This is a genomic window from Streptomyces sp. NPDC059166 (genome assembly GCF_042755185.1).
GTDB lineage: Bacteria > Actinomycetota > Actinomycetes > Streptomycetales > Streptomycetaceae > Streptomyces.
The window spans coordinates 169,962-227,632 of sequence record NZ_JBHZCI010000001.1 but is presented as its reverse complement, the minus strand read 5'-3'; the positions used below and the strand labels follow the sequence as shown (position 1 = coordinate 227,632).

Genomic DNA, 57,671 nt, shown 5'->3' with positions numbered 1-57,671 from the left:
TAAGAGAGACGACGACGGCCCCAGGTGTCGACCTTCTCAACCTTTCCGTTGCCCTCACGGACGACGGAGAGGAAGTTCTCGATCAACGGGGAGACTGCTCGCTCCTCGAGATCGGGGTCGAGGATGACCATCACCTCGTAGTGACGCATGTGGAACCCACCTCCTTTGGACTCAGCGGCCACGGTCGTTCCGTGGCAGGAGGGTCGTGATGCGTAAGCAACAGTGTCTCCGAGTAAAACAGCCGCCACTGACAACGTCCGTCTTCGTGAGTCGAGGGAGGCCGCAGTGCTGGCTCAAGGCAGACACCGGTGCAGACCGTACAGAGTACCCGCAGACCGGCTTCCGGTTGAAATCCGGTGTTCAGGGCGCACAATCGAGACAGACGCGGTGTGACAGGCGCTACATTGCGCCGCCCTTCCCGCCAGGAGGTACTCCATGGCACAGACAGCCCGTCTCGCAGGCACCGGGATCGCTCCCAGCCGAATGGCCAACACCCGGCCGGCCACCGGATCCCTCTTCGCCACCGATGGCAGGCCGCATCCGCTCCAGGAAGCGCTGATGGTCGTGACCGGCGTCCTGGGCGTGCTCGCGTTCGTGACGGCGATGTTCCACAACCTGCACCTGATCAGCTCGTGGGCCGGGCTGATCGGCATCCTGACCGGCGCCTACGGCCAGTACATCTCCAGGACCACCTGGCAGCGGTTCGGCCTGATCATGGGAATCGGCGCCTCCGCGGTCGGCTTCTACCTGGGTATGGCGCACGGCGGCCTCTTCGGCGGCGTCGTCACCTGACCAGCAGAGTGCCGGCGGACGCGACGCCGGCACCCAGGCCCGGTGTCCCGCCGGGCGATCCCGCACAGGTGGTGCCCGGTCAGGTCCGGATGGGCCAGCCCGGGCGCCCCTCGGTCACAGTAGGCTTCGGCGCGAGAGCCGGAGCCCCTGACCGATGGGGACACACCTGCCGAGGAGCGCCCCGCATGAGCCTGACCCTGAGGACCATCAGCCGAGAACAGCACCTGGCGTACATCCAGAGTCTGCCCTCGGCCAGTCATTGCCAGGTCCCGGCGTGGGCTGACGTGAAGACCGAATGGCGTTCCGAGAACCTGGGCTGGTTCGACAAGAGCGGCGAGATGGTCGGCGCCGGACTGGTGCTGTACCGCCAGCTCCCCAAGATCAAGCGCTATCTCGCCTATCTGCCCGAGGGGCCGGTCATCAACTGGTACGCCCCGAACCTGGACGAGTGGCTCCAGCCGATGCTCGCCCACCTCAAGCAGCAGGGCGCCTTCTCGGTGAAGATGGGCCCGCCCGTCGTCATCCGCCGCTGGGACTCGGCCGCCATCAAGTCGGGCATCCAGGACCCGGATGTGAAGCGGCTGCGTGACGTCGAGGCCAGCCACATCGAGCCGCGCGCCTTCGAGGTCTCCGACCGGCTGCGGAAGATGGGCTGGCAGCAGGGCGAGGACGGCGGCGCCGGGTTCGGCGACGTACAGCCCCGGTACGTCTTCCAGGTCCCGCTGGCCAACCGCTCCCTCGAAGATGTGCTCAAGGGCTTCAACCAGCTCTGGCGGCGCAACATCAAGAAGGCCGACAAGGCCGGGGTCGAGGTCGTCCAGGGCTCCTACGAGGACCTGGCCGAATGGCAGCGGCTCTACGAGATCACGGCCGTGCGCGACCGGTTCCGTCCGCGTCCGCTGTCGTACTTCCAGCGCATGTGGTCGGTCCTCAACTCCGAGGACCCCAACCGCATGCGGCTGTACTTCGCCCGGCACAACGGCGTGAACCTGTCCGCGGCCACGATGCTCGTCGTCGGTGGGCACGTCTGGTACTCCTACGGCGCCTCGGACAACATCGGACGCGAGGTCCGCCCTTCCAACGCCATGCAGTGGCGGATGCTCCGCGACTCGTATGCGATGGGCGCGACCGTCTACGACCTGCGCGGCATCAGCGACTCGCTGGACGAGACCGACCACCTCTTCGGCCTGATCCAGTTCAAGGTAGGCACCGGCGGGGAAGCCGTCGAATACGTGGGCGAGTGGGACTTCCCCCTCAACAAGCTGCTGCACAAGGCGCTCGACATGTACATGTCGCGCCGCTGATCCCGTCCCGATCACATCCATCAGCTCCTCTCCTCTCTCTCACTTACACCGCATCCACCAGAAAGGTTCCGGGCCGGCCATGGCGCTCTCCCTCTACGTCGACACCGCGCGCTGGCGGGCGCACCAGAAGTCGGTGCTGGACCAGTTCCCCGGTCTCGTCCCGGTCTGCAAGGGCAACGGATACGGCTTCGGGCACGAGCGGCTGGCCGACGAGGCCATCCGGTTCGGTTCCGACACCCTGGCCGTCGGGACGACCTACGAGGCCGCTCACATCAAGGACTGGTTCAGCGGCGACCTGCTCGTCCTCACCCCTTTCCGGAGGGGGGAGGAACCGGTGCCGCTGCCGGACCGGGTGATCCGGTCCGTCTCGTCCGTGGACGGGGTGCACGCCCTGGTGGGCGCCCGGGTCGTCATCGAGTGCATGAGCTCGATGAAGCGCCACGGGGTGAAGGAGGAGGAGCTCGGCCAGCTGCACGCGGCCATCGAGGACGTACGCCTCGAGGGCTTCGCCCTGCACCTGCCGCTCGACCGCACCGACGGGTCGGACGCGGTCGAGGAGGTCATCGCCTGGATGGACCGGCTGCGTGCCGCCCGGCTGCCCCTGCACACGATGTTCGTCAGCCATCTGCGCGCCGAGGAACTGGCCCGGCTTCGACAGCAGTTCCCGCAGACACGTTTCCGCGCCCGCATCGGCACCCGGCTCTGGCTCGGTGACCACGAGGCGACGGAGTACCGCGGCGCGGTCCTCGACGTCACGCGCGTCGTCAAGGGCGACCGGTTCGGCTACCGCCAGCAGAAGGCGGCTTCGGACGGCTGGCTGGTCGTCGTCGCCGGCGGTACCTCGCACGGCGTCGGCCTGGAGGCGCCCAAGGCCCTCCACGGCGTGATGCCGCGGGCCAAGGGCGTCGCGCGGGCGGGGCTGGCCACCGTCAACCGCAACCTGTCGCCGTTCGTGTGGGCGGGCAAGCAGCGCTGGTTCGCGGAGCCCCCGCACATGCAGGTGTCCATCCTGTTCGTGCCCTCGGACGCCCAGGAGCCCAGGGTCGGCGACGAACTGGTGGCCCACCTGCGGCACACGACCACCCAGTTCGACCGCCTCGTGGACCGGTAGGCCAGAAGCCTTCAGTCCGGGGCCACCCGGCCGGCAGCTCCCCACGTCACCCGCGGCCCTTCGGCCGCGGGTGCGGCGTTCCGGGCGGCGTGACCATGCGTCTGTACCAGGGCGACCCGGTCCGGTGCAGCGTCGAGGACGCCCCCGGACGGGTCGTCAGCGCCGTCCTGGCGTACCGGGTCCCGGTCGGGCCTCAGGATGTCCCTGACGACCACCGCGCACAGGTAGAGGGTTCCCAGCAGGTGCAGGGCGACGGCGACCTGGTAGCCCTCCTGCGGCAGCCCCTGGTGCTTGTCACCGCTCGTCGTGTAGGCGAGGTAGAACCAGATCCCCAGGAAGTAGGCGACCTCGCAGGCCTGCCAGACGAGGAAGTCCCGCCAGCGCGGCCTCGCCAGCGCGGCGAGCGGGATCAGCCAGAGCACGTACTGCGGTGAGTACACCTTGTTGGTGAGGATGAAGGCGGCCACCACCAGGAAGGCCAGCTGGGCGAAGCGCGGCCGCTGCCGTGCGGTCAGGGCCAGCCCCGCGATCCCGGCGCAGAAGAGGATCATCAGCAGCACCGACGCCGTGTTCACCGTGGCCACGTCGATGGGCCGGCCGGTGCGCTGGGTGATGACCAGCCAGAAGGAGCCGTAGTCGATCTGCCGCTCCTGGCTGAAGGTGTAGAACTTCTTCCACCCCTCCGGCGCGTAGATCATCACCGGCAGGTTCACCGCCAGCCAGGCGGCGGCGGCCCCGAGGAGCGCGGTGCCGTACTCCCGCAGCCGCCCGGCTCGCCAGCAGAGCACCAGCAGGGGGCCGAGGAGGAGCACAGGGTAGAGCTTCGCGGCGGTCGCCAGGCCGATGAGGATGCCGAAGGCGAGGTTCCTGCCGCGAGACCACATGAGCATCGCCACGGCCGTCAGCGCGACGGCGAGCAGGTCCCAGTTGATCGTCGCGGTGAGGGCGAGCGCCGGGGCCAGGGCGACGAGCAGTCCGTCCCAGGGACGGCGCCGGTGTGTCCGGGCGACACAGACCGCGAGGATCACCGCGCAGATCATGAGCATGCCCGCGTTGACCATCCAGTACATCTGCTCGCGCTGCTGCATCGGGTCCGACGGGGGATTCAGTGTCAGCCAGGACGCGACCTGCATGAAAAGGCCGGTCAGGACGGGGTACTCGAGGTACGACATGTCCCCGCTGAGGCGGTCGGCGTACGGCACGAGGCCGTCGGCGAAGCCACGTCCGACGAAGAGGTGGGGGATGTCGGAGTAGCAGGCGTGCGTGTACTGGGAGCTGGTGCCACGGAACCACGCCCAGTCGTAGCAGGGGATCTTCTGGACCATGCCGAGCGCGAACATCCCGATGGCCACGAGGGCGATGACGCGCACCGGCGTGAGCGGGCTCGTCCCGAACCGTGCCCAGCGGCCGGCGGGGCCGCCGATCAGCTCACTGCCCGCGGCGGCGATCTCGTCCTGTCGCGTGGGCGGTACGACGGACGGCTCCTGGTGCACGCTCGTGTCTTCTGCGCTTGGCATGCCGCACATCCTGCCGTACGGCGCTGTGTGAGTGCGTGGCTTGCGCCGGGGACACACGTCGGGGGCCGGTCGGCACCCTGAGAGGTGTCGACCGGCCCCCGGTGGTGTCAGGACGTCGGCTGACGGGGTCCGGGCCGGAGGGGGACCGCTGTCCACCACTCCGGCCCGACCGGCGGCTAGGTGCCGCCGATGAAGCCGGTACCCCGGCTGTCGTTGCCTTCCGTCTGACCGTCCGTCTGACCGTCCGTGGTCCCGGAATCGCTACCGCCGTCCGTGGTCCCGGTATCGGTGCCGCCGTCGGAAGAACCGTCGTTGGCCCCTCCGTTGTTGTTGCCGTTGCTGTTCCCGCCGTTCTGGTTGTTCCTGCACTCCCAGTCGAGCGGCGCGCACGACTCGCTCGGTGTGGGGGACGGGGACGACGGTGTGGGCGAAGGCGAAGGCGGCGGCTCGCTGGATTCGGTGGGCGACGGTGTGGGGCTCGGGGTCGGGCTGGGGCTGACCGCGCCACCGCCGTAGACCGTGTCACCGATCGGCTCCGGCTTCGGGAAGGCCTCGACCTCGGTGCCCTCGACGGCCTGAACCATGTAGTCGTGCCAGATCTGCGCGGGGAACGAGGCACCGTGGATGCTCTTCTCCCCACCGGTGCCGTACATCTCGAGGAACTTGCGGTTCTTGTTCTTCTCGTTGTCGTCCATGCGGAACATGCTCACCGCGGTCGAGTACTGGCGGGTGTACCCGACGAACCAGGCCGACTTGTTGCCGTCCGTGGTACCCGTCTTGCCGGCCACGTCACGGCCCGGAATCTTGGCGGGGGTACCCGTGCCTCGCTCGACGACGTTCTTCAGCACGTCGGTCACGTTGTCCGCGACTGCACTGGGAAAGGCCCTCTTGGTGACCGTCTTGTGCTGGTAGATGACCTCACCGTCGTGCTTGACCTCGGTGACCGAGAAGGGTTCCTGCTGCTTGCCGCTGGTCGCGAAGGTCGCGTACGAGCCCGCCATCCGGATGGCGCTCGGGGACGAGGTACCGATGGAGAACGAGGGGACGCTCGCGTCCGCCATGTAGTCGTCGTCGCGCAGTCCCGCGGCGATGGCGGCCTGCTTCACCTTGTCGGTTCCGACGTCCATGCCGAGCTGGACGTACGGGGAGTTGGCCGATTGCTGCATGGCGTAGCGGAGGTCGATGTCGCCGTAGCTGTGGTCACCGTCATTGGTCTGCAGCCACTCCTTGCCCTCCTTGTTCTGCCAGACCTCGCCGTTGTAGAGGTTGATCTTGAGCTTGTTGTCGCCGTTGTAGACGCTCTTCGGCGAGACGGGGGTGCGTTCCGACTCGCTCTGCTCGGGGCCGAGCTTGGGATCGCGCTTCCCGTACTGCATCGCCGCCGCCAGGACGAACGGCTTGAAGGTCGAGCCGACCTGTGCGCCCGTCGCGTCGGCGTTGTTGGTGTAGTGCTTCGTGGCGTCCGCCCCGCCGTACGTCGCGACGATGGCACCCGTCTTGGTGTCCACGGACGCACCACCGAACTGGACGTGCGTGTCCAGGTCGGGTCGCTTCTTCGTGTCGATCTTGGCGTCGTACACCTTCTTGATCGACTGCTCAAGCTGCTTGACCTTCTTCTTGTCGAAGGTCGTGTGGATCTCGTAGCCGCCCCGGGCGAGCTCCTTCTCGGTGACGTTCCTGTCGTTGTGCGCGAGGAAGTACTTCGTCGCGAGGTCGACGAGGTACCCGGTCTGCCCGCCGAGCTTGGCATCCTTCTTCGGCGGATCCGGCATGGGGAACTCGGTGTACTTCGCCCGCTCGGTCGCGCTGAGCCGGCCGTCCTTCACCTCTTCGTCGAGGATCCAGCGCCAGCGCTTCTTGGCGCGCTCAAGGTTCTTCGCCGCGGTCGCGTTCACCGAGTCGACCTCGGGAGCCCCAGCGGGGTCGTAGTAGCTCGCGCCCTTGAGCAGCGTCGCCAGGAAGGCGCACTCGCTCGCGTTCAGCTCGGAAGCGTCCTTGTTGTAGTACGTCCGTGCCGCGGCCTGGAGTCCGGAGGCGCTCCGCCCGTAGTAGGAGACGTTGAGGTAGCCCTCCATGACATCAGGCTTGGGCACCGTCTCGCCGACCTTCAGCGTGATGAAGAGTTCCTTGATCTTCCGGCTCAGCGTCTGTTCCTGCGAGAGGAAGGAGTTCTTCACGTACTGCTGCGTGATCGTCGAACCACCCTGCGTCTCGCCCCCCTTCGCCATGTTCCAGAAGGCACGGCCGATACCCATGGGGTCGATGCCGCGGTCGGTCTCGAACGACTTGTTCTCGGCCGAGATGACGGCGTTCCGCATCTCCTTGGGAATCTGGGCGTAATCGAGCGACTGCCGGTTGACGGAACCACCCGTGGCGACCATCTGGGTGTCGTCGGCCCAGTAGTAGACGTTGTTCTGCGCGGTGGCGAGGTCCTTCGGCTCGGGCGGCACCACCAGCGCGTACGCGATGCCGGCGGCGCCCATCATGACGCCGAGGAACCCCAGGCAGAGGCCGGAGACGAGCTTCCAGGAAGGGACCCAGCGCCGGAAGCCGTACTTGCCGGCCCGCGGGTAGTCGATGAAGCGCTTCTTGCCGGAGTTCACGGGCCCCCGGTCATCGTGACCGCCGGCTCCTCGCCGCCGGCCCCCTCCGCGCTGCGCGGCACGCCGGGCCTCGGCCCTACCGCCGTACACCGGCTCCTCGCCATGAGTTCCGGAGGGTGATTCCTGTGTCGCCCTGCGTGACTGCGGGACTCTGCGTCCGGCAGACTGCTGGGCGGCTCGTCTGGCCGCGGCACGCCCGCCACCTTGCGGTTGCGGCGCTTTGCGACGGTGCTCGCTCATCGAACGACTACTCCTCGGGCAGGCGAGAGCGCCTGGAAGCGGCAGTTGAGATCCGGTCCCCCCGAATTACGGACAAGCCCTGCGGAAGGCTCACCCGCGATACATCCGGCAGTCCGCGATTACTGACGCACGGCGGCGCCTCACGGTTCCCGGTGGTCTGCATGCCGCACAGACTACGCACGGTCAAAAACCTCCAGGGACCGAACTTCACCCCAAATGACGCAAGTCGCTCCCTATGAATCGGGGATGTGACGCCGCTCACGAAGCGCCCCCTTGTCGAACATGGGGAGTCGATCTATCGTGCTGATGTATCGAGTCGATACATCAGCACGACATAAGGTGGGCCGACGGCCCGCGGAGGCCTGGTCGAAGGAGGAGGCGAAGATGAGCAGACGCTCCGGCATCCTCGAATTCGCCGTACTCGGCCTGCTCCGCGAGTCCCCCATGCACGGGTACGAGTTGCGGAAGCGCCTCAACACCTCGCTGGGGATCTTCCGTGCCTTCAGCTACGGCACCCTCTACCCCTGCCTCAAGACGCTGGTCGCCAACGGCTGGTTGATCGAGGAGCCGGGGAGCGTTCCGGCACCACCCAGCAGCCCGAGCCGGGGGGTCGCTCCCTCGTCCTCACTGGCCGGACGCCGGGCGAAGATCGTCTACCGGTTGACGGCGGAAGGTAAGGAGCACTTCGAGGAGTTGCTCTCGCACACCGGCCCGGATGCCTGGGAGGACGAGCACTTCGCGGCTCGCTTCGCCTTCTTCGGGCAGACGGAACGCGATGTGCGTATGCGCGTCCTCGAAGGGCGCCGCAGCAGGCTGGAGGAGCGTCTCGAGAAGATGCGCGCCTCCCTCGCCCGCACCCGTGAACGACTCGATGACTACACGCTTGAGCTGCAGCGACACGGCATGGAGTCCGTGGAGCGCGAAGTGCGCTGGCTGAACGAGCTCATCGAGAGCGAGCGGTCGGGACGGGATCAGCGACGATCCTCGCCCGAGGGCTCAACTCAGCACGACACATCAGGAGAGACGGGCGGCCTGCCCCGGCACCGGGACGACACCCGGCCGGATCCGTCCGACGACACCAAGTGACACCCCCACGACCCCTCAGGGCGCCGTCGGGGAAACACCGAGAACACACAGGGAGCAATCGGCATGGGTTCGGTTCGCGTAGCCATCGTCGGCGTGGGCAACTGCGCCGCCTCGCTGGTGCAGGGCGTCGAGTACTACAAGGACGCCGATCCGGCCGGCAAGGTGCCCGGTCTGATGCACGTCCAGTTCGGCGACTACCACGTGAGCGACGTCGAGTTCGTCGCCGCCTTCGACGTCGACGCGAAGAAGGTCGGCCTCGACCTCGCGGACGCGATCGGCGCCAGCGAGAACAACACCATCAAGATCGCTGACGTCCCGAGCACCGGCGTGACCGTCCAGCGCGGCCACACGCACGACGGACTGGGCAAGTACTACCGCGAGACGATCGAGGAGTCCGCGGACGCCCCGGTCGACGTCGTCCAGATCCTCAAGGACAAGCAGGTCGACGTCCTCGTCTGCTACCTGCCGGTGGGCTCCGAGGTCGCCGCCAAGTTCTACGCACAGTGCGCGATCGACGCCAAGGTCGCCTTCGTCAACGCCCTCCCGGTCTTCATCGCCGGCACCAAGGAGTGGGCGGACAAGTTCACCGAGGCCGGCGTCCCGATCGTCGGCGACGACATCAAGTCCCAGGTGGGCGCCACCATCACGCACCGTGTGATGGCGAAGCTCTTCGAGGACCGCGGCGTCATCCTGGACCGCACGATGCAGCTGAACGTCGGCGGCAACATGGACTTCAAGAACATGCTCGAGCGTGAGCGCCTGGAGTCCAAGAAGATCTCCAAGACGCAGGCCGTCACCTCGCAGATCCGTGACCGTGAGCTCGGTGCGGACAACGTCCACATCGGCCCCTCGGACTACGTGGCCTGGCTGGACGACCGCAAGTGGGCTTACGTGCGCCTCGAGGGTCGTGCCTTCGGCGACGTCCCCCTGAACCTTGAGTACAAGCTCGAGGTCTGGGACTCCCCGAACTCCGCCGGTGTCATCATCGACGCCGTGCGTGCGGCGAAGATCGCCAAGGACCGCGGCATCGGTGGCCCGATCCTGTCGGCCTCCTCGTACTTCATGAAGTCCCCGCCGGTCCAGTACTTCGACGACGAGGCCCGCGCCAACGTCGAGAAGTTCATCGCCGGCGACGTCGAGCGCTGATCCAGCCGCTCGTTCCGCGAGTGACGCTTCACCCTGCGGGGGGTCCCTGGGCAATACGCCCGGAGGCCCCCCGCATGTGTGACCCTTGCACACATGCCTGTCGTGCGTGATCTGCGCGTACTCCTGCGCCTTCGGTACTTCCGTCGCCTGCTCGCCGTACGACTGCTCTCACAGTCGGCCGACGGCGTCTACCAGGTCGCGCTCGCCACGTACGTCGTCTTCTCACCCGAGAACCAGACGACACCAGGAGCCATCGCCTCGGCGATGGCGGTTCTGCTTCTCCCGTACTCACTGATCGGCCCGTTCGCGGGGGTTCTGCTCGACCGCTGGCCGCGTCGCCAGGTCTTTCTGTACGGGAACCTGCTACGCGCGTCTCTTGCCTCCTGCACGGCCCTGTTGCTCCTGAGCTCCGTCCCGGACTGGCTGTTCTACGCCTCCGCCCTCTGTGTCACCGCCGTCAACCGGTTCGTACTGGCGGGACTCTCCGCTGCTCTGCCCCGGGTCGTCGACACCGAACGGCTCGTCCTCGCCAACTCCGTCTCCCCGACGGCCGGAACGCTCGCCGCGACCGCGGGTGGTGGCCTGGCCCTGGCAGTTGGACTGCTGACGGACGGATCCGACGCCGCGGTGGTGCTCCTGGGGGCGCTCCTCTACCTGCTGTCAGCCATGACCTCCCTGGGCCTGCCCCGCACGCTCCTCGGACCCGATCGAGCCGAGCACCATGTGCCGCTCTCGGAAGCTCTCACCACCACCGCACGAGGTCTCGTCGCGGGATTGCGTCATCTGGCCGAGCGCCGGGACGCGGCGTATGCACTGGCCGCCATGGCGGTGCTCCGCTTCTGTTACGGGGCACTGACCGTGATGGTGCTCATGTTGTGCCGATACGCCTGGTCGGACGCCGAGTCCGACGGCCTGGCGCTCCTCGGACTGGCCCTGGGCGCATCAGCCGCTGGGTTCTTCGTGGCCGCACTCGCCTCCCCCTGGGCCGTCGGACGCTGGGGGCGATGGGGATGGCTGGCCGGATGCTCCGGGATCGCGGCCGTACTGGAGCCGGCCCTGGGGCTGCCGTTCGCCCCCGTTCCCATGCTCGCTGCCGCCTTCGTCCTCGGGCTTGTCACGCAAGGCGCCAAGATCGCGGCCGACACCGAGGTTCAGACCTCCGTGGACGACGCGTACCGCGGCCGGGTCTTCTCCCTCTACGACATGCTGTTCAACGTCGCCTTCGTGGCGGCCGCCGCGATGTCCGCCTTGGCGCTTCCCCCTGACGGCAGATCCGTTGTGGTGGTGGGTGCTGTAGCAGTTCTCTATGCCGTGGTCTCGGTGGCGATGCTCCGCCATCGGCACGCAGGCACCTCACGGGCCGACGTCACAGAGTGAGGGGGCGCTGTTTCACGTGAAACAGCGCTCCCACGCTCTCCCGCTTCGGTCAGACGCGCACTGTTTCACGTGAAACAGTGCGCGTTTCCCTCCGCCGCAGACCTGTGCCCAGGCCCTCGCGGATCAGTTCTGCCCTGCCCACCAGTCCTTGAGCGCGGCGGTCGCCGTGTCCCGCTCCAGCGGCCCGTTCTCCAGGCGGAGCTCCAGCAGGAACGCGTAGGCCTTGCCGATCACGGGTCCTGGTCCCACGCCGAGGATCTGCATGATCTCGTTGCCGTCCAGGTCGGGCCGGATGGCGTCCAGCTCCTCCTGCTCCTGCAGCTGCGCGATGCGCTCCTCCAGGCTGTCGTAGGTGCGCGACAGGGCGCTCGCCTTGCGCTTGTTCCGTGTCGTGCAGTCGGAACGCGTCAGCTTGTGGAGCCGGTCGAGGAGAGGGCCCGCGTCCCGGACGTACCTGCGCACAGCGGAGTCGGTCCATTCGCCGTCGCCGTACCCGTGGAAGCGCAGATGCAGCTCCACCAGCTTCGAGACGTCCTTGATCATCTCGTTGGAGTACTTGAGCTCGGTCATGCGCTTCCGCGCCATCTTCGCTCCGACCACCTCGTGGTGGTGGAACGAGACTCGGCCGTCCTTCTCGAAGCGGCGCGTCCTCGGCTTGCCGACGTCATGGAGGAGGGCCGCCAGGCGCAGCACGAGGTCCGGGCCGTCCTGTTCCAAGTCGATGGCCTGCTCAAGAACGGTCAGCGAGTGCTCATAGACATCCTTGTGGCGGTGATGCTCGTCACGCTCCAACCGAAGCGCGGGAAGCTCGGGCAGCACGCGGTCAGCCAGGCCGGTCTCCACGAGGAGCCCCAGTCCCTTGCGGGGGTGATCTGACAGCAGCAGCTTGTTGAGCTCCTCACGTACGCGCTCGGCCGAGACGATCTCGATGCGTCCCGCCATGTCCGTCATGGCCTGGACCACCTCGGGAGCCACCTCGAAGTCCAGCTGTGCCGCGAACCGTGCGGCGCGGAGCATGCGCAGTGGGTCGTCGGAGAAGGAGTCCTCGGGAGTACCCGGCGTCCGCAGCACGCGCCGGGCGAGATCGTCGCGGCCTCCGTGAGGATCGATGAACTCCTTCTGCGGCAGCGCGACGGCCATCGCGTTGACGGTGAAGTCGCGACGGACGAGGTCTTCCTCGATCGAGTCGCCGTAGGACACCTCGGGCTTGCGCGAGCTCCGGTCGTAGGCCTCCGACCGGTAGGTGGTGACCTCGATCTGGTAGCCGTCCTTCTGCGAGCCGACGGTACCGAAGGCGATGCCGACCTCCCAGACCGAATCGGCCCAGGGCCGGACGATCTTCAGGACGTCCTCGGGCCGGGCGTCGGTCGTGAAGTCCAGGTCGTTACCGAGCCTGCCGAGCAACGAATCCCGGACAGACCCTCCGACCAGGGCCAGACCGAATCCGGCCTCCTGGAATCGGCGGGCGAGATCGTCGGCTACAGGAGCGACCTGCAGCAGATCACTGGCTGCGCGGTGCTGCACCTGACTCAGGTCACGGGGGCTGTCTTCGTTGGCGTTCGGCACAACAGAAAAGGGTACGTGCCCCGACCGGCCCCGTCGTCATCGTTTCCCCGCCCCTGCGAGACTCTCCCGATCATGTGACACGGTCCCCGGCACTCAGCCGTCGGACACATCGTTACCATGCGGGGACGCAGAGACCGGCACGACCGGTACCAGCCGACGACGACGAGGGACGGATACGCGTGGCCGAGGCGGCAGACTTTCAGGGGATGAATCCCTCCCCTGCCCGCCGGTGGCTCCGGCGCACGGCCTCCCTCATCGTCGGGGCACCGCTGATCGCCGGCCTCCTGGCCGGTCCCGCAGCACTCTCGGCCCAGGCCGGAGAACCGGCGAAGACACCCACCGGATCCCGGACGGTCGATGTGTCCCTGGACACCCTCGCCCCCAGCGCACCGGTCGAGGGGGACACGCTCACCGTCTCCGGAACGCTGACCAACCGAGGCGGGAAGGCTGTCACGGACGGCGAGGTCGACCTGCGCGTCGGCCCGCGGCTCTCCGGAAGGGGCCAGGTCGACGAGGCAGCCGAGCGCACCGGGTACCAGCCGGGCAGCGACCCGGCCAAGCTCGGCGGCTCGTACACCGTGAAGGTCCCCAGGCTCGCCCCCGGAGTCAGCCAGGACTTCACCCTCGCCGTACCGGTCGACAAGCTCGATCTGGGGGCGGAAGGCGTGTACCAACTCGGGGTGTCGCTCACCGGCCAGACCTCGGACTACGCGTACGACCAGGTGCTGGGCATCCAGCGGACGTTCCTTCCGTGGCAGCCGGAGGACTCGGAGAGCAAGACCAAACTCACCTTTCTGTGGCCGCTCATCGCATCGGCACATGTCACCGCCGAGACCGGCTCCGACGAGCAGCAGACCCCGGTCTTCGCGGACGACGACCTGGCACTCGAACTCGCTCCGGGCGGTCGACTGGAACAGATGGTCTCGCTCGGTCGGCAACTGCCCGTGACCTGGGTGATCGACCCGGACCTGCTTGCCTCCGTCGACGCGATGACGAGGAACTATCGCGTCAAGTCCGGGGACACGACGGTCGCGGGCAAGAACCAGGCCATCGCCAAGAAGTGGCTCTCGGATCTGCAGGCGGCTGTGAAGGACCGGAAGGTGGTGGCCCTGCCGTTCGCCGACCCCGATCTCGCCTCGATCGCCCATCGGGGCAAGAACGTGCCGGGTGCCCTCGGTCACCTGCAGACCGCGACCGAAGTCGCCGCGCCCACGGTGGAGACAGTTCTCCACGTGAAACCGTCGACGGACTTCGCATGGCCGGTGGACGGTGCCATCGACCCTTCCGTGGTCGACGTCGCCACCTCCGCCGGAGCGCACAAGGTGATCGCCCGGAGCGACAGCCTCAAGGACATCGGCGGGTTGCCCTACACCCCGACCTCTGCCCGCCCGATCGGTGGCGGCACCACCGCCGTCGTATCGGACTACCGGCTCTCCACCGCCTTCACCGGAGACATGTCCAAGGCCGGGGCATCCACTCTCGCCGTCCAGAAATTCCTGGCGCAGACGCTGACCCTGACCGAGCAGGCTCCCGACAAGGAGCGCAGCATCGTCGTCGCGCCGCAGCGGACTCCCAGCGCCGCCCAGGCCCAGAGCATGGCACGCGCACTGCGGGCGCTCAGCACCGAGCACTGGACCCAGCCGATCGACCTCACGGAGGCAGCCGAGGAGAAGCCCGACACAGGGGCCACCACCAAGGTCCCCCGGGCCTCCCGGTATCCCAAGCAGCTACGCAGCCAGGAACTGCCTACCCAGGCGTTCCAGGACATCCGGACGACGCAGGACTCCCTCGACAGCTTCCAGGTGATCCTCACCCAGCCCGACCGGGTCGTGACCCCTTTCGGGAACGCCATCAATCGCGCGGTGTCGACCTCCTGGCGTGGACAGGCGCTGGAAGCCCAGCAGTACCGTGATTCGGTCCGGACCTATCTGCAGGGCCTTTCCAACGAGGTCCAGCTCATCACCAAGTCGGACGTGACCCTGTCCGGCCGCAGCGCGACCATCCCCGTCACCGTCCAGAACAAGCTGGTCCAGGGTGTGGATCATCTGGTTCTCCGTCTGACCTCGGGCAATGCCACCCGCCTCAAGCTCAACGACGGCAAGGCCGTCGCCGAGCAGCCCATCGAGATCGCCGGCGGACACAGCCAGTCCGTGAAGTTCGACGCCTCGGCCAACGCCAACGGGCAGGCACAGGTCAAAGCACGGCTCTTCACCGCCGACGGGGTTCCCTACGGTGAGGAGATGACCTTCACCGTGAAGGCGTCCGAGGTGACACCCACCGTCCTGTTGGTGATCGCGGGCGGACTTCTGCTGCTGGTACTGGCGGGCATCAGGATGTACACCCATCGCAAGCGCACGGTCGCCGGCGGGTCGGCGGAAGGCGACGGCGGTGAACCCGAGCAGCCGAGTGACCCGACACCGGACACCGGTCCGGAAAGCGGTGACCCTTCGGTCCCGGGTGAGAAAGTGGACCGTTGAGCGATGTCTGTCAGGGCCGGTCGGCCGGGGACAATGAGGTGGGGTTTCGATGAACGCGCCGTACGACGGTGACCGCGGCCAGGGCGCGGGCGGAGCTGGGTGGTCCAGCGATCCGCCGATGCCTCCCGGCGCCGGCCAGGCCGGGGACGCGCCTGATCCCTACCTTCAGCATGCCTACGACCACGATCCGTACCGATCCCAGGATCTGGCAGCGCAGGATCCGGTGGCGGAAGCACTGTACGACCGTGCCTCACACCCACCTCCTCCTCCAGGCACCTACCCAGAGCCTCAGGGGCTGTACCAGCAGCCTCCGGCCGCCCAGCACGCCCCGGACCCCCGCATCTGGGCTCAGACGCCGCCACCGGAGCCCGCAGGCCCTTCCCGGCACCTTCCCTACGGGGACGACGCCGGGACCACCCAGTACGTCGGAGTGGACGACTTGGTCTCGCAGGCAGCGGACGACCGTGGGGACCAGGACGCCTTCGCTCACCTCTTCCGTGACCAGGAGAACTCCGGCAAGGCCCCTGAACCCACTGCCGAGCCCACTGCGGCACCGGTGCCCCCGAAGTCGGGTGGCAAGGCCGCCGGGATACTGAAGTCCAGCGCCCTGATGGCCGCGGGCACCCTGGTCTCGCGGCTCACCGGCTTCATCCGCAGCCTGGTGATCACGGCTGCCCTCGGCGCCGCACTGCTCGGCGACAGCTTCACCATCGCCTACACCCTGCCGACGATGATCTACATCCTCACCGTGGGCGGTGGGCTCAACTCGGTGTTCGTGCCGCAGCTCGTCCGTTCCATGAAGGATGACGAGGACGGTGGTGAGGCGTACGCCAACCGGCTGCTGACGCTCGTCATGGTGGCGCTCGGCCTGATCGTCACCATCGCGGTGTTCGCGGCCCCCCAACTGGTCCACCTCATGTCGAGCCCGATCGCCAACGATCCGGCGGCGAACACAGTGGCCGTGACCTTCGCCCGCTACTGCCTGCCCACCATCTTCTTCATGGGCATCCACGTGGTGATGGGACAGATCCTCAACGCCCGCGGAAAGTTCGGCGCGATGATGTGGACCCCGGTCCTCAACAACATCGTCATGATCTTCACTTTCGGCATGTTCATCTGGGTCTACGGAACCTCGGCCGAGTCCCGGATGGGCGTGGAGACTATCCCGCCGGACGGCGTGCGGCTGCTGGGTATCGGCACCCTGCTCGGCCTGGTGGTCCAGGCCCTGGCGATGATCCCGTATCTCCGTGAGGCAGGCTTCCGCTTCCGTCCCCGCTTTGACTGGCGGGGGCACGGGCTCGGGAAGACCGTCAGACTCGCGAAGTGGACAGTGCTTTTCGTCCTCGCGAATCAGGCAGGCGTGCTGGTGGTCACTCAGTTGTCGACCTCGGCCGGCAAGCTCGCGGGCAAGGACGGCTCCGGTTTCCTGGCCTACTCCAACTCCCAGCTGATCTGGGGCATGCCTCAGGCCATCATCACGGTGTCCGTGATGGCCGCCCTGCTTCCGCGCATCTCCCGCGCCGCACACGACAACGACCCGGGCGCCGTGCGGGACGACATCTCGCAGGGTCTGCGCAACTCCGCCGTCGCCATCGTCCCGGTCGCCTTCACCTTCCTGGCTCTCGGCCTGCCGATGTGCACCCTGCTCTACGCCTCGAGTGGCACCGAGGCCGCGCGGTCCATGGGCTTCATCCTGATGGCGTTCGGTCTCGGCCTGATCCCTTACTCCGTTCAGTACGTGGTCCTGCGCGGGTTCTACGCGTACGAGGACACCCGCACGCCGTTCTACAACACGGTCATCGTCGCAGCGGTCAATGCTGCGGCTTCCGCCCTCTGCTATGTGATTCTTCCGGCCCAGTGGGCAGTCGTCGGAATGGCGGCTTCCTACGGTCTCGCCTACGCAGTGGGCGTCGGTATCGCTTGGCGGCGGCTGAGCAACCGCCTCGGCGGAGATCTGGACGGCGCTCGCGTCGTCCGTACCTACGCCCGGCTCTGCCTGGCGGCGGTCCCCGCGGCGGCGATCGGCGGCGGTGTGGGGTTCGCACTGCTGAAGGCGCTCGGTGACGGGGCAGGAGGATCCGTGGTGGCGCTGGTCTGCGGCAGTGTCGTCCTGCTGGGCGTCTTCTTCGTCGCTGCGAAGAAGATGCGTATCGAGGAACTCAACGGCATGGTCGGCATGGTCCGAGGTCGTCTCGGACGCTGAACAACGCTCCGAGCCGCACAACCATCGCTGGACACCGCGTGTCGTGCATAGCGCCGGAGTGTGGGCACAATTGGCGTGACTGTGCAGAGCTGGCTGGCATCGCGCAACGGATGGGGAGGCAGGAACGACGGTGGCGGAACGTAGCACGGCTGCTGTCGACGTGGCCGACAACAGCGGCGACGAGCCGCTGACCGCCAAGGCGGACGCGGCCACGACCGACGGGACGGCACAAACCCCGGATTCCGAGGGCTCAGGACCCGAGGAGGCGGTCGGGGACGCCTCCGGCGCCGTCCCGGCCGCTCCCGATCTGCACAGTGGCCACAAGCTGGCCAGACGCTATCGCCTCGAGGAGTGCGTCACCCGACTGGACGGATTCAGCAGCTGGCGTGCCGTCGACGAGAAGTTGCGACGAGCGGTCGGCGTGCATCTCCTGACCGCCGACCACCCCCGCGCCCGCTCCGTTCTCGCAGCGGCTCGTTCCTCGGCCCTGCTCGGTGATCCGCGGTTCGTCCAGGTCCTGGACGCCGTCGAGGAGGGCGACCTCGTCTACGTCGTCCACGAATGGCTCCCCGATGCCACCGAACTCACGGCTCTGCTGGCCGCGGGACCACTGGAGGCCCACGACGCCTACCAGCTGGTGAGTCAGATCTCCCAGGCGATGGCTGCCGCCCACCGCGAAGGACTGGCCCATCTTCGTCTGACTCCCGGAGCCGTGCTGCGCAGTTCGACCGGGCAGTACCGGATCCGCGGGCTGGCTGTGAACGCGGCCCTCCGTGGTATCACCGCCGACCAGCCCCTGCGTACGGACACCGAGGCGATCGGTGCGCTCCTCTACGCGGCGCTGACTCGTCGCTGGCCCTACGAGAGCGACGCCTACGGTCTGACGGGTCTCCCCAAGGACCTCGGGCTGATCCCCCCGGACCAGGTCCGGGCCGGCGTGCATCGCGGTCTCTCCGAGCTGGCCATGCGTGCCCTCGCCAACGACGGAGCCACCGCGTCCCGCCAGGAGCAGCCGTGCACCACACCGGACGAGCTCGCGAAGGCCGTCGCGGCCATGCCGCGCATCCTTCCCCCTGAGCCGGCCTACAGCGCACCGCCTGAGTACCAGCGCACGACGTACCAGCAGGGCACGTACGGGCGCCCGTCCACGCGTCCCACCTCAGCCACCCAGCCCGTTATCACGGCCCCGCCGGCACCCCTCCAGAGCCGCACCGGCAAGGCCCTGAAGTGGGCGGTGTCCGCACTGCTCATCGCGGCTCTCGGCCTCGGTAGCTGGCAACTGGCCGAAACGGTGCTCGACCGCAGCCATGACTCCGGGGACCCGACGCCGACCCGGACGAAAACGGAGGAAAAGGCCGGGGACGACAACAACGCCTTCGAGCCGAGCAAGCCGATCTCCATCATGGGCGCACAGGACTACGACCCACTCGGGTCCGACGGCTCCGAGAAGCCTGCCTCCATAAGCAACGTCTACGACGGGGACACGAGCTCGTACTGGAGCACGGACGGCTACTTCAGCGCTGACTTCGGGCGCCTCAAGGAGGGCGTCGGCGTCGTGCTCGATCTTGGAAAGGTGCAACAGGTAGGCAAGGTCGACGTGTCCTTCGTCGGCGGCACCACCGCTGTCGAGCTCAAGGCCACAAAGGACTCGTCGGTACCTCAGATGCCCACCGGATTCACCGACGTCGCACAGGGATCCGGCACCAAGGTGTCCCTCAAGCCCGACAAGCCCGTACAGGCGCGGTACCTTCTGGTCTGGCTGACGAAGCTGCCGCCGAGTGACTCGGGTAACTACAGGGGCAAGATCTCGGATATCAAGGTCACCAGCTGACGGCATCGAGTGCACCGGCCGGCTGACGGCACCAGGGGAGGGGGCTCACCGTTGGACGACTCCAGATTCGCCGACACCAGCGACCACGATCTTCTGGCCCGGCACGTCGAAGGGGATCCGGATGCCTTCGGTGAGCTCGTCCGACGGCATCGCGACCGGCTCTGGGCGGTGGCACTGCGCACGCTCGGCGACCGGGAAGAGGCCGCCGACGCCGTGCAGGACGCGCTGATCTCGGCGTTCCGTGCGGCACACACGTTCCGTGGCCAGTCGGCTGTCACCACATGGCTGCACCGCATCACCGTCAACGCCTGCCTCGACAGGGCCAGAAAGGCCGCTTCGCGCAAGACCGCTCCGGTCGACGACGCCGAGCGGCTCGATCAGCTCATGGACCCACACGAATCGGCCGAGGCTCCCGCCGAACGGCAGGACCTGCACCGCGAGCTAGTGGCAGCACTCTCCACCCTCCCCGCAGAACAGCGTGCCGCCTTGGTCCTTGTCGATATGCAGGCCTACCCCGTGGCAGAGGCGGCTGAGATTCTCGATGTACCCGCCGGCACGGTGAAGAGCCGCTGCGCGCGCGGACGGGCGAAGCTACTTCCTCTGCTGACGCATCTACGCAGCAGAGACGTTGAGGGCGGGACCGAGCCCGGCTCCTACACGGGGAACCGCGCGCAGAGCGCATCCGTCCCACCCCCGTCACGACCAAGAGACTCAGACTTCGGCGATCCTGCCGCGATCAAGGGTGGAGGTGGGCTCGCATGACATCGGCCGACACGGCTCAGCACCCCGACGTCTCGGAAATCTCCGAGCTCATCGAGGGGCTTCTGGCTCCTTCACGTGAGGGAGCGGTCCAGCGCCACATCGCCACCTGCGAAGAATGTGGTGACACACACGCGTCCCTGGAGGAGATCCGTTCCCTGCTCGGCGCCCCGGCCTCACATGAACCCATGCCAGTCGACGTCGCTGATCGTATCGACGCAGCGCTCGCAGCAGAGCCAGCGGCCACGGACGCGACGCCCACTCTCTCTGTTTCACGTGAAACATGCCGAGGCCAGGAATCCTCGAGCGCCGATCGCCCCGGGGGTCGGCCTCGCGGGGCAACGGGCCCAGGGCGAATTCCCGCAGGGCGGCGCCGACGGCGCACGGTCATCCTCGGAACCGCCTTCGGCGCGGCCGCTGTCGGAGTGAGCGTTCTCCTTCTCCAGTCCTTCCAGTCACCCCAGAGCTCGTCGAGCTCGGCAGCCGACCAGGGAGTCAGCGCCGACAAGGGAGGGGCCAGCGATTACGCGGACGGCTCGCTGGAGGGACGCGTGCACTCATTGCTGGGCAGGAACGAGGCTTCCGAGTCTGCTGGGCACAGCACCGGAACGCCCTCTCTCAAAACGAAATCCTCCCCGGATCTCGCCTCCCCTGAAAACGCATCGCCCCCAGCCCCTCTCGACGCACCTGCCGTCGATGTTCCGCCCTGTGTGCAGAAGGGCACAGGGCGGAACGTTCCCGCCCTGGCTCTGGAGCAGGGCAGGTTCAACGGCACCGCCGCATTCCTCGTGATCCTGCCCCACACGACCGACTCGGCGCGTGTGCAGGCCTATGTCGTGGACGCGGCGTGTGTGGACTCCGCGGTCACGGCCAAGGGGCGCCTCCTGCTCACGCACTCCTACGCCCGCCCCTGACGTCGCGGGCCGGATCCACGCGGGCCATTCGGGAATGCATGCCCCGTAGGATCCGTTGGGTGGGGTGAGAGTCGTGGAACCGACCCCAGTAGGCAGTAGGCAGTCTGCAGAGACGAGGAAGAACCCGTGAGCGACGTCCGTAATGTGATCATCATCGGCTCCGGACCGGCCGGTTACACCGCAGCCCTGTACACCGCTCGCGCGTCGCTGAAGCCTCTGGTGTTCGAGGGTGCGGTCACCGCCGGCGGTGCGCTGATGAACACCACCGACGTGGAGAACTTCCCGGGCTTCCAGGACGGAATCATGGGCCCTGAGCTCATGGACAACATGCGCGCCCAGGCCGAGCGGTTCGGCGCCGAGCTCATCCCGGACGATGTGGTGTCCGTCGATCTCACCGGAGACGTCAAGACGGTCACGGACACCGCGGGCACGGTGCACCGGGCCAAGGCGGTCATCGTCACCACCGGATCACAGCACCGCAAGCTCGGACTTCCCAACGAGGACGCTCTCTCCGGCCGTGGCGTCTCCTGGTGCGCGACCTGTGACGGCTTCTTCTTCAAGGACCAGGACATCGCCGTGGTCGGTGGCGGTGACACCGCCATGGAGGAGGCGACCTTCCTTTCCCGGTTCGCCAAGTCCGTCACGATCGTCCACCGTCGTGACTCCCTGCGTGCCTCCAAGGCCATGCAGGAACGCGCCTTCGCCGACCCGAAGATCAAGTTCGCCTGGGACAGCGAGGTCGCCACGGTCCACGGAGACCAGAAGCTCTCCAGCCTGACCCTGCGCAACACCAAGACCGGTGAGACCTCCGAGCTTCCGGTGACGGGCCTCTTCATCGCCGTCGGCCACGACCCGCGCACCGAGCTGTTCAAGGGCCAGCTCGACCTCGACGACGAGGGCTACCTCAAGGTCGAAGCACCCTCCACCCGCACCAACCTCAAGGGTGTGTTCGGCGCCGGCGACGTGGTCGACCACACCTACCGACAGGCCATCACCGCAGCCGGCACCGGCTGCTCCGCTGCCCTGGACGCCGAGCGCTTCCTGGCCGCGCTCTCCGACGAGCAGCCTGCCGAGCCGGAGAAGACCCCCGCAGTCTGACCTGATCCCTCAACCCACCCCTGCACAGCTAAGGAGGCCGCCGTGGCCGGCGCGCTGAAGAACGTAACCGACGCATCCTTCGAAGAGGACGTCCTGAAGAACGACAAGCCGGTACTGGTGGACTTCTGGGCCGCTTGGTGCGGCCCGTGCCGTCAGATCGCGCCCTCGCTGGAAGCCATCGCGGCTGAGCACGGTGAGATCGAGATCGTGAAGCTCAACATCGACGAGAACCCGGCCACCGCGGCGAAGTACGGCGTGATGTCCATCCCCACGCTCAACGTGTACCAGGGTGGCGAGGTCGCCAAGACCATCGTCGGCGCCAAGCCGAAGGCCGCCATCCTCAGGGACCTCGAGGGCTTCATCGTCGAGAAGTAGCACCCGACGGTTTCACGTGAAACGGGCCCACCCTTGACAAGGGTGGGCCCGTTTCACATTGTCATCGACTCGTACCGCGGCCTTCACAAGGGCCTCAGTGCCGGCTCCTTCTGGACGGCCCCCAGCAGTCGGTCCAACGCCAGCTCGACGTCCTCCTTCCAGGAGAGCGTCGTACGCAGCTCGAGCCGTAGCCGGGGATGTGCCGCATGAGGTCGCACCGTCTTGAACCCCACCGCGAGCAGATGGTCGGCGGGCAGCAGGCACGCGGGCTCCTTCCAGCGAGCGTCCCCGAATGCCTCGATCGCCTTGAATCCCCGCCGCAACAAGTCCTTGGCCACCGTCTGCACCATCACCCTGCCCAACCCCTGCCCCTGGAAGTCCGGCAGGATCAACGCGGTCATCAACTGCACGGCATCGGGGGATACAGGACTGGTCGGAAAGGCAGTGGACCGGGGAACGTATGCCGGAGGCGCGTACAGCACGAACCCGGCGGGGACATCGTCGACGTAGACGACCCGCCCGCATGAACCCCACTCCAGGAGTACCGCGGAGATCCAAGCTTCCTTCTCGAGCCCGGACCGTCCGGCCTTTACCGCGGCTTCCCCGCTGACCGGATCAAGTTCCCAGAAGGCACACGTGCGGCAGCGCTCGGGGAGATCCGGAAGGTTGTCCAAGGTGAGCGGTACAAGCCGACGCCCCATGTAGGCGGTTCCTCACTTCCATCGCCCGCCGCGTCGCGCGCGGCTGCCAGCGCACTCCGTTCTCGGAACAGGCTGCCTACGAACCCCCCGACAGCACCGATCCCCAACCCGACTGTCACCAGGTGGCTGCGATTCACTGATCGCACGGCCCCCGCCTCCTCTGAGGTGGATCACGTGGTGGATACGCCACACCAGAACGCATCGTATCCACCCAGAGGTGATGGGGATACCGCGAGACGGCAAAGGGCGGGCCGAGTTCCGGGAAGATCTCCGGAAACTCGGCCCGCCCTCAGGGCTGACGCGCTCAGGCTTCGTCCGCCTCCGCCTGCTCTTCTTCGATGCTCCGCTCCAGCACGCGTCCCTCACCGGGGGCGAGGCTGCCGAGGATGCGGTCCAGATCCTCCATCGAGGCGAACTCGACGACGATCTTTCCCTTCTTCTGCCCCAGGTCGACCTTCACGCGCGTCTCGAAGCGGTCGGAGAGACGGGAGGCAAGATCGGTCAGGGCCGGGGAGACCCTGCCACCTGCCCTGGGGCCGCGAGGCTTCGCGGAACTCGTGGGCTCGGACCCGAGAAGATTCACGATCTCCTCGACGGCACGCACCGAGAGTCCCTCAGCGACGATCCGGTGGGCCAGCCTGTCCTGCTCCTCTGAGTCATCAACGGACAGCAAAGCCCTCGCGTGCCCCGCCGAAAGCACTCCGGCCGCAACCCTGCGCTGTACCGGCGGGGAGAGCCGCAGCAGACGCAGGGTGTTCGAGACCTGAGGGCGGGATCGCCCGATCCGGTCAGCCAGCTGGTCATGAGTGCACTTGAAGTCCTTGAGCAGCTGGTCGTAAGCCGCTGCCTCCTCCAAGGGATTCAGCTGAGCCCTGTGCAGGTTCTCCAGGAGGGCGTCCAGGAGCAGCTTCTCGTCATCCGTAGCCCGGACGATGGCGGGGATCCGGTCGAGTCCCGCCTCACCGCACGCCCTCCACCGGCGCTCACCCATGATGAGCTCGTAGCGGTCGTCAGCGACCTTTCGCACCACCACCGGCTGGAGGAGTCCGACCTCCTTGATAGAGGTGACGAGCTCTGCCAGGGCATCCTCGTCGAAGACTTCACGAGGCTGCTTCGGGTTGGGAGTGATCGACGCCAGCGGGATCTCGGCGAAATACGCTCCGGCCGAATCCCGCTGCCCGGCCCCACCTTCCGGCTCCCCTACCGGTGAGCTCGGCTCCGGAACCAGCGCACCGGAGGGCAGCGATGCAAGCTTCGCGGCCGCCACCCCACGCTCGGCCGTCATCACTGATGGCCCGGACGCCGCATTCGAACCGGGTACAGGACCGGCGACCTGCTTCTCCTGCGGGGCTGCGGGGATCAGCGCACCGAGTCCACGCCCCAGCCCTCTACGACGCTCACTCACTGCATGCCCTCCGAATTGCTCTGCTGGCTGTTCTGAACGCCCGTGTGGGCGGGATCACCCGCCGTTGAGGCGTGCTGGGCCTCGTAGTGCACCCCTACACCCCTCAGCGCGATCTCACGAGCCGCCTCGAGGTAGGACAACGAACCGCTGGAGCCCGGATCGTATGTCAGGACGGTCTGCCCGTAGCTGGGCGCCTCCGAGATACGCACGGAACGCGGGATGCTGGTTCTCAGCACCTCCTTGCCGAAGTGACTACGCACCTCCTCGGCGACCTGCGACGCGAGCCTCGTCCGGCCGTCGTACATGGTGAGCAGAATCGTCGAGACGTGAAGGTCGGGGTTCAGGTGCCCCCGGACCAGGTCGACGTTTCGCAGCAGCTGACCAAGCCCTTCCAGCGCGTAGTACTCACACTGGATCGGAATGAGTACCTCGGCTCCGGCAACAAGAGCATTGACCGTCAGGAGTCCCAGAGAGGGAGGGCAGTCGATGAGGATGTAGTCCAGCGGCTGGTCATAGGCCTGAATCGCCCGCTGAAGCCTGCTCTCCCGCGCCACCAGGGACACGAGCTCGATCTCCGCGCCGGCGAGGTCGATGGTCGCGGGGGCACAGAAGAGGCCCTCCACGTCGGGGACCGGCTGAACGACCTCGGAGAGCGGCATGCCCTCCACCAGGACGTCGTAGATGGAGGGGACCTCGGCATGATGATCGATCCCCAACGCCGTGGAGGCGTTCCCCTGCGGGTCAAGGTCGATCACCAGGACACGCGCACCGTGCAGGGCGAGTGACGCGGCGATGTTGACCGTCGAGGTCGTCTTCCCCACGCCACCCTTCTGGTTGGCGACGACCATGACGCGCGTCCGGTCCGGTCGTGGCAGTCCCTCGCCGGCGCGGCCGAGGGCCTCGACCGCCAGCTGAGCCGCGCGACCAATGGGTGTGTCGTCCATAGGCGGCGGTGTTTCACGTGAAACACCGTCCCCGAGGGACTCGGTACGGGGACCGGGGACCGGATCGGTCATCGGTCCCGCGATGTCGGCGTCGGACCGCAAGGATTCACTCTCCTCGACTTCAGGCTCGCAATGAACAGAGCCTGCCATGCTTTCGGGGTCGTGAACCAGCGAGGCCGACTCTTCTGTGGATGAATCCGGTTCTGTGGACAACTTGGCAGCCCGTACGGGCCTACGGTCTCGCGGTGCGGCAGCCACGCGACCGCGGCCGATGATCCCCTGCAACAGAGAACGACGTTTCACGTGAAACACGATGCCTGTGCAGTACAGCGGGCGACTACCGACACTCCGCACAGGGCGCATATCGCTGCTTGCATGGAGCATCTTCGCGAAATGCCATCAAGCGCATGACACCGGCGCAGAAGGTGACGTGGGCTCCGCCAGGAGAGCCCTCCTATCGACGTCGACGCGTCCGACCCGTCCTGGCCGCCTTGGCGCGCTTTGCGGCGAACCTCACACCGCCAGGGCTCTCCCCGGCTACCACCCGAACCACTGTGGACGTCGGATCCACCAGGCCCTCACCGACGCGCAGGACTTCCGTCTCCACCACGCCCAGCTTGTTGAGAGCCGCGCGTGCCCCCTGGATCTCCTCCTCGGCCGTGCCGCCCTTCAGCGCCAGCATCTCTCCGTACGGACGCAGCAGGGGCACGCCCCATCCGGCGAGCCGGTCCAGTGGAGCGACAGCCCGCGCCGTGACGACATGAACGGGCTGGAGCGTGCCCAGTACCTCTTCGGCACGCCCACGGACGACCGTCACATGATCAAGGCCGAGCAGCTCGACGACTTCCTGAAGGAAGTTCGTGCGACGGAGCAGGGGTTCCAGCAAAGTGATCTTCAGATCCGGGCGCACCAACGCGAGGGGGATGCCGGGGAGCCCGGCACCCGAGCCGACGTCACACACCGTGACGCCCTCAGGAACCACCTCTGAGAGCACAGCGCAGTTCAGCAGGTGGCGCTCCCAGAGGCGAGGCACCTCACGCGGGCCGATCAGTCCGCGCTTGACACCCGCATCCGCGAGGAGTTCCGCGTACCTGACAGCCTCAGGGAGGAACTCACCGAATACCGCCTGCGCCTCCTTGGGCGCCTGAGGGAGCTCTGCTTCCTCCGTCACGGGGGACCGTCCTTCCGTACCGCACTAGCACGCTGACTATCAGGCTGACAAAGATCGGCCCCGCCTGCGAACAGACGGGGCCGACAGTACAAGGTCCGGTATCAGGCCGGCAGAACGACGACGAAGCGCTGCGGCTCCTCGCCCTCGGACTCGCTGCGCAGGCCCGCCGCCGCGATCGCGTCGTGCACGACCTTGCGCTCGAACGGCGTCATGGGCTCCAGCTTCACGGGCTCACCGGAGCTCTTCACCTCTTCCGCGGCCTTGGCACCCAGGGCTGCCAGGACCTCGCGCTTCTTGGCACGGAAGCCCGCGATGTCCAGCATCAGGCGGCTCCGGTCGCCGGTCTCCCGGTGAACGGCAAGACGCGTCAGCTCCTGGAGCGCCTCCAGCACCTCACCGTCGCGGCCCACCAGCTTCTGCAGATCACGCGCCGAGTCGCTGATGATCGAGACCGCGGCGCGGTCCGCCTCAACGTCCATGTCGATGTCGCCGTCGAGATCGGCGATGTCGAGCAGGCCTTCGAGGTAGTCAGCCGCGATCTCCCCCTCCTGCTCGAGGCGGGTCAGGGTGTCGCTGCCCTCAGCGGCCTTGGTGGTGGTGCCTTCCGTCACGGATGGACTCCTTCTTACTTCTTGGACGGATGCTTGGGCCGCTGCGGGCCCTTGCGCTGTCCGGGCTTGGCTTGGCGTGAGGAGCCGGACGCCGCGGGCTTGGCTGCGGTCTTCGGCTTGTCGTCCTGAGGTGCGTCCTGCTTCTCCAGCGAGGTCTTCGCCTCGGCCGAGTCCTTCGCAGTGCCCTGGTGGCCGGCGGCGGTGTGGCGCTTCGCCTTCGTCTGGCGCTTGGGCTGCTGACGCTTGGGCGCTGTACCGCCCTCCGCCTCGAGGACTGCGGCTTCGCTCTTCGTGACCGTGCCGTCCTCCTGGGCGGCGAGTCCCAGCTTGGCCAGACCGGTGACGAACTTGCGCTCGATGTCGTTCCGGTCGGTGCCCTTGGCGACGATCCGCTTGACGGTGTTACGCCGCGTCCTGCCCCGGACCTCACCGTGTGCGGTGACACTCTTCAGGAGCCGTCCGAGGTACTGGTCCTGCGCCTTGCTGCCCGGGGTCGGGTTCTGGTTGATCACGTACATCTGCTGACCCATGGTCCAGACGTTGGTGGTCAGCCAGTACACGAGGACACCGACGGGGAAGTTGATACCCATGACGGCGAAGATCACCGGGAAGATGTACATCAGCATCTTCTGCTGCTGCATGTACGGGGTCTTCACCGTGAGGTCCACGTTCTTCGTCATCAGCTGGCGCTGGGTGAAGAACTGGGAGGCCGACATCATCACGATCATGATCGCGGTGACGACCCGGACATCGGTGAGCGAGGCTCCGAGCGCGGAGACCTTCTCCTCGCTGTCCATGAACTTCGCGGCGAGCGGTGCGCCGAAGATGTGGGCCTGACGAGCGCTGTCCAGCAGCGGCTGGTCGATGACGCCGATCGTCTTGCCCGAGGCGATGGCCGAGAGCACGTGATACAGGGCGAAGAAGAACGGGGACTGCGCCAGGATGGGAAGGCACGAGGAGAGCGGGTTGGTGCCCGTCTCCTTGTACAGCTTCATCATCTCTTCGGACTGACGCTGCTTGTCGTTCTTGTAGCGCTCCTGGATCGCCTTCATCTTCGGCTGGAGCACCTGCATGTTGCGGGTCGACTTGATCTGCTTGACGAACAGCGGGATCAGGCAGATCCGGATCAGGACCACCAAGGACACGATGGACAGGCCCCAGGCCCACCCCGTGTCATCGCCGAAGAGCGCTCCGTACAGCTTGTGGAACTGGACGATGACCCACGAGACGGGTGTGGTGATAAAGCTGAACAGACTGGCAATCGTGTCCACTAATCAGGCTCCTTGAGCATTGGGCGAGGTCTCTGTGGCCGGGCTCAGGGGTTCGGAGACCGACCCCCCGGAAGGCACTTCGGCGGCGGAGTCCCCGCCCTTGTCACCGCGCACACAGTTGCGCAGCAACTCGTGCCAACGCGGACGTTTGCGTGGCGGTACGTGATCCACGCCGCCGGGTGACCACGGATTGCATCGCAGGATGCGCCATGCGGTCAGCGCGGTTCCCTTGATCGCACCGTGCCGGTCGATCGCCGTATATCCGTAGTGGGAACACGACGGGTAGTACCTGCAGACAGGCCCGAGGAGTGGGCTGATAGTCCACTGGTACAGCTTGATGAGAGCCAGCAGCGGGTACTTCATCGCGCGCCCCCTCCCAGCAGCCGCTGAAGGGCGGCGTCCAGGTCTCGGGCCAGCTGTGCATGGTCGGCGTCACCCGATCCGGGCAACGCGCGTACGACAACAAGGCTACCGGGGGGCAGCTGGGGAAGACGATCGCGGACCAGATGGCGAAGCTTGCGCTTCACCGCGGTACGGACGACCGCTCCGCCCACTGCTTTGCTGACAACGAAACCCGCACGTGGCGGGGGAGCACTCTCCCCTGGCACGTGCGGGTCCGTAACACCGCTGCGTAGATGTACGACGAGTAGCGGGCGTCCGGCCCGGCGTCCCCGGCGTACAGCGGCCGCGAAGTCCTCGCGCCGCCTCAGCCGATTCTCGGTAGGCAGCACGTCATGACCTGGCCGCGATCAGGCGGACAGGTTGGCGCGACCCTTGCCACGGCGGTTCGCGAGAATCGCGCGGCCGGCACGGGTACGCATACGCAGGCGGAAGCCGTGGGTCTTGGCGCGACGACGATTGTTCGGCTGGAAGGTGCGCTTGCTCACTCGGGGGCTCCAGAAATGATTCGTGTGTTGGCGGGACATCGCCTGGCTGTCACCGTGCGCCCACGAGGAACTCGCGTAAACGCCTTAGTGCACCGCTTCACAATCACAGATCGTGATCTTTGCCCATCGGAGGCAGGCGGCAGCAGCCATCGACAACTCGACCTGGTCACGGTACGCGCGGCTGCGCCATTCGGTCAAACCCGGTCCAGGACACCCCGTGCTGTACACAGCCTGTGGACAACAACTTGAACCACGCGGGTCGGGCTGACTACCGTGGCTGAACTCCGGTTCTTTTCCTTCCCCCCTGCCGGGCCTCACCCGACCCGACCCATCCCGTCCCGAGAAGCACACATTCGTGGGACATGCGAGAGAGCGTGCCTTGTGGCTGACGTACCTGCCGATCTTGCCGCAGTGTGGCCGCGAGTGCTGGAACAACTCCTCGGAGAGGGCCAGCAGGGCATCGAGCCGAAGGACAAACAGTGGATCGAGCGCTGTCAGCCCCTCGCGCTCGTAGCCGACACCGCACTGCTGGCCGTGCCCAACGAGTGGGGCAAACGCGTCCTCGAGGGGCGGCTCGCCCCTCTCATCAGCGAGACGCTCACCCGTGAGTGCGGGCGCCCGATCCGGATCGCGATCACCGTCGACGACTCCGCCGGCGAACCTCCCACTCCCCCCGCGCCCCCGATGCACCAGCCCCACCCCGGGCAGCAGCCGCACCGGTACCAGGGACCTCAGCACGACGAGCCGCGTCACGGTGACGGCGGCTACGACGGCTACGGCACCAGGCCCGCGGACGACGGCATGCCTACGGCGCGTCCCGCCTACCCGGACTACCAGCAGCACAGGCCCGAGCCCGGCGCCTGGCCGCGCACGCAGGACGACCTCTCCTGGCAGCCGCGCCACGGCGGCTACCAGGACCGCGACCCCTACGCGAGCCCGCGAGCCCAGCAGCCGCAGCACGACTACCGTCCGCAGCAGCCCGAGCACCAGCAGTACGAGCCCCAGCGGGACAGCCGCGACCGCCACGACTTGCAGGACCAGCAGCCGCAGCACCGCCAGGGCGGCCCCGGGCCGGGGAGGGCCGGCGGCCCCATGGGCACGCAGTCCGCGCCGCCGCCCGGTACCAATGAACCGCACGCCAGGCTGAACCCGAAGTATCTCTTCGACACGTTCGTCATCGGCGCGTCCAACCGCTTCGCACACGCGGCCGCGGTCGCCGTCGCCGAGGCACCCGCGAAGGCGTACAACCCTCTCTTCATCTATGGGGAGTCGGGGCTCGGAAAGACCCATCTCCTGCACGCCATCGGCCACTACGCACGGAGCCTCTACCCCGGCACCCGGGTGCGCTACGTGAGCTCCGAGGAATTCACCAACGAGTTCATCAACTCGATCCGGGACGGCAAGGGCGACACGTTCCGCAAGCGCTACCGCGACGTGGACATCCTCCTGGTCGACGACATCCAGTTCCTCGCGAGCAAGGAGTCGACCCAGGAGGAGTTCTTCCACACCTTCAATACGCTCCACAACGCCAACAAGCAGATCGTGCTGTCCTCGGACCGTCCGCCGAAGCAGCTGGTGACCCTCGAGGACCGTCTGCGGAACAGGTTCGAATGGGGTCTCACCACGGATGTGCAGCCCCCCGAGCTGGAGACGCGCATCGCGATCCTCCGCAAGAAGGCGGTGCAGGAGCAGCTCAACGCCCCGCCGGAGGTACTGGAGTTCATCGCGTCCCGCATCTCACGCAACATCCGTGAGCTGGAGGGTGCCCTGATCCGGGTGACGGCCTTCGCGAGCCTGAACCGGCAGCCCGTGGACCTCGGGCTGACCGAGATCGTGCTCAAGGACCTCATCCCCGGCGGCGAGGACTCGGCCCCGGAGATCACGGCGCCGGCGATCATGGCCGCGACCGCGGACTACTTCGGGCTGACCGTGGAGGACCTCTGCGGATCCTCGCGCAGCCGTGTGCTGGTGACGGCGCGGCAGATCGCGATGTATCTCTGCCGCGAGCTGACGGATCTCTCCCTCCCCAAGATCGGTGCGCAGTTCGGCGGCCGCGACCACACCACGGTGATGCACGCCGACCGGAAGATCCGGGCGCTGATGGCGGAGCGGCGCTCCATCTACAACCAGGTGACCGAGCTGACCAACCGCATCAAGAACGGCTGACCCACCGGAAGCACCGAGGGCGCCCCCATGTGACCGCGCAGCGGTCCTGTGGGGGCGCTCTTCGCTGTCGTGGCAGCGAAGCGACGACCAGGGGAGCGGTGGCGGGAGCGGTGACGCGTTGCCGACGGGATCGGTGGCTGCAGCGGCGGCCCGACGACGGCGACAGCCCGGCGGAGGCGCTCCTCGGTGCTCCGCGGTGCTCCGCAGTGCTCCCCGGCGCTCCGCAAGGGCCTGCGGGAAGCTCCGCTCCGTACCCGTGCACGACGGGCGCCGAGGTCTCGTCCGGGTGGAGTGTTCGAATACCCATCACACGAGGGCCCTTCTCCACAGAGAATCGGAGAATCCGGCATCCACACCCTGGGGACTGCGAAGTTGTCCAGATTGCGTCCACAGGGTCGACTGTCGATACTCCATCAGTCCAGGTCACCGGCTTGGGGATTTGTGGTCGAAGACCATCCACACCCTGTGGACAGAATTCTCGTCCACAGGGGGCCCATGAAGTTGTCCACCGGCAGCCCACAGGCAGGGTGCGGTTGTCCCCAGCTTCTCCACACCCCTGTCCACTGTTCGGCAACCCGACACCGCCTTTCACCGCCCTGAGTGAAAGGCGTCACACCAGGTACGTCGGTTGGGCTGTGGGGAAGGTGGGTAAAGCTGGGGACAGGCTTGGGGAGAAGTCACCGCGCCCTGTGCATCGGGTGTGCAGAACTTCCGTGTGTCCACAGAAGCGCCCGGTTGTCCACTGGTTCCACCCACAGGGTCGGTGGACAAAAAACCGCTGCTGACCTGCGCAGATGGCGTTATCCACGGTTTCCACAAGGCCTACTACTACTACCACTCAGAGTTAGCCAGGAATCAGCTTCGAAGTGGGGCCTGTGCACAACTCGAGCGGCGAGCTCGGCGAACCCCTTGGTGCGACTTGACCCCGAGCAGCAACGAGTGTCGGTGCCGTACGTCAGACTGGACCCCGGCGGTGTCCCCAGCCCCTCGGCGGGGACCGGTCCCAAGACGAAGGCCAGCAGGGCGAGCGAGCAACAGCAGGAGGCGGTTCCGGTGAAGATCCGGGTGGAGCGCGATGTACTCGCGGAGGCGGTGGCCTGGGTGGCCCGCAGCCTCCCGGCCCGTCCGCCGGCGCCCGTTCTCGCGGGCCTTCTGCTGAAGGCCGAGGACGGCGCTCTCAGCTTCTCCAGCTTCGACTACGAGGTCTCGGCGAAGGTCTCGGTGGACGCCGAGGTCGACGAGGACGGCACGGTGCTGGTGTCGGGCCGTCTGCTGGCCGACATCTGCCGTGCGCTGCCGAACCGCCCCGTCGAGATCTCCACAGACGGTGTACGGGCAACGGTGGTCTGCGGCTCGTCGCGGTTCACACTCCACACACTGCCTGTGGAGGAGTACCCGGCTCTGCCGCAGATGCCCACGGCCACGGGCACCGTCCCCGGTGAGGTCTTCGCGTCCGCGGCGGCACAGGTCGCCATCGCCGCCGGACGGGACGACACCCTCCCCGTCCTGACCGGCGTCCGGATCGAGATCGAGGGCGACACCGTCACCCTCGCCTCGACCGACCGCTACCGCTTCGCCGTCCGCGAGTTCCTGTGGAAGCCGGAGAACCCGGACGCCTCGGCCGTCGCCCTGGTGCCCGCGAAGACCCTGCTGGACACGGCCAAGGCCCTGACCAGCGGTGACACGGTGACCCTGGCGCTGTCCGGCTCCGGCGCCGGCGAGGGCCTCATCGGCTTCGAGGGAGCCGGTCGCCGCACGACCACGCGCCTGCTCGAAGGCGACCTCCCGAAGTACCGGACGCTCTTCCCGACCGAGTTCAACTCTGTCGCCGTCATCGAGACCGCGCCGTTCGTCGAGGCCGTCAAGCGTGTGGCCCTGGTCGCCGAGCGGAACACGCCTGTCCGGCTCAGCTTCGAGCAGGGCGTGCTGATCCTCGAAGCCGGTTCCAGCGACGACGCACAGGCTGTGGAGCGCGTCGACGCGGTGCTGGAGGGCGACGACATCTCGATCGCCTTCAACCCGACCTTCCTCCTGGACGGGCTCAGCGCGATCGACTCCCCGGTCGCCCAGCTCTCCTTCACGACGTCGACCAAGCCGGCCCTGCTCAGCGGGCGCCCGGCCGTCGACGCCGAGGCGAACGACGCGTACAAGTACCTGATCATGCCGGTCCGCCTCTCCGGCTGATCCGGACGCCGTTCCAGTCATGGCAGCCGGACGGGCCGGCTCAGCGCAGAGCCGGCCCGCCGTGCTGCACCCCGCCGTGTCACCCCGGCCGGGCGTAGGCTCGGTCCTGGGTACGAATCGGCACAACGCTTAAGGAATCTCTGATGGAGCTCGGTCTCGTCGGCCTCGGCAAGATGGGCGGCAACATGCGCGAGCGCATCCGCCGCGCAGGCCACACCGTCATCGGTTACGACCGCAATCCGGACGTCGCCGATGTCCACAGCCTCGAAGAGCTTGTGGGCAAGCTGAAGGGCCCGCGCGTCGTATGGGTGATGGTCCCGGCCGGTGCCGCGACCCAGTCGACCATCGACGAGCTGGCCGATCTGCTGTCTCCCGGCGACATCGTCGTGGACGGCGGCAACTCCCGCTGGACCGACGACGAGAAGCACGCCGTCGAGCTGGGCATCAAGGACATCGGCTTCGTCGACTGCGGTGTCTCCGGCGGTGTCTGGGGCCTGGAGAACGGCTACGCCCTGATGTATGGCGGCACCGAGGAGAACGTCGCCAAGGTCCAGCCGATCTTCGACGCACTGAAGCCCGAGGGCGACTTCGGGTCCGTCCACGCGGGCAAGGTCGGCGCCGGCCACTTCGCCAAGATGGTCCACAACGGCATCGAGTACGCCATGATGCAGGCCTACGCCGAGGGCTGGGAGCTCCTGGAGAAGGTCGACTCCGTCACCGATGTGCGCGAGGTCTTCCGTTCCTGGCAGGAGGGCACGGTCATCCGCTCCTGGCTGCTCGACCTCGCCGTCAACGCGCTGGACGACGACGAGCACCTGGACCAGCTCCGGGGCTACGCCGCGGACTCCGGCGAGGGCCGGTGGACGGTCGAGGCCGCCATCGACAACGCGGTCCCGCTCCCCGCGATCACCGCGTCCCTGTTCGCGCGCTTCGGCTCGCGGCAGGACGACTCCCCGCAGATGAAGATGATCGCCGCGCTGCGCAACCAGTTCGGTGGCCACGCGGTCGAGAACAAGAAGTAGCCGCACCGGGACCGCGGGCCGGAAGCGGTCCGCGGCAGGCGGCACACAGCAGAGCACGTAGTCGGAAGGGTCGGCGGCCATGCACGTCACGCATCTCTCGCTGGCCGACTTCCGCTCGTACGCCCGGGTCGAGGTTCCACTCGGCCCGGGCGTCACCGCGTTCGTGGGGGCCAACGGGCAGGGCAAGACCAACCTGGTGGAGGCCGTCGGCTATCTCGCCACCCTGGGCAGCCACCGGGTGTCGTCCGACGCCCCCCTGGTGAGGATGGGCGCCGAGCGCGCCGTCGTACGGGCCGCGGTCACTCAGGGGGAGCGCTCGCAACTCGTCGAGCTCGAGCTCAATCCGGGCCGCGCCAATCGAGCTCGTATCAACAGGTCTTCGCAGGTCAGGCCGCGTGACGTGCTGGGCATCGTACGGACGGTGCTCTTCGCCCCGGAAGACCTCGCCCTGGTGAAGGGCGACCCCGGCGAGCGCAGGCGTTTCCTCGACGAGCTGATCACGGCCCGCTCACCCAGGATGGCCGGTGTCCGCTCCGACTACGAACGGGTGCTGAAGCAGCGCAACACCCTGCTGAAGTCGGCGGCCATGGCGCGCAGACACGGCGGCCGGTCGATGGACCTGTCCACCCTCGACGTCTGGGACCAGCACCTGGGCCGGGTCGGCGCCGAGCTGCTCGCGCAGAGACTGGATCTGATCGCGACCCTGCAGCCGTTGGCGGACAAGGCGTACGGGGACGTGGCCCCGGGCGGCGGGCCGGTCACGCTGGAGTACCGCAGCTCCGTCGGATCCGACGTCGAGCCCGCGCGTACCCGCGAGGAGCTGTACGAGCAGGTGATGGCGGCGCTCGCCCAGGCGCGCAAGCAGGAGATCGAGCGTGGGGTGACACTCGTCGGACCGCACCGCGACGATCTCGTGCTGGGCCTGCGGGGCATGCCGGCCAAGGGGTACGCGAGCCACGGCGAGTCCTGGTCCTACGCCCTGGCGCTGCGGCTGGCCTCGTACGACCTGCTCCGTACCGAGGGGAACGAGCCGGTGCTGGTGCTCGACGACGTCTTCGCCGAGCTGGACGCCCGTCGCCGTGAGCGGCTGGCCGAGCTCGTCGCCCCGGGCGAGCAGGTGCTGGTGACGGCCGCGGTGGACGACGACGTCCCGGGAGCACTGGCGGGCGCACGGTACGCGGTGTCCGCGGGAGAGGTGGAGCGGCTGTGAACGGTCCCGACGAGCAGCCCGGTCCGGCCGAGCGGCCGGGGCCCGCCAAACAGCCCGAGGTCTCCGGTGTCGATCTGGCGCGGGTCGCCCTGCGTGCGGCGAAGGAGCAGGCCCGTGCCCGGGGCGCCGCGAACCAGCAGAGGAACCAGGCCAGGCGTGGCGGCGGTCTCAGGTCGGGCGCACGCTCCGACGGCCGGGACCCGCTGGCGCTGGGGTCGGCGATCAACCGGCTGATCACCGAGCGGGGCTGGGAGACTCCGGCGGCCGTCGGCGGCGTGATGGGCCGCTGGCCCCAGATCGTCGGCGAGGACCTGGCCAACCACTGTGTGCCGGTGCGCTACGACGACGATCCCGCGGAGCGGATCCTGACCGTCCAGTGCGACTCGACGGCATGGGCGACGCAGCTGAGGCTGCTGGCACCTCAGCTGGTGGCCAGGCTGAACACAGATCTGGGCCACGGCACCGTACGGATGATCAAGGTTCTCGGTCCTGGCGGCCCCCAGCGCGGTTTCGGTGCGCTGCGGACCCCCGGCAGCCGGGGACCGGGCGACACCTACGGCTGAGCAGCGGTTTTCCGGCGCGTGGTGCCTCGCGGCGCCGGTTGTGCGACGGCGGTGCTTCCTCCGCTTCTGGGCCGATTTGCTGTAGAGCCCACCTTTCCGTTCTGGGCGGCTATGGGTGGTTCTGGGTTGCACGGTGAGCGCGAGACGTCCCTCACCGTAGCGAGAGGTTGACAGGCCGAAGCGCGCAAAGCCCTCGTGAGCCTCCCGGAGCCCCTGTCTGAATATGGGGAGTCGTCAGCCGCTCATTCAGGGCGGCACATGCGTACTCAGGCACCGGCAAACCCCCATTCATGTCGGCGCTACCGGTAGACTGATGGACAATCCCGCTTCCTCGCGGGAGTCGTCGATACACGCCGAACGACGCAGCCGCTCCCGCCTGCCGGAGAACGGCCTGTGCTGTGCCAGAAAGGGCGCTTCGTGGCCGATTCCGGCAACCCCAACGAGAACATCCCGTCCACGGCCGGTGGGCAAGGCGAGGCCACCACCTCGTACGACGCCAGCGCGATCACCGTGCTCGAAGGCCTGGACGCGGTCCGCAAGCGACCCGGTATGTACATCGGGTCGACCGGTGAGCGCGGCCTCCACCACCTCGTGCAGGAGGTTGTCGACAACTCCGTCGACGAGGCCATGGCCGGGCACGCGGACACCATCGACGTCACGATCCTCGCCGACGGCGGGGTCCGTGTGGTCGACAACGGCCGCGGTATCCCGGTCGGCATCGTGCCGTCCGAGGGCAAGCCCGCCGTCGAGGTCGTCCTGACCGTGCTGCACGCGGGCGGAAAGTTCGGCGGGGGCGGCTACGCCGTCTCCGGTGGTCTGCACGGCGTCGGTGTGTCCGTCGTCAACGCCCTTTCCACGCGGGTCTCCGTGGAGGTCAGGACGGACGGGTACCGCTGGACCCAGGACTACAAGCTCGGTGTCCCGACCGCCCCGCTGGCCCAGCACGAGGCCACCGAGGAGACCGGTACGAGCGTCACCTTCTGGGCCGACGGTGACATCTTCGAGACCACCGACTACTCCTTCGAGACCCTTTCGCGCCGCTTCCAGGAGATGGCGTTCCTCAACAAGGGCCTCACCCTCAAGCTCACCGACGAGCGGGAGTCGGCGAAGGCGACGGCCGGCGCGGACAGCGCCGAGGCGGTCGACGCGCCCGAGGCGGAGTCGACCCGGACGGTCACGTACCACTACGAGAACGGCATCGTCGACTTCGTCAAGTACCTCAACTCCCGCAAGGGCGACCTCATTCACCAGTCGGTGATCGACATCGAGGCCGAGGACAAGGACCGCCTCCTGTCCGTCGAGATCGCCATGCAGTGGAACACGCAGTACACCGAGGGTGTCTACTCCTTCGCCAACGCGATCCACACGCATGAGGGCGGTACGCACGAGGAGGGCTTCCGCGCCGCGCTGACCTCGCTGGTCAACCGGTACGCGCGCGACAAGAAGCTGCTTCGGGAGAAGGACGACAACCTCACGGGTGAGGATGTCCGCGAGGGCCTGACGGCGATCATCTCGGTCAAGCTGGGCGAGCCCCAGTTCGAGGGGCAGACGAAGACCAAGCTCGGCAACACCGAGGCCAAGACCTTCGTGCAGAAGGTGGTCCACGAGCAGCTGACGGACTGGTTCGACCGGAACCCCAACGAGGCCGCCGACATCATCCGCAAGGGGATCGCGGCGTCCACGGCCCGGGTCGCGGCGCGTAAGGCGCGTGACCTGACCCGGCGCAAGGGGCTCCTGGAGAGCGCCTCGCTCCCCGGCAAGCTGAGCGACTGCCAGTCGAACGACCCGACCAAGTGCGAGATCTTCATCGTCGAGGGTGACTCCGCCGGCGGTTCGGCGAAGTCCGGCCGCAACCCGATGTACCAGGCCATCCTGCCGATCCGAGGCAAGATCCTGAACGTCGAGAAGGCGCGGATCGACAAGATCCTCCAGAACACCGAGGTCCAGGCGCTGATCTCGGCCTTCGGTACCGGGGTCCACGAGGACTTCGACATCGAGAAGCTCCGGTATCACAAGATCATTCTGATGGCGGACGCCGACGTCGACGGCCAGCACATCAACACCCTGCTGCTGACCTTCCTCTTCCGCTTCATGCGGCCGCTGGTCGAGTCCGGGCACGTCTACCTCTCGCGCCCGCCGCTCTACAAGATCAAGTGGGGCAGGGACGACTTCGAGTACGCCTACTCGGACCGCGAGCGCGACGCCCTGGTGGCGCTCGGCAAGCAGAACGGCAAGCGGATCAAGGAGGACTCGATCCAGCGCTTCAAGGGCCTCGGTGAGATGAACGCCGAGGAACTGCGAGTCACCACGATGGACATCGACCACCGTGTGCTGGGTCAGGTCACCCTCGACGACGCGGCGCAGGCCGACGATCTGTTCTCCGTGCTGATGGGTGAGGACGTCGAGGCGCGGCGCTCGTTCATCCAGCGCAACGCCAAGGACGTTCGCTTCCTCGACATCTGAGTCGGCCGTACAAGGAGGAGGGTCCGGCGACCCTCCAAGCCGCAGCGCGAAAGGACTTTGACCAGCAATGGCCGACGAGAACACCCCTGTGATGCCCGAAGAGGAGCCAGCCGTTCCCGGCGTGGGCATGCGTGTCGAGCCTGTGCAGCTCGAGACGGAGATGCAGCGCTCCTACCTCGACTACGCGATGTCCGTCATCGTGTCGCGTGCGCTGCCCGACGTGCGCGACGGCCTGAAGCCCGTGCACCGCCGTGTGCTGTACGCGATGTACGACGGCGGCTACCGGCCCGAGAAGGGCTTCTACAAGTGCGCCCGCGTCGTCGGTGACGTCATGGGTACGTACCACCCGCACGGTGACTCCTCGATCTACGACGCGCTCGTACGACTGGCGCAGCACTGGTCGATGCGCATGCCGCTGGTGGACTCCAACGGCAACTTCGGTTCCCCGGGCAACGACCCGGCAGCCGCCATGCGGTACACCGAGTGCAAGATGATGCCGCTGTCCATGGAGATGGTCCGGGACATCGACGAGGAGACCGTCGACTTCCAGGACAACTACGACGGCCGCAACCAGGAGCCGACGGTACTGCCGGCCCGTATCCCGAACCTCCTGGTGAACGGGTCCGCGGGTATCGCGGTCGGCATGGCGACCAACATCCCGCCGCACAACCTGCGGGAGGTGGCCGCCGGAGCGCAGTGGTACCTGGAGCACCCCGAGGCCTCGCACGAGGAGCTGCTGGACGCCCTGATCGAGCGGATCAAGGGCCCGGACTTCCCCACCGGCGCGCTGGTCGTGGGCCGCAAGGGCATCGAGGAGGCGTACCGCACGGGCCGTGGCTCGATCACGATGCGGGCGGTCGTCGCGGTCGAGGAGGTCCAGAACAGGCAGTGCCTGGTCGTCACGGAGCTTCCGTACCAGACCAACCCCGACAACCTCGCGCAGAAGATCGCCGACCTGGTGAAGGACGGCAAGATCGGCGGCATCGCGGACGTCCGCGACGAGACGTCCTCGCGCACCGGTCAGCGCCTGGTCGTCGTGCTGAAGCGTGACGCGGTCGCCAAGGTCGTGCTCAACAACCTCTACAAGCACACCGATCTGCAGACCAACTTCGGCGCCAACATGCTCGCGCTCGTCGACGGAGTGCCGCGCACGCTGTCGATCGACGCGTTCATCCGCCACTGGGTGACGCATCAGATCGAGGTCATCGTCCGGCGCACGCGGTTCCGGCTGCGGAAGGCCGAGGAGCGGGCGCACATCCTGCGCGGGCTCCTGAAGGCCCTGAACGCCATCGAGGAGGTCATCGCGCTCATCCGCCGCAGCAACACGGTGGAGATCGCCCGCGAGGGCCTGATGGGCCTCCTGGAGATCGACGAGATCCAGGCGAACGCCATTCTGGAGATGCAGCTGCGGCGACTGGCCGCACTGGAGCACCAGAAGATCACCGCGGAGCACGACGAACTCCAGGCGAAGATCAACGAGTACAACGAGATCCTCGCTTCGCCGGCCAAGCAGCGCACGATCGTCAGCGAGGAACTGGCGGCGATCGTCGACAAGTTCGGCGACGACCGGCGTTCCAAGCTGGTGCCCTTCGAGGGCGACATGTCGGTCGAGGACCTCATCGCCGAGGAAGACATCGTCGTCACCATCTCGCGGGGCGGTTACGTCAAGCGCACCAAGACGGACGACTACCGCTCGCAGAAGCGCGGCGGCAAGGGCGTGCGGGGTACGAAGCTCAGGGAAGACGACATCGTCGACCACTTCTTCGTGTCGACGACCCACCACTGGCTGCTGTTCTTCACGAACAAGGGCCGGGTCTACCGGGCCAAGGCGTACGAGCTGCCTGACGCAGGCCGGGACGCCCGCGGCCAGCACGTGGCGAATCTGCTGGCGTTCCAGCCGGACGAGCAGATCGCCCAGATCCTGGCGATCCGCGACTACGAGGCGGCCCCTTATCTGATCCTGGCCACCAAGGGCGGCCTGGTGAAGAAGACCGCGCTCAAGGACTACGACTCCCCCCGTTCCGGTGGTGTCATCGCCATCAACCTGCGGGAGACGCAGGACGGAAGCGACGACGAGCTGATCGGCGCCGAGCTGGTGTCGGCCGAGGACGATCTGCTGCTCATCAGCAGGAAGGCCCAGTCGATCAGGTTCACCGCCACGGACGACGCCCTGCGGCCCATGGGCCGGGCGACCTCGGGCGTGAAGGGCATGAGTTTCCGAGAGGGCGACGAACTGCTCTCGATGAATGTCGTCCGGCCGGGTACGTTCGTGTTCACTGCCACCGACGGCGGGTACGCGAAGCGGACCGCTGTCGACGAGTACCGGGTCCAGGGCCGTGGCGGTCTGGGCATCAAGGCGGCCAAGATCGTCGAGGACCGGGGTTCGCTCGTCGGCGCGCTGGTGGTGGAGGAAGCGGACGAGATCCTCGCCATCACGCTCGGCGGTGGTGTGATTCGTACGCGAGTCAATGAAGTCAGGGAGACGGGCCGTGACACCATGGGCGTCCAACTGATCAATCTGGGCAAGCGCGATGCCGTCGTGGGGATCGCGCGCAACGCCGAGGCCGGTCGCGAGGCCGAAGAGGTCGACGGGACCGATGAGGCCGAAGGCGCCACGGTCGAGGCTCCTGCCGAGAACGTGGTCGAGGGCACAGTCGAGGGCACGGCGCCTTCGGCCGGGGAGCACGAGGAGTAGAGCGTGAGTGGAGCCACGGGCGCCGGTTCGGCCGCTTCCGAAGCCGGCGGGAACGGTGCCCGTGGCTCTGCCACGGACTCCCAAGGGGGCACTGTGACGGACACTCGGGGACCTCAGCCGCAGTACGAGGGCTACGCGACCGGGCCGCTGCCCGGCGAGCGGGAGCCCGTACCGGGCCCGGCGGGGCCCTATCAGCCGCCTCAGGCGTACCAGCCGCCCGCAGGCGGTACGCAGGGCGGCGGCATGCGGGGCGGTCCGGGCGCGCAGGCGACCCGGCTGCCGCGGACGGGGGCACGGACCACTCCGCGTACGCGTAAGGCGCGTCTGCGGGTGGCGAAGGCGGATCCGTGGTCGGTGATGAAGGTCAGCTTCCTGCTGTCCATCGCGCTGGGCATCTGCACGGTGGTGGCGGCCGCGGTCCTGTGGATGGTGATGGACGCCATGGGCGTCTTCTCCACCGTGGGCGGCACGATCAGCGAGGCCACGGGCTCGAACGAGAGCAACGGCTTCGACCTGCAGTCGTTCCTGTCGCTGCCGCGCGTCCTCATCTTCACCTCGGTCATCGCCGTGATCGACGTGGTGCTGGCCACCGCGCTGGCGACGCTGGGCGCCTTCATCTACAACTTGTCGGCCGGTTTCGTGGGCGGTGTGGAGCTCACTCTCGCCGAGGACGAATAGGCCGCCGGGTATCGATTTTGGGACTGGCCCCGACGTGCGCTAATCTTCTGAAGTCAGCGCAGCACAAAACAGCGCGGCGGGGCTATAGCTCAGTTGGTTAGAGCGCATCCCTGATAAGGATGAGGCCACAGGTTCAAATCCTGTTAGCCCCACAGAACGGAAGGCCCCCACCGGAAACGGTGGGGGCCTTCCGCGTTCTCACGAGGCAGGATGCCGGTGCGGGGGTGCGGCTGCGTCTCAGCGTGCCGGTGTCCGACCGGGCCGTGTGGGCCAGCCGCCGCGTGAGGGCGGGGGCGGTGGTCGCCCCGTGTCCGTGCCCTCGGCTCCTGCGCCCAGGGCTCGGCGGGCCGGCGCTCCGGGCCCGGCCTGTGCCCCGACAGCCCGACAGCCCGACGGTCCGGCTGCCCGACAACCCGACAACCCGACAACCCGACAGCCCGACGGTCCGACGTCCTGACACCCACAGTCCCCCGTCCCCCGTTCTCCGGGGAGGCGTCCGGGCGTGGAGCGGGCATGAGAAAGGCCCCCGCCGGTGTGTACCGGACCAGGGGCCTGGGAGTGGGTGCGGCGCGCTCAGGGTGGCAGCGGGGTCGAGTCCCCGGCGGGTGCGGCGCCGTGTGCCGAGTGGTTCCCGGTCGTGGTGCGGACCGTCTCGGTCGCGTCGGCGGACAGCTGGCGGGTGGCAGGCGAGGATCCGTGCGCCTCGGCGCGGATGCGCTGCTTCATCGTGGGTGGCAGTGCCCTGTCACGCGGAAGGGTCCACCGCACCGACGGGGGCGTCGAGGTTGCCGGTGTCACGCTCGTGTGCTCGTGGTTCGTGACCGTCGGTTCCGCGGCCGTGGCCTGGGCGGTCGCGAAGCCCATCGTCGCGAGCAGTGCGAAGAAGGCGGTGACGAAGGCGGTCCAGATGCTCTTGACCCTGAAGGTGCTCATGGCCCCTCGCTTTCAGGTGGTCCGTTTTGCTTACCTTTCCGATGATGTGGATCGGACCCGTGGAATCCGGCAGCGACGCCCTCGGTGCGCCGATCTTCTGATGAACACCACTCTTCTGGTCCAGTGGGCCCCGACAGGCCGTCGGTGGCACTCCGAGGGGCCTCGAAACGGGCCCTGAACGGGTTGCCGCAGGGCCCCGGGGAGGTCACCGATCGGTATCGGCCGGTGTGTATAGTCGGGCGGCAGAAGTCCCTTACGTCAAGGAAAGACGAGGTCGCGCGGTGAAGAAGCTTCTCCTGGTCGCACTGGCCGCCATCGGCGGGCTCCTCGTGTACCGCCAGATCCAGGCGGATCGCGCCGAGCAGGATCTGTGGACGGAGGCGACCGACTCCGTGCCCGCAGGTTCAGGTGTGTGAGACGCAGCAGTCTGCTATGAGCCCCGGCCGCCGAGCGGCCGGGGCTCTGTGCTGTCCGGGGGCTGCTTCGTGAGGTGAGGTCCACCGGGGCGCAGCCGCATCGACGTATTCGCGTGAGTGAAGTATTTATTCGCGTGTGCGAAGCTGTGCGGCCGTCGTGCGGGACGTACGGGAATCCGGGCGGTATCCCCCACTGCCGCAGACAGCGGTGGGGATGCCGGGGCAGGATGGACCGGCACCGTGATCGCTGCCGGTGCGGGTGCCGGGGCCGTGCTGGCCGCCCGGTTCTCGTACGCGGCCGGAGCGGGCACGTACGGAGACGACGAGGGGAAGCGCGTGAACAGGCAGCGCGGCAGGGGCAGGGTGACGCTGGCGACGCTCGCAGCGGTGTGCGCCATGGGAGCTCTCCCCGGACAGGCGCACGCAGCGGCCGGTCCGCCGGCGTACACCTTCGATCCCGCGGCGGTGTCGGTCGAGGGTACGGAGACGAACGCCGAGGCGCCGGAGCTGAAGCCTGGGTCCGTCTACAGGAGTTCGATCGGGAACGGTCAGAAGCTCTACTACCGCGTGGAGCTGGACGACACGACCGACGCGTACGTCTCCGCAGTGGCCGTGCCGAAAGCGGGTGGGAAGGTCGCTTACGGCGACGGGATCACCGTCAGCATCAGGGATCTCGACGACATCCGCTGCAGTTCCGAGGACGCCGCCTTCGAAGCCGCGGAGTTCCCGCGTCCGATCGCCGCCTACGCCTACCGGAACGTGGAGGAGGACAGCACCACGTGCAAGGCGGGCGGGACCTACAACGTCGTGATCGAGCGTGAGAGCAAGGAGACTTCGTCCTCGGACGCCTGGGAGCTGGAGCTGCGCTACGAGGCCGAGCCGTCCCTGAAGGAGGGCGCGGCGTTGCCGACCGAGGCACCGCAGGAGTGGCCGTCGGCCTCCCCGGTGCCTCCGACGGGTCCGCAGAGGCGGGCCGGGGGCAGTGGGTTCCACGATGCCACCAGCCTGGAGTCGGGCGAGTGGGTCGACTCCGTCGCGCCCGGGCAGACGCGCTTCTACCGGGTTCCAGTGGACTGGGGGCAGCAGATCTTCGCCACGGCGGCGCTGAGCAACAGCGGGAAGTCGACCGAGTTCCTCGGCAACGCCCTGGCCGTGGCCCTGGACAATCCCGCCCACGGCCATGTGGACGACGCGACCCTGTCGTACTCGGGAGGTCCCAGTTCGGTCGCGTTGGACCCCCTGCCTCCGGTGGCGTACGAGAACCGGTACGCGTCGGCGGCGGATGTCAGCGCCATGCGCTTCGCGGGTTGGTACTACCTGTCGGTGACCCTCTCCCCGGAGGTGGCCGAGCACTACGGTGACGATCCCATCGAGCTGACGCTCAAGGTGAAGGTCGTCAACGACGGCAAGCCCTCGCCGTACCAGGGGGATGCCGGGATCTTCGGGGTCTCCGACGACGACAGGGACATGGCCAGGAGCGGGCAGAAGGAGTCCGAGGCCGGCCGCAGCGACATGATGACGGTGGTGGGCTTCGCGGGGATCGGGACGGGTTCCGTCCTGGTGCTGGGGCTGGGCGCGTGGACCCTGCTCGCCCGGCGCCGGGCCGCACCGGTCACGCCCTCGTCGGGTGCCCCCGGCGGCCCGCCGCCCGCCTGGTAGGGCGGGCGGGCCAGGGCCCGGACCGCGAACGGGCCCCGACGGAAGCCCCGGTCAGGCTTGGGTGAGTGCCCAGATGCCGACGGCGAAGCAGAGCAGCGCCACGACCAGGACGGGGACGGCCACCTTCACGGTCGGTCCCTGCCGCCGCCCGCCCGGCGCCGGAGGCTGCGCGGCGCTCCGGGGCGCCCGCTGCTGCTGGGCGGTGTACGCGCGGGTGTGAGGGGCGCCGTACGGAACCGCCGCGGTCGCCGCCTGCGAGAGTTCCTGGGCGTCGTAGGGCGGCGCGCCCTGGCCCGGAAGCGGAGCCGCTGCCTGCGGAGGGGATGCGGGGCGCTGCGGTGGCGGTGCGAGGTGGAAGCTGCCGGTCTCCGACATCGACGGCGGTGCCGCGTAGGGCCTTTGTTCCGTGACCGGCTGTGAGACGTGGGGCTGCTGCACCGACGGCGGTGCCACGTAGGGCTGTTGGGGAGCCTGAGGTACCTGCGGTGCCTGAGGTCCTGGGGACGTCGCGGGCCCCCCGGGCGGCTCATGTGTGGCCTGGGGGCCGACAGGTACGCCCGCCGCGGACGACCGGGCGGGGCGGGCCGGTGTCCCCGGTCCGTCGGGCCCGAAGCCGGACGGCAGGGGACCGATCTGGTCGAACACCTCGACCGGCTCTTCGTCGGGGCCCGCCTCGGGCAGCATCTCGACCGCTGCCGTCAGCGCCTTGCGGGCACCCGTGGCGGTACGGAACCGGGCGTGCGGATCCGGTTGCAACAGGCCCGCGAGGACCTGCCACAAGGGCTCCGGTACTCCCTGAGGGGCGCTCGGAGTGCCGTGGGCGGCGAAGTACTCGATCAGTGCCTTGCTGTCCGGCTTTCTGCCCTGGAGGAGATAGAGCGCGACGAGACCGACGGCGAACAGATCTGCGGGGAAGTCAGGTTCCGCGCCCATCATCTGCTCGGGTGCGAAGTAACCCGGCGTTCCCACCACGTAGTTGGTCTCGGTGAGCCGGGGCTCTCCCTTGCGCATCGAGATCCCGAAGTCGGAGAGCCGCAGATGCGGACGGCCCGTTCCGGTGGCCTCCATGAGGATGTTGGCCGGTTTGATGTCACGGTGGACCACCCCCTCGGCGTGCACCGTCGACAGCCCGGAAAGCAGCTGGTCGAGCAGGAGACAGACGAAGCGCGGGGGCAACGGCCCGTAGTCACCGATGACATGGGCCAGCGACCCGCCGCTCACCAGGTCCATGGTGAACAGGACCTTGTCGTCGTCGGCGGCCCAGCTGGCGGGGGCGAGCACATGGGGGTGCTCGATCCGCAGAGCCTGCTCGCGGACGAAGCGCAGCAGGGTGTGCGCATCGCTCTGCTGCAGGACCTTGGCCGCGACGTACCGGCGCCGTCGATGGTCCCAGGCACGCCAGACGGCGCCTACCCCACCACGTCCGATCGGATCGATCAGCTCGTACCGACCAGCGAAGACCTCACCCATTGCGCTGTGCCCGCTCCCGTTTCCGTTTCGGTTCGTGCTGTCCGGTACTCCCCGTCGCCCCGGGCCGTCCGGTGCAGGTACTGGCGGCGACGTCCGCCCCCTCGTGATGCCCGGTACGCCCTTCCGTCGTACCGGGCGCCGGCCCGAGTGAGTCGACTGCCGGCGCTTGCGCCCGGGACGCCGGGCCCACGCACCGGACGCCGCTGTTCGGCGGGCGGAGCCGCCCGCCGAGGCGCCAAGGCCTTCCGTCCGGATCATGCCGGGCTCGCGGGGCCTGGTGCCGCACCCTGATCCGGCCTGATCCAGACGGAGGACCCTAGCTCTGGTGGCCTTCGTAGTGCGCGACCGCGTCGGCCGTGCGGCCGGCTCCGTACACCCTCAGGAACTCTGCCAGTTCGGGGTGGGCGGGGGCGAGGGAGTCCGCCGCATCGATGATGTCGCCGGCGGCGGAGACCGACCGGAGCAGCGACTGGATCTCGCGGACCACGCGGCGCACCGTGGGGGCACCGCCGGTGGAGGAGGTCTGCCCGGTGCTGGTCAGGACGGAGCCGCCCTGAGACTTCTTGATCTCTTCCATCCGGTCGGTGGCCTCGCCGGCGCTGACGCTGCCGTCCGCCACCTGGCCGGCCAGCTCCTGCAGGGCCTGTACCCGCTGGACGACCGCCGGGTTGCCGATCTTGGCGCGCTGTCCGCTCATCAGCTGCGACAGCATGGGCGCGGACAGACCGAGCACCGCCGCGAGACGTGCCTGGTTGAGGCCGAGGTCGTCGATCAGCCTGCGGAAGAGCGCCCCCAGCGGCTCTCCGTACCAGCTGCGCTGGAGCTCCCGGGCTCTAGCCGTCGCCTCTTGCTGCGCTGCGTCCATTGCGTCTCCCCTTCGCTGCGGCTTCGCTGCTGCGAACCTTGTCATGCATCTTACGGAGGGGGGTGGCGGGCCGGGAGTCCCAATCCTTTTGCAGGTTTGGGGGTATCACCCGGTACTCTGTTCTGCGACGGACGACGCGACGCGGACCATGTCTCGCGATGTCTGTTTTCGGGGCCTTAGCTCAGTTGGTAGAGCGCTGCCTTTGCAAGGCAGATGTCAGGAGTTCGAATCTCCTAGGCTCCACCCACGAAGTGCCCTCTGATCTGCAAAAACGCAGGATCGGAGGGCATTTTTCGTGTGGCGTACGGCCTGTCCTGCCCCTCGCCGGGGTCCTGTCACAGCGGTACGGGAGAGGGGTCCGGTTCCGCGGCGGGGCGCCCGGGCAGCGGTGAGCCCGAGAGTCTGGCGACTTCCCCGCGCAACGCCGCCACCTCAGCGGTCAGGTTCTCCAGGAGGGCTGTCTGCCTGCGTTCCTCCGCATCGTCCCTCTCGAAGCGGGAGATGAACCAGGCCGCGATGTTGGCGGTGACCACACCGAGCAGCGCGATCCCGGAGAGCATCAGGCCCACGGCGAGCAGCCGGCCGAGGCCCGTGGTGGGTGCGAGATCTCCGTAGCCGACCGTCGTCATGGTCGTGAAGGACCACCACACCGCGTCCCCCAGGGTGCGGATGTTGCCGTCCGGTGCGTTCCTCTCCACCTGAAGCACCGCCAGCGAGCCGAACATCATCAGCCCGATCACGGAGCCGCCGACGTAGACGGTCAGGGTGATCTGCGGAGCCCTCCTGGCCCGACGTCCGACCAGCAGGAGCGTGGAGACGAGCCGCAGCAGCCGCAGCGGCTGTACGAGCGGGAGAAGGACGGCCAGCAGATCCAGGGGGTGGCGGCGTACGAACACCCACTTGCGGGGCGCCGTCAGGAGTCTCACCACGTAGTCCGCGGCGAAGGCGGCCCACACGGTCCATTCGGCCATCGCGCATGCGGTGTGCGACCAGGAGGGCGCACCAGGTGACACGACCGGAATGGCATAGGCCACGGCGAAGACCACGGCCATGCCGAGCAGCGGCCCGCGGGTGCGCTCTTCCCAGGCGCCCGGGCCGGATCGAAGCTTCATGCGTGGCATCGTAAGGACTCCGATGGGCGTCGGCCGGAGGCCCTGCGGTCGGGCGGTCAGGGCCGCTGTCCGCCGAGTGCCGGCGGTCGGCACCTGTGGCCGGTCCTGGACCTCCGGCTCCTGCTGATCCCGCCCGGGCGTGGAGAATCGACCGACCGATGCGTTCCGTGCCGCGATCGATGAGCGGACTGCCGCGGGGCCGTCACGGGAGTCGGACGATCGCGTCAGGAGGCCACGGAACCGAAGCCGCACCGACCCTGGGAGATGAGCGTGGCCCGCAGGCATTCGCCACCCCCTCCGCTCGGGCACGTCCTCTTCGGCCCGGCGGACTACCGCGGAGCTCCGCCCCCGTCGCTCGTCGTCGAGGCGCTGATCGTCTCCGGTGCCGGGGTACTGGCCGTCGGCGGTGCCGGCATGGCGTCCGTGCTGAGGGGGGTCGCGCTCGAGCGTGCGGCGGGCGTGGGCATGGCCGTCGTCGGAGGGGTTGTCCTCTTCCTGCTGGTCGCGCGTGCGGGCAGGCTGCTGACCGGCGGGGTCTGTGTTCTGGGTCTGGTGCTGGCCCTCACCGTCCCCCGGGCGACCGCGGACTTCATCATGGCCGAACGAGGGGAGCGCCAGGAGGTGGTCGTGACGGCGGTCGCGGCCGGCAGCGCTCGCGACCGCCACCTCTGCTCGGTGCGCCAGGCCGACGGGACTCCGGTGCCGGTGCGGCTCTGGAGAGGATGCGGAGCGGCTGTCGTGCCCGGCGACCGCATCGGGATGGTCCTCGACCCCGACGGCCGGTTGCCGCCCCGGGGCGTGGAGACCGGTGGGCCCGTATGGACCCTCGTGCGGTGCCTGCTCCTCGCGGGTGCGGTCGCAGCCCTCTCCTTCGTCGCGGTTCTGCGTTCGTACCGGCTGCCACCTGCCGACCCGGCCTCGGAGGCCGTGCGCGCGGCGGCACGATGACCCGTCAGGTCGGGCCCTGGCATGAGCCGGTTTCACGTGAATCCGGACGACGCTCCGGTTGGCGGCCGCGGCTTCGGGCCTGATCCGTGCCTCTGTTTCACGTGAAACAGCTGAAGGACGCTGCGGAACGATGAACGGCGCCGGGCTGCGGACGGAGGCGGGCCGCCGGCACGGACGCCGCCGGCACGGACGAGGGGCGCCGGAGGACCCGAAGGTCGTCCGGCGCCCCTTCCTCGGCCAGGGCTCCAGCGAGTGTCAGTGCTTGTCGTCCCGGTCGGAGGTGTCCGCCGGGTCGGACCCGGCCTCTGCCTCGTCCTGCTTTGCGCGGACCTCGGGGTCGAGGACGGTAGGGCTGCTGCCGTCGACCGAGGTCAGGGGTGCGCGATCGTCGGCCACCTCGGTAGGGGCGGGAGGTTCGACCAGCCAGTCCGGGTTGGCCTGCTTGTCCCACCACTTCCAGGCGGCGAACGCACCACCGGCCAGGGCGCCCAGGACGAGGAGACCCTTGGTGAACCGGCCCGCCTTGGCCCGGCGCTCGTGCTTCCGCACGAGCTTCTGGATCTCCTTGGCCGTCACCTGGCCGCGCAGGGCCGCCAGGGCTGCCGCGCTGCGGGCAGTGGCCTGCTCGGCCATCGGCCGGCTCGCCGCCACCGCGTACTCGACACGCGGAACGGTGTAGTCCGCCGCGCAACGGGCTGCGCTACGAGTCTTCGTGGCCGCCTTGTGCGCCGCCTCGTCGACCTTCGGCGGAACATGGGTCAGCGCTTGTTCGATGCGGGGTGCGAGATGTGCGCCGTACTGGACGCGGGCCTGCGCGGCTGCTTTCGACACCTTGGGCGCGAGTCGTGCGCGGGCCTCCTGCGCGTAGTGCGCGGCCTGTTCCTTGGCCGTGTCGGCGTAAGGCGCCACCACTTCCGCGGCGTGCTGCGCGTTGTCCTTCGCCGAGTAGGTTGCGGCGCGCACGCTGTCGATGCGGGTCACGGGATCCTCCTCCTTGGTGGCGGGTAGGTACTCCGCCTATCCACCCAATTCGAAATCATGCCCGCTGAGGCATTGAGCGCCATGCGGGACGGGCATCCGGGTCATAGGCGCCATCTTCGGTCAATCAGGTGCAAGCGGGTCGTGCGGCCGACGATGCCACGAAACGTGTCGGCGCGCTGCGCACGGTCGATCACTTGGTCGCCATTCGACCGTGTGAGGCCGGATCGACCGCTCCGGCGTGAGGAAAAGGTGCAGGAAAGCGAGCAACGAGGTGACTGTGGGCGTACCGCGTCCGTGACCGCGCCCTGGAGAGGATCCTCCGTGCGAGGATCGGTGGTCATCGACACAGACTTAGGGAAGGCAGGCCGTGGCCGAGCAGCTTTACGCCACTTTGAAGACCAGCCTGGGCGACATCGAGATCCGGCTCCTGCCGAACCACGCGCCCAAGACGGTCAGGAACTTCGTCGAGCTCGCCACGGGCGAGCGTGAGTGGACCAATCCGGCGACCGGTGAGAAGTCCACCGACAAGCTGTACGACGGCACTGTCTTCCACCGGGTCATCAGCGGTTTCATGATCCAGGGCGGAGACCCGCTGGGCAACGGCACGGGTGGCCCCGGGTACGAGTTCGCGGACGAGTTCCACCCCGACCTCGCCTTCACCAAGCCGTATCTGCTGGCCATGGCCAATGCCGGGCCCGGGACGAACGGATCGCAGTTCTTCGTGACGGTGTCGCCCACCGCTTGGCTGACCAACAAGCACACCATCTTCGGTGAGGTCTCCGACGAGGCGGGCAGGAAGGTCGTGGACGCGATCGCCCAGGCCCCGACCAACCCCCGGACCGACCGTCCGCTCCAGGACGTGGTGATCGAGGCGGTCGTCATCGAGACCCGCTGACCCAGGGTCTTCGCCGGTGCGGGAACCAACCGCCCTGTTCGTCCGTACTGCTACATAACGGGCGAGCGGGGCGGCTGCGTTCCGGCCGCTTCCACGGACGACGACCGAGGGGGTCATGACGGATGGACCAGCAGCCGCCGGAAGACCAGGGCAGATCCGCGGCCGCGGACGGTTCGCCCACGTGTTATCGGCATCCCGGCAGGGAGACGGGGATTCGATGCACCCGCTGCGAGCGTCCGATCTGCACGGACTGCATGATCGAGGCGTCGGTGGGCTTCCACTGCCCCGAGTGCGTCCGGAAGGGCTCGGGCACCGGTCACCATCCCGCTGCGAACCGGCCCCGCACATTGGCGGGCGGGCGTATCGCCTCCGACCCCAGGCTGATCACCAAGATCCTCATCGCGATCAACCTCGCCGTCTTCCTCGCCGTGGCCGCCGTCGGACGGGACCTCCTCGAAGATCTGCTGCTGTTCGGCCGTGCCTACACGGACGACAACGCGGCTGCCCCCGAGGGCGTTGCCGAGGGGCAGTGGTACCGCCTGGTGACGTCGATGTTCCTCCATCAGGAGGTGTTGCACATCGCGTTCAACATGCTGGGGCTGTGGTGGTTGGGCGGACCTCTGGAGGCCGCGCTCGGGAGGGCCCGCTACCTCTCGCTCTATCTGCTCTCCGGACTGGCCGGCAGTGCACTCACCTACTGGATCACCGCCCCCGGGCAGGGGACGCTCGGAGCCTCGGGCGCGGTCTTCGGCCTGCTGGGGGCCACCGCCGTGCTGATGCGCCGGATGAACTACGACATGCGACCGGTGATCGCACTGCTCGCCGTCAATCTGATCTTCACCTTCACCTGGAGCGGGATCGCCTGGCAGGCCCACGTAGGCGGACTGGTGGCCGGTGCGCTGATCGCGATCGCCATGGTCCATGCCCCACGGGAGCGCCGCAATCTCGTGCAGTACGGCGCCTGCGCCCTGGTGTTCCTCGTGGTCGTGGCCATCGTGGTGGGCAGGACGGCCGCGCTCACCTGAGTGACCGGTGAGGGCCGCCCTGCTGCCAGGAGCCGGGCGGTGCCAGCGCTCTCCGGGCCTGCCCTGTGAGGTCTGGGGCAGAGTTGTCCACAGAGTGTGCCGGATCTTGTGCATGACGTGGGGAACAGGTGTGCCCCTCGTCGCTGAACTGGGTTTTCCCAGTCAGGACAAGGGGCACATCCTCTCGCCGTGCGTGAGTGTGTAGTCACACCGGCGTCAACGTACCGAGAGGTTATCCACAGATCTTCTGACCTTTTCCCCTGCCTGTGGATAACTCTGTGGGTAACTTCAGGGCAGAGCTACTTCCACTGAGTGGAGACCCCGAAGCCACCGGCGATGAATCCGAAGCCCACCACGATGTTCCAGTTCCCGAGGGCGTCGACCGGAAGGTCGCCCTCGGTGACGTAGAAGACCACGATCCAGGCGAGGCCGATCAGGAAGAGCGCCAGCATGACCGGCGCCACCCAACCGCGGTTGCCCAGCTTTATGTTCGTCGACTGCTTGGCCGGCGGAGGCGTGAAGTCTGCCTTCTTGCGGATACGTGACTTCGGCACGAGGAACTCTCCTGTCGATGCGCTGCGTGACCGCGCAGGGATCTGTGGCTGGCGCCGGGGCGCGAGGGGGAATGCTGCCTCCCCGGGGCGTCCGTTAGCGTAGTGCTTCCGTGGCGCCTAAGGAGATAAGGGTACGTTGAGCAATTCTGCCGAATCTCCTCGCGGCCCTGCCCGGCGCCTGTCCCGACGGCCGGTCCAGGTCCTCACGGCTGCCGTTTTCGCCCTGGCCGGACTGATCTTCGTCACCAGTGCCAACACGGCCAAAGGCACTGATATCCGGACCGACTCCTCCCTGCTGAAGCTCTCGGATCTCATCCAGCAGCGCAGTGAGAAGAACGCGGAACTCGACGAGTCGACCGCTTCCGTACGGGCCGACATCGACACCCTCGCCCGCCGGGACGACGGGAGCACCAGCGCGGAGGACGCCGAGCTGGACGCCCTGGAGAAGGCGGCGGGCACGACGGCGATCACCGGTGAGGCGCTGTCCGTCACGTTGAACGACGCGCCCCCGAACGCGACCGCCAACCCCGGCTACCCGGACCCGCAGCCCAATGACCTGGTCATCCACCAGCAGGACCTGCAGGCCGTGGTCAACGCCCTGTGGGAAGGCGGCGCCCGGGGGATCAGGGTCATGGACCAGCGGCTGATCTCCACCAGCGCGGTGCGCTGCGTGGGCAACACCCTGATCCTCCAGGGCCGTGTCTACTCGCCGCCCTACAAGGTCACCGCCGTCGGTGACCGGGATGACCTCAGGCGGGCTCTCGACGACTCCACGGCCATCCAGAACTACCAACTGTATGTAAAGGCATACGGGCTGGGGTGGAAGGTCGAAGAGGATGACAAGCTGACGCTTCCCGGCTATTCGGGCACGGTCGATCTCCATTACGCGCAGCCGGTCGAGTAGCCAGGGATGCGGGGGCCGCCGGGTTCCCACCGGGGCGCGGCGGACGCGCCTCAGGCGGCTTTCCACAGCTGACCCACGCCCGCGTCCCGGCCGTTTAGTCTGGTCCCGTACCGAATGGAGGCAACAGCATGTACGGCTGGATCTGGCGGCATCTGCCGGGCAACGTGTGGGTGCGGGGCTTCATCTCGCTCGTGCTGGCGCTGGCCGTCGTCTACGCACTCTTCCAGTACGTCTTCCCCTGGGCGGAGCCGCTGCTCCCGTTCGGTGACGCGACGGTGGACGGCACGGGCGCCGGTGGAGCGGGGGCCGGCCAGTGAGCGCGCGCATCCTCGTCGTGGACAACTACGACAGCTTCGTCTTCAACCTCGTCCAGTACCTCTACCAGCTCGGTGCCGAGTGCGAGGTGGTGCGCAACGACGAGGTGACCACGGCACATGCGGACGACGGGTTCGACGGTGTCCTGCTGTCGCCTGGCCCGGGGACCCCCGAACAGGCGGGCGTCTGCATCGAGATGGTCCACCACTGCGCGGGCAGCGGGGTCCCCGTCTTCGGCGTCTGTCTGGGGATGCAGTCGATGGCCGTCGCGTACGGAGGTGTGGTCGACCGGGCGCCGGAGTTGCTCCACGGCAAGACCTCGCCCGTCCTGCACGAGGGCCAAGGCGTGTTCGCGGGGCTGCCGTCGCCGTTCACGGCGACCCGCTACCACTCCCTCGCGGCCGAGCCGACGACGGTACCGCCGGAGCTGGAAGTCACCGCCCGCACCGCCGACGGCATCATCATGGGCCTCCGCCACCGCGAACACGCGGTGGAGGGAGTGCAGTTCCACCCCGAGTCGGTACTGACGGAGTACGGCCACCTGATGCTCGCCAACTGGCTGGAGCGGTGTGGTGACACCGGCGCCGTCACGAGATCGGCGGGGCTCGCCCCGGTGGTGGGCAAGGTCGTCGCGTGACCTCACCCCACCCCGGCGCCGGGCAGGACGGCCCGTACGCGCAGGAAGCGTACGAGCCCGACGGCTCGTTCGCGGCGGCGGTGGAACAGCTCGCGGATCCGCTGAACGACCCGCTGCCCGGCCGCCATGCCTCCCCCTGGCCTGGATCGGCGGGAACACGTTCCGAGGCTGCTCCAGGAACGCCCCAGGCGGCGTCCTACGGGCCCGCGGAGCCTCCGGGTGAGTGGTACGACCCGGAGGGGTACCGGAGGGACTGGTACGGGCAGCGGGGGCCGGACGGCGTCCCTGCGGCGGGCACCGTCAGGGGAACGGCGGCGATGCCCGAGCCGATGACGGGGGCGCCTACGGCGACCACGGAAGCGTCCTACCTCGCGCCGGGTGCACCTGCGGCGACGACGGAGGTGCCAGGCTCCGCCGTCGGCCCGTCCGCTCAGGGCAGCCTGTTTCTCCCGGATCCCGATCCGGTCGACGAGGCTCTCCCCTCGGGCCGTCACGACGAGACGGTCGCCCTGCGCACCGCCGACACACGGAGGGCGGCGGACCAGGACCCGGCCGATGAGCCTCACAGCGGTGCGGAGCCGCTGCCCACGGGCGGAAGGGCGGAGCGCCGCAAGGCGGCCAAGGGGCGTGGCAGGCGGCGGGGAGAGGCACCGGCGGCCGGGGGAAGGCCTGAGACAGCCGAGCCTGCGGCGCCCATGTCCCGTCTGGAGGCGAGACGCGCGGCCCGAGCGGCCAAGGACAGCCCGGCCGTCGTGGCCAGCCGGGTCGTCGGCGAGGTGTTCATCACCTTCGGCGTGCTGATGCTCCTGTTCGTCACCTACCAGCTGTGGTGGACGAATGTGCGTGCCGACCAGATCGCCGGTCAGGAGACGCACAAGATCCAGGACGACTGGGCCAGCGGCGAACGCAGCCCCGGCGTCTTCGAGCCCGGTCAGGGCTTCGCCATCATGCACATCCCCAAGCTGGACGTCGTCGCGCCGATCGCCGAGGGCATCAGCAAGGAGAAGGTCCTCGACCGCGGCATGATCGGCCACTACGGCGAGGGCAAGCTGAAGACGGCGATGCCATCGGCGGACAAGGGGAACTTCGCGCTGGCCGGCCACCGCAACACCCACGGTGAGCCGTTCCGCTACATCAACAAGCTGAAGCCCGGCGATCCGATCGTGGTCGAGACCCAGGACGCCTACTACACGTACGAGATGACCAGCATCCTCCCGCAGACGTCGCCGTCCAACGTGTCCGTGATCGACGCGGTGCCCGCGGGATCGGGCTTCAAGGGCCCGGGCAGATACATCACCTTGACGACCTGCACCCCGGAATTCACGAGTACGTACCGAATGATCGTGTGGGGCAAGATGGTCGACGAACGGCCGCGCAGCAAGGGGAAGCCTGACGCGCTCGTCGACTGAAGCGGGCTGGACGACAACACGACAGGGGCGGGTGCGGTGGCAGCGAGGACCCAGCAGGAAGAGCGCACCGACGAGCCGGTGGCTCCGGTGCGCCGGAGGACCCGCCACCCCATCGCGTCGGCGGTGAGCGTCTTCGGGGAGCTGCTGATCACCGCAGGAGTGGTGCTGGGCCTCTTCGTCGCCTACTCGCTCTGGTGGACCAACGTGCTGGCCGACCGTGAGGCGGGCAAGCAGGGGAACACGGTCCGGGACCACTGGGCGGACGGCCCCGGCGCCCTGGACACGAGGGACGGCATCGGCTTCCTCCACGTCCCCGCGATGAAGAACGGCGAGGTGCTGGTCAAGAAGGGCACCGACACCGAGACCCTCAACAGCGGCATCGCCGGCTACTACACGGACCCCGTCAAGTCCGCCCTGCCCTCCGACGAGCAGGGCAACTTCACACTCGCCGCGCACCGGGACGGGCACGGCGCGAAGTTCCACAACATCGACAAGGTGAAGACGGGCGACGCGGTCGTCTTCGAGACCAAGGACACCTGGTACGTCTACAAGGTCTTCGCGGAGCTTCCGGAGACCTCGAAGTTCAACGTGGACGCCATCGCTCCGGTGCCCAAGGGGTCGGGTAGGAAGAAGGCCGGCCGCTACATCACGCTGACCACCTGCACGCCGGTCTACACGTCGAAGTACCGCTACATCGTCTGGGGTGAGCTGGTGCGGACGGAGAAGGTGGACAAGGACCGTACGAAGCCGGCCGAACTCCGGTAGCACCACAGGACATACGGACAGGGCCCCGGTCACCTTGGTGGTGACCGGGGCCCTGTCCTTCACGGGCGCTTCCCTGTTCAGCCTTGCTGGCCGCCGAAGAGGCCGCCGCCGTCCCCGCCACCGACGGTGGTGAGGGTAACCGTCTGACCCTTGGGGACCTGGGCGTTGGCCCCGGGGTCGGCCCGCATCACCAGGGCGTTCGGCTTGTCGGACGAGTTGGGGGCGAGCGCGACCACCAGGCCCATGCCTTCGAGCTGCGCCTTCGCGTCCTGGTACCGCTTGCCCACGATGTCACCGGGGACGGTGACCTGTTCGGGCTGTGCGGGGCCCTTGGAGACCTTCAGGACGATCTGGGTGTCCTTGGCCTGCTTGCTGTTGGGCTCCGGGGTCTGCTCGATCACCGTGCCCGCGGG

Annotated in this window: 51 protein-coding genes and 2 tRNA genes (2 of these 53 cut by a window edge); 33 read left to right on the top strand and 20 right to left on the bottom strand. The window is 68.0% G+C overall.

What is annotated here, in order from left to right; all coding sequences use genetic code 11:
- Nucleotides 1–149: the 5' portion of a 30S ribosomal protein S6 gene (gene rpsF / locus ACFXOA_RS01035; protein WP_006604399.1), read on the bottom strand. Its footprint begins 142 nt before the window's first position; the window shows 149 of its 291 coding nt (coding positions 1–149); the start codon lies at nucleotides 147–149; its stop codon lies off the left edge, out of view.
- Between the two features lie 286 nt (nucleotides 150–435).
- Between rpsF and ACFXOA_RS01030 the strand changes: the two genes are divergently transcribed.
- The 3 genes from ACFXOA_RS01030 (at nucleotide 436) to ACFXOA_RS01020 (ending at nucleotide 3,207) form a co-directional block, all read left to right on the top strand.
- Entirely contained in the window at nucleotides 436–792 is a 357-nt protein-coding gene (locus ACFXOA_RS01030; protein ID WP_385020496.1) for a hypothetical protein, read from the top strand.
- Between the two features lie 185 nt (nucleotides 793–977).
- On the top strand, nucleotides 978–2,096 hold the full coding sequence (locus tag ACFXOA_RS01025) for a lipid II:glycine glycyltransferase FemX (protein WP_385020493.1): 1,119 nt from the start codon (nucleotides 978–980) through the stop codon (nucleotides 2,094–2,096).
- Nucleotides 2,097–2,175: 79 nt separating this feature from the next.
- Complete coding sequence (locus ACFXOA_RS01020) at nucleotides 2,176–3,207, top strand: alanine racemase (protein ID WP_385020490.1); 1,032 nt, start codon at nucleotides 2,176–2,178, stop codon at nucleotides 3,205–3,207.
- An 11-nt stretch (nucleotides 3,208–3,218) separates the two neighbouring features.
- Here the strand turns inward: ACFXOA_RS01020 and ACFXOA_RS01015 are convergent, their stop codons facing one another.
- Together ACFXOA_RS01015 and ACFXOA_RS01010 are read right to left on the bottom strand one after the other, a co-directional pair.
- Nucleotides 3,219–4,724 (bottom strand): glycosyltransferase family 87 protein, encoded by a 1,506-nt coding sequence (locus tag ACFXOA_RS01015; protein ID WP_385020487.1) that lies wholly within the window; start codon nucleotides 4,722–4,724, stop codon nucleotides 3,219–3,221.
- Between the two features lie 176 nt (nucleotides 4,725–4,900).
- Nucleotides 4,901–7,567, bottom strand: coding sequence for a transglycosylase domain-containing protein (locus ACFXOA_RS01010; protein ID WP_385020484.1), 2,667 nt, complete (start codon nucleotides 7,565–7,567; stop codon nucleotides 4,901–4,903).
- 384 nt (nucleotides 7,568–7,951) lie between these two features.
- Here ACFXOA_RS01010 and ACFXOA_RS01005 point away from each other — a divergent pair, with 384 nt between their 5' ends.
- From ACFXOA_RS01005 to ACFXOA_RS00995, 3 genes are all read left to right on the top strand, one after another.
- On the top strand, nucleotides 7,952–8,653 hold the full coding sequence (locus ACFXOA_RS01005; protein WP_385020481.1) for a helix-turn-helix transcriptional regulator: 702 nt from the start codon (nucleotides 7,952–7,954) through the stop codon (nucleotides 8,651–8,653).
- Nucleotides 8,654–8,716: 63 nt separating this feature from the next.
- On the top strand, nucleotides 8,717–9,799 hold the full coding sequence (locus ACFXOA_RS01000; RefSeq protein ID WP_385020478.1) for an inositol-3-phosphate synthase: 1,083 nt from the start codon (nucleotides 8,717–8,719) through the stop codon (nucleotides 9,797–9,799).
- A gap of 93 nt (nucleotides 9,800–9,892) precedes the next feature.
- Nucleotides 9,893–11,176 carry an MFS transporter gene (locus tag ACFXOA_RS00995; RefSeq protein WP_385020475.1) on the top strand — a complete coding sequence of 428 codons (1,284 nt, stop codon included), beginning with the start codon at nucleotides 9,893–9,895 and terminating at the stop codon, nucleotides 11,174–11,176.
- A gap of 123 nt (nucleotides 11,177–11,299) precedes the next feature.
- On the opposite strand, the gene ACFXOA_RS00990 is transcribed toward ACFXOA_RS00995, so the two are convergent.
- Nucleotides 11,300–12,742 (bottom strand): CCA tRNA nucleotidyltransferase, encoded by a 1,443-nt coding sequence (locus ACFXOA_RS00990; protein WP_385020472.1) that lies wholly within the window; start codon nucleotides 12,740–12,742, stop codon nucleotides 11,300–11,302.
- Nucleotides 12,743–12,921: 179 nt separating this feature from the next.
- Here ACFXOA_RS00990 and ACFXOA_RS00985 point away from each other — a divergent pair, with 179 nt between their 5' ends.
- The 7 genes from ACFXOA_RS00985 (at nucleotide 12,922) to trxA (ending at nucleotide 22,399) form a co-directional block, all read left to right on the top strand.
- Complete coding sequence (locus tag ACFXOA_RS00985; RefSeq protein WP_385020469.1) at nucleotides 12,922–15,219, top strand: DUF6049 family protein; 2,298 nt, start codon at nucleotides 12,922–12,924, stop codon at nucleotides 15,217–15,219.
- A gap of 49 nt (nucleotides 15,220–15,268) precedes the next feature.
- Entirely contained in the window at nucleotides 15,269–17,422 is a 2,154-nt protein-coding gene (gene murJ / locus ACFXOA_RS00980; protein WP_385020466.1) for a murein biosynthesis integral membrane protein MurJ, read from the top strand.
- 130 nt (nucleotides 17,423–17,552) lie between these two features.
- Nucleotides 17,553–19,253, top strand: coding sequence for a serine/threonine protein kinase (locus tag ACFXOA_RS00975; protein WP_385020463.1), 1,701 nt, complete (start codon nucleotides 17,553–17,555; stop codon nucleotides 19,251–19,253).
- A 51-nt stretch (nucleotides 19,254–19,304) separates the two neighbouring features.
- Nucleotides 19,305–20,015, top strand: coding sequence for an RNA polymerase sigma factor SigM (gene sigM, locus ACFXOA_RS00970; RefSeq protein ID WP_385020460.1), 711 nt, complete (start codon nucleotides 19,305–19,307; stop codon nucleotides 20,013–20,015).
- 707 nt (nucleotides 20,016–20,722) lie between these two features.
- Nucleotides 20,723–20,926 (top strand): hypothetical protein, encoded by a 204-nt coding sequence (locus tag ACFXOA_RS00965; protein WP_385020457.1) that lies wholly within the window; start codon nucleotides 20,723–20,725, stop codon nucleotides 20,924–20,926.
- 126 nt (nucleotides 20,927–21,052) lie between these two features.
- On the top strand, nucleotides 21,053–22,024 hold the full coding sequence (gene trxB / locus ACFXOA_RS00960) for a thioredoxin-disulfide reductase (RefSeq protein WP_385020454.1): 972 nt from the start codon (nucleotides 21,053–21,055) through the stop codon (nucleotides 22,022–22,024).
- A 42-nt stretch (nucleotides 22,025–22,066) separates the two neighbouring features.
- On the top strand, nucleotides 22,067–22,399 hold the full coding sequence (gene trxA / locus ACFXOA_RS00955) for a thioredoxin (RefSeq protein WP_385020451.1): 333 nt from the start codon (nucleotides 22,067–22,069) through the stop codon (nucleotides 22,397–22,399).
- 83 nt (nucleotides 22,400–22,482) lie between these two features.
- Here the strand turns inward: trxA and ACFXOA_RS00950 are convergent, their stop codons facing one another.
- From ACFXOA_RS00950 to rpmH, 9 genes are all read right to left on the bottom strand, one after another.
- Nucleotides 22,483–23,100 carry a GNAT family N-acetyltransferase gene (locus tag ACFXOA_RS00950; protein WP_385020448.1) on the bottom strand — a complete coding sequence of 206 codons (618 nt, stop codon included), beginning with the start codon at nucleotides 23,098–23,100 and terminating at the stop codon, nucleotides 22,483–22,485.
- A 304-nt stretch (nucleotides 23,101–23,404) separates the two neighbouring features.
- The gene (locus ACFXOA_RS00945) at nucleotides 23,405–24,505 is read right to left on the bottom strand and encodes a ParB/RepB/Spo0J family partition protein (RefSeq protein ID WP_385020445.1); all 1,101 of its coding nucleotides are present in this window, start codon (nucleotides 24,503–24,505) and stop codon (nucleotides 23,405–23,407) included.
- Nucleotides 24,502–25,599 (bottom strand): ParA family protein, encoded by a 1,098-nt coding sequence (locus ACFXOA_RS00940; RefSeq protein WP_385020709.1) that lies wholly within the window; start codon nucleotides 25,597–25,599, stop codon nucleotides 24,502–24,504. Before ACFXOA_RS00940 ends, ACFXOA_RS00945 begins: the two co-directional genes overlap by 4 nt.
- Nucleotides 25,600–25,903: 304 nt before the next feature.
- The gene (gene rsmG / locus ACFXOA_RS00935) at nucleotides 25,904–26,620 is read right to left on the bottom strand and encodes a 16S rRNA (guanine(527)-N(7))-methyltransferase RsmG (RefSeq protein WP_385020442.1); all 717 of its coding nucleotides are present in this window, start codon (nucleotides 26,618–26,620) and stop codon (nucleotides 25,904–25,906) included.
- A 101-nt stretch (nucleotides 26,621–26,721) separates the two neighbouring features.
- A complete protein-coding gene (locus ACFXOA_RS00930) occupies nucleotides 26,722–27,231 on the bottom strand; it encodes a protein jag (RefSeq protein WP_385020439.1) in 510 nt (169 codons plus the stop codon).
- A 14-nt stretch (nucleotides 27,232–27,245) separates the two neighbouring features.
- Complete coding sequence (gene yidC / locus ACFXOA_RS00925; protein WP_385020436.1) at nucleotides 27,246–28,502, bottom strand: membrane protein insertase YidC; 1,257 nt, start codon at nucleotides 28,500–28,502, stop codon at nucleotides 27,246–27,248.
- A gap of 3 nt (nucleotides 28,503–28,505) precedes the next feature.
- Nucleotides 28,506–28,865, bottom strand: a complete 360-nt coding sequence (gene yidD / locus ACFXOA_RS00920) for a membrane protein insertion efficiency factor YidD (RefSeq protein WP_385020433.1) — start codon at nucleotides 28,863–28,865, stop codon at nucleotides 28,506–28,508.
- Complete coding sequence (gene rnpA / locus ACFXOA_RS00915; protein WP_362545312.1) at nucleotides 28,862–29,233, bottom strand: ribonuclease P protein component; 372 nt, start codon at nucleotides 29,231–29,233, stop codon at nucleotides 28,862–28,864. The genes yidD and rnpA overlap by 4 nt, the downstream gene beginning before the upstream one ends.
- Before the next feature lie 18 nt (nucleotides 29,234–29,251).
- Nucleotides 29,252–29,389, bottom strand: coding sequence for a 50S ribosomal protein L34 (rpmH, locus tag ACFXOA_RS00910; protein ID WP_014047156.1), 138 nt, complete (start codon nucleotides 29,387–29,389; stop codon nucleotides 29,252–29,254).
- 381 nt (nucleotides 29,390–29,770) lie between these two features.
- Between rpmH and dnaA the strand changes: the two genes are divergently transcribed.
- From dnaA to ACFXOA_RS00865, 9 genes are all read left to right on the top strand, one after another.
- On the top strand, nucleotides 29,771–31,555 hold the full coding sequence (gene dnaA / locus ACFXOA_RS00905; protein ID WP_385020429.1) for a chromosomal replication initiator protein DnaA: 1,785 nt from the start codon (nucleotides 29,771–29,773) through the stop codon (nucleotides 31,553–31,555).
- 1,053 nt (nucleotides 31,556–32,608) lie between these two features.
- Nucleotides 32,609–33,739, top strand: a complete 1,131-nt coding sequence (dnaN, locus tag ACFXOA_RS00900; protein WP_362545564.1) for a DNA polymerase III subunit beta — start codon at nucleotides 32,609–32,611, stop codon at nucleotides 33,737–33,739.
- A 143-nt stretch (nucleotides 33,740–33,882) separates the two neighbouring features.
- Nucleotides 33,883–34,761, top strand: a complete 879-nt coding sequence (gnd, locus tag ACFXOA_RS00895; protein WP_385020426.1) for a phosphogluconate dehydrogenase (NAD(+)-dependent, decarboxylating) — start codon at nucleotides 33,883–33,885, stop codon at nucleotides 34,759–34,761.
- 79 nt (nucleotides 34,762–34,840) lie between these two features.
- The gene (gene recF, locus ACFXOA_RS00890) at nucleotides 34,841–35,971 is read left to right on the top strand and encodes a DNA replication/repair protein RecF (protein ID WP_385020423.1); all 1,131 of its coding nucleotides are present in this window, start codon (nucleotides 34,841–34,843) and stop codon (nucleotides 35,969–35,971) included.
- Nucleotides 35,968–36,534 (top strand): DUF721 domain-containing protein, encoded by a 567-nt coding sequence (locus ACFXOA_RS00885; protein ID WP_385020420.1) that lies wholly within the window; start codon nucleotides 35,968–35,970, stop codon nucleotides 36,532–36,534. Before recF ends, ACFXOA_RS00885 begins: the two co-directional genes overlap by 4 nt.
- A gap of 393 nt (nucleotides 36,535–36,927) precedes the next feature.
- Complete coding sequence (gyrB, locus tag ACFXOA_RS00880; RefSeq protein WP_385020417.1) at nucleotides 36,928–38,997, top strand: DNA topoisomerase (ATP-hydrolyzing) subunit B; 2,070 nt, start codon at nucleotides 36,928–36,930, stop codon at nucleotides 38,995–38,997.
- A gap of 67 nt (nucleotides 38,998–39,064) precedes the next feature.
- On the top strand, nucleotides 39,065–41,692 hold the full coding sequence (gyrA, locus tag ACFXOA_RS00875; protein ID WP_385020414.1) for a DNA gyrase subunit A: 2,628 nt from the start codon (nucleotides 39,065–39,067) through the stop codon (nucleotides 41,690–41,692).
- A gap of 93 nt (nucleotides 41,693–41,785) precedes the next feature.
- Nucleotides 41,786–42,370 (top strand): DUF3566 domain-containing protein, encoded by a 585-nt coding sequence (locus tag ACFXOA_RS00870; RefSeq protein WP_385020411.1) that lies wholly within the window; start codon nucleotides 41,786–41,788, stop codon nucleotides 42,368–42,370.
- 78 nt (nucleotides 42,371–42,448) lie between these two features.
- Nucleotides 42,449–42,522 (top strand) — tRNA-Ile (locus ACFXOA_RS00865).
- A gap of 421 nt (nucleotides 42,523–42,943) precedes the next feature.
- Here the strand turns inward: ACFXOA_RS00865 and ACFXOA_RS00860 are convergent.
- A complete protein-coding gene (locus ACFXOA_RS00860; protein WP_385020408.1) occupies nucleotides 42,944–43,303 on the bottom strand; it encodes a DUF6344 domain-containing protein in 360 nt (119 codons plus the stop codon).
- A gap of 281 nt (nucleotides 43,304–43,584) precedes the next feature.
- On the opposite strand from ACFXOA_RS00860, the gene ACFXOA_RS00855 reads away from it, so the two are divergent.
- The gene (locus tag ACFXOA_RS00855; RefSeq protein ID WP_003958712.1) at nucleotides 43,585–43,719 is read left to right on the top strand and encodes a DLW-39 family protein; all 135 of its coding nucleotides are present in this window, start codon (nucleotides 43,585–43,587) and stop codon (nucleotides 43,717–43,719) included.
- A 336-nt stretch (nucleotides 43,720–44,055) separates the two neighbouring features.
- On the top strand, nucleotides 44,056–45,378 hold the full coding sequence (locus tag ACFXOA_RS00850) for a hypothetical protein (RefSeq protein WP_385020705.1): 1,323 nt from the start codon (nucleotides 44,056–44,058) through the stop codon (nucleotides 45,376–45,378).
- Nucleotides 45,379–45,429: 51 nt separating this feature from the next.
- Here the strand turns inward: ACFXOA_RS00850 and ACFXOA_RS00845 are convergent, their stop codons facing one another.
- Together ACFXOA_RS00845 and ACFXOA_RS00840 are read right to left on the bottom strand one after the other, a co-directional pair.
- Nucleotides 45,430–46,848 carry a serine/threonine protein kinase gene (locus ACFXOA_RS00845; RefSeq protein ID WP_385020405.1) on the bottom strand — a complete coding sequence of 473 codons (1,419 nt, stop codon included), beginning with the start codon at nucleotides 46,846–46,848 and terminating at the stop codon, nucleotides 45,430–45,432.
- 316 nt (nucleotides 46,849–47,164) lie between these two features.
- Nucleotides 47,165–47,713: a helix-turn-helix domain-containing protein gene (locus ACFXOA_RS00840; RefSeq protein ID WP_385020402.1), complete on the bottom strand. Its 549-nt coding sequence runs from the start codon at nucleotides 47,711–47,713 to the stop codon at nucleotides 47,165–47,167.
- Nucleotides 47,714–47,883: 170 nt separating this feature from the next.
- On the opposite strand from ACFXOA_RS00840, the gene ACFXOA_RS00835 reads away from it, so the two are divergent.
- Nucleotides 47,884–47,956: transfer RNA gene (locus ACFXOA_RS00835), tRNA-Ala, on the top strand.
- A gap of 92 nt (nucleotides 47,957–48,048) precedes the next feature.
- On the opposite strand, the gene ACFXOA_RS00830 is transcribed toward ACFXOA_RS00835, so the two are convergent.
- A complete protein-coding gene (locus ACFXOA_RS00830) occupies nucleotides 48,049–48,834 on the bottom strand; it encodes a potassium channel family protein (protein ID WP_385020399.1) in 786 nt (261 codons plus the stop codon).
- Nucleotides 48,835–49,095: 261 nt separating this feature from the next.
- Between ACFXOA_RS00830 and ACFXOA_RS00825 the strand changes: the two genes are divergently transcribed.
- A complete protein-coding gene (locus ACFXOA_RS00825) occupies nucleotides 49,096–49,773 on the top strand; it encodes a hypothetical protein (RefSeq protein WP_385020396.1) in 678 nt (225 codons plus the stop codon).
- A gap of 255 nt (nucleotides 49,774–50,028) precedes the next feature.
- On the opposite strand, the gene ACFXOA_RS00820 is transcribed toward ACFXOA_RS00825, so the two are convergent.
- Nucleotides 50,029–50,754 (bottom strand): DUF5324 family protein, encoded by a 726-nt coding sequence (locus tag ACFXOA_RS00820; protein WP_385020393.1) that lies wholly within the window; start codon nucleotides 50,752–50,754, stop codon nucleotides 50,029–50,031.
- 367 nt (nucleotides 50,755–51,121) lie between these two features.
- Between ACFXOA_RS00820 and ACFXOA_RS00815 the strand changes: the two genes are divergently transcribed.
- Nucleotides 51,122–51,649, top strand: coding sequence for a peptidylprolyl isomerase (locus ACFXOA_RS00815; protein WP_385020390.1), 528 nt, complete (start codon nucleotides 51,122–51,124; stop codon nucleotides 51,647–51,649).
- 122 nt (nucleotides 51,650–51,771) lie between these two features.
- Nucleotides 51,772–52,674 carry a rhomboid family intramembrane serine protease gene (locus ACFXOA_RS00810; protein WP_385020387.1) on the top strand — a complete coding sequence of 301 codons (903 nt, stop codon included), beginning with the start codon at nucleotides 51,772–51,774 and terminating at the stop codon, nucleotides 52,672–52,674.
- A gap of 299 nt (nucleotides 52,675–52,973) precedes the next feature.
- Here the strand turns inward: ACFXOA_RS00810 and crgA are convergent, their stop codons facing one another.
- A complete protein-coding gene (crgA, locus tag ACFXOA_RS00805; protein WP_362545262.1) occupies nucleotides 52,974–53,228 on the bottom strand; it encodes a cell division protein CrgA in 255 nt (84 codons plus the stop codon).
- Between the two features lie 136 nt (nucleotides 53,229–53,364).
- Here crgA and ACFXOA_RS00800 point away from each other — a divergent pair, with 136 nt between their 5' ends.
- From ACFXOA_RS00800 to ACFXOA_RS00780, 5 genes are all read left to right on the top strand, one after another.
- The gene (locus tag ACFXOA_RS00800) at nucleotides 53,365–54,132 is read left to right on the top strand and encodes a DUF881 domain-containing protein (RefSeq protein ID WP_385020383.1); all 768 of its coding nucleotides are present in this window, start codon (nucleotides 53,365–53,367) and stop codon (nucleotides 54,130–54,132) included.
- Nucleotides 54,133–54,260: 128 nt separating this feature from the next.
- Nucleotides 54,261–54,449, top strand: a complete 189-nt coding sequence (locus ACFXOA_RS00795; protein WP_385020380.1) for a hypothetical protein — start codon at nucleotides 54,261–54,263, stop codon at nucleotides 54,447–54,449.
- Nucleotides 54,446–55,084 carry an aminodeoxychorismate/anthranilate synthase component II gene (locus ACFXOA_RS00790; protein WP_385020377.1) on the top strand — a complete coding sequence of 213 codons (639 nt, stop codon included), beginning with the start codon at nucleotides 54,446–54,448 and terminating at the stop codon, nucleotides 55,082–55,084. Before ACFXOA_RS00795 ends, ACFXOA_RS00790 begins: the two co-directional genes overlap by 4 nt.
- Complete coding sequence (locus tag ACFXOA_RS00785) at nucleotides 55,081–56,493, top strand: class E sortase (RefSeq protein WP_385020374.1); 1,413 nt, start codon at nucleotides 55,081–55,083, stop codon at nucleotides 56,491–56,493. Before ACFXOA_RS00790 ends, ACFXOA_RS00785 begins: the two co-directional genes overlap by 4 nt.
- Before the next feature lie 36 nt (nucleotides 56,494–56,529).
- Nucleotides 56,530–57,258: a class E sortase gene (locus ACFXOA_RS00780; protein ID WP_385020371.1), complete on the top strand. Its 729-nt coding sequence runs from the start codon at nucleotides 56,530–56,532 to the stop codon at nucleotides 57,256–57,258.
- Between the two features lie 77 nt (nucleotides 57,259–57,335).
- Here ACFXOA_RS00780 and pknB read toward each other — a convergent pair whose 3' ends face one another.
- A protein-coding gene (gene pknB / locus ACFXOA_RS00775) for a Stk1 family PASTA domain-containing Ser/Thr kinase (protein ID WP_385020368.1) crosses the window boundary here: on the bottom strand, nucleotides 57,336–57,671 show its end. 1,650 nt of this gene lie beyond the right edge of the window; the window shows 336 of its 1,986 coding nt (coding positions 1,651–1,986); its start codon lies off the right edge, out of view; the stop codon is at nucleotides 57,336–57,338.

What these genes read in the sequence shown, in the direction of transcription:
- ACFXOA_RS01030 (WP_385020496.1), top strand. Translation starts at nt 436, where the DNA reads ATGGCACAGACAGCCCGTCTCGCAGGCACCGGGATCGCTCCCAGCCGA.
- ACFXOA_RS01025 (WP_385020493.1), top strand. Translation starts at nt 978, where the DNA reads ATGAGCCTGACCCTGAGGACCATCAGCCGAGAACAGCACCTGGCGTAC.
- ACFXOA_RS01020 (WP_385020490.1), top strand. Translation starts at nt 2,176, where the DNA reads ATGGCGCTCTCCCTCTACGTCGACACCGCGCGCTGGCGGGCGCACCAG.
- ACFXOA_RS01015 (WP_385020487.1), bottom strand. Translation starts at nt 4,724, where the DNA reads ATGCCAAGCGCAGAAGACACGAGCGTGCACCAGGAGCCGTCCGTCGTA.
- ACFXOA_RS01010 (WP_385020484.1), bottom strand. Translation starts at nt 7,567, where the DNA reads ATGAGCGAGCACCGTCGCAAAGCGCCGCAACCGCAAGGTGGCGGGCGT.
- ACFXOA_RS01005 (WP_385020481.1), top strand. Translation starts at nt 7,952, where the DNA reads ATGAGCAGACGCTCCGGCATCCTCGAATTCGCCGTACTCGGCCTGCTC.
- ACFXOA_RS01000 (WP_385020478.1), top strand. Translation starts at nt 8,717, where the DNA reads ATGGGTTCGGTTCGCGTAGCCATCGTCGGCGTGGGCAACTGCGCCGCC.
- ACFXOA_RS00995 (WP_385020475.1), top strand. Translation starts at nt 9,893, where the DNA reads ATGCCTGTCGTGCGTGATCTGCGCGTACTCCTGCGCCTTCGGTACTTC.
- murJ (WP_385020466.1), top strand. Translation starts at nt 15,269, where the DNA reads ATGAACGCGCCGTACGACGGTGACCGCGGCCAGGGCGCGGGCGGAGCT.
- ACFXOA_RS00950 (WP_385020448.1), bottom strand. Translation starts at nt 23,100, where the DNA reads ATGGGGCGTCGGCTTGTACCGCTCACCTTGGACAACCTTCCGGATCTC.
- ACFXOA_RS00940 (WP_385020709.1), bottom strand. Translation starts at nt 25,599, where the DNA reads ATGGCAGGCTCTGTTCATTGCGAGCCTGAAGTCGAGGAGAGTGAATCC.
- yidD (WP_385020433.1), bottom strand. Translation starts at nt 28,865, where the DNA reads ATGAAGTACCCGCTGCTGGCTCTCATCAAGCTGTACCAGTGGACTATC.
- gnd (WP_385020426.1), top strand. Translation starts at nt 33,883, where the DNA reads ATGGAGCTCGGTCTCGTCGGCCTCGGCAAGATGGGCGGCAACATGCGC.
- recF (WP_385020423.1), top strand. Translation starts at nt 34,841, where the DNA reads ATGCACGTCACGCATCTCTCGCTGGCCGACTTCCGCTCGTACGCCCGG.
- gyrA (WP_385020414.1), top strand. Translation starts at nt 39,065, where the DNA reads ATGGCCGACGAGAACACCCCTGTGATGCCCGAAGAGGAGCCAGCCGTT.
- ACFXOA_RS00860 (WP_385020408.1), bottom strand. Translation starts at nt 43,303, where the DNA reads ATGAGCACCTTCAGGGTCAAGAGCATCTGGACCGCCTTCGTCACCGCC.
- ACFXOA_RS00845 (WP_385020405.1), bottom strand. Translation starts at nt 46,848, where the DNA reads ATGGGTGAGGTCTTCGCTGGTCGGTACGAGCTGATCGATCCGATCGGA.
- ACFXOA_RS00840 (WP_385020402.1), bottom strand. Translation starts at nt 47,713, where the DNA reads ATGGACGCAGCGCAGCAAGAGGCGACGGCTAGAGCCCGGGAGCTCCAG.
- ACFXOA_RS00830 (WP_385020399.1), bottom strand. Translation starts at nt 48,834, where the DNA reads ATGCCACGCATGAAGCTTCGATCCGGCCCGGGCGCCTGGGAAGAGCGC.
- ACFXOA_RS00810 (WP_385020387.1), top strand. Translation starts at nt 51,772, where the DNA reads ATGGACCAGCAGCCGCCGGAAGACCAGGGCAGATCCGCGGCCGCGGAC.
- ACFXOA_RS00795 (WP_385020380.1), top strand. Translation starts at nt 54,261, where the DNA reads ATGTACGGCTGGATCTGGCGGCATCTGCCGGGCAACGTGTGGGTGCGG.